At 58.2% G+C, this 53,982-nt stretch carries 45 protein-coding genes and 1 riboswitch; of the genes, 31 read left to right on the forward strand and 14 right to left on the reverse strand.

Annotated features, from left to right (window positions below; genetic code table 11):
• The 7 genes from Q1K07_RS19365 to Q1K07_RS19395 form a co-directional block, all read left to right on the forward strand.
• The coding region (locus tag Q1K07_RS19365) for an FAD-binding protein (protein ID WP_300314959.1) at positions 1-780 on the forward strand (780 nt) is incomplete at its 5' end.
• A 248-nt stretch (positions 781-1,028) separates the two neighbouring features.
• The gene (locus tag Q1K07_RS19370) at positions 1,029-1,865 is read left to right on the forward strand and encodes a DUF3450 domain-containing protein (RefSeq protein ID WP_300314962.1); all 837 of its coding nucleotides are present in this window, start codon (positions 1,029-1,031) and stop codon (positions 1,863-1,865) included.
• Positions 1,862-3,289 (forward strand): MotA/TolQ/ExbB proton channel family protein, encoded by a 1,428-nt coding sequence (locus tag Q1K07_RS19375; protein ID WP_300314964.1) that lies wholly within the window; start codon positions 1,862-1,864, stop codon positions 3,287-3,289. Before Q1K07_RS19370 ends, Q1K07_RS19375 begins: the two co-directional genes overlap by 4 nt.
• Positions 3,276-3,830, forward strand: a complete 555-nt coding sequence (locus tag Q1K07_RS19380; RefSeq protein WP_300314967.1) for a MotA/TolQ/ExbB proton channel family protein — start codon at positions 3,276-3,278, stop codon at positions 3,828-3,830. The genes Q1K07_RS19375 and Q1K07_RS19380 overlap by 14 nt, the downstream gene beginning before the upstream one ends.
• Complete coding sequence (locus Q1K07_RS19385) at positions 3,823-4,233, forward strand: biopolymer transporter ExbD (RefSeq protein WP_300314970.1); 411 nt, start codon at positions 3,823-3,825, stop codon at positions 4,231-4,233. The genes Q1K07_RS19380 and Q1K07_RS19385 overlap by 8 nt, the downstream gene beginning before the upstream one ends.
• Positions 4,230-5,006, forward strand: a complete 777-nt coding sequence (locus tag Q1K07_RS19390; protein ID WP_300314973.1) for an energy transducer TonB — start codon at positions 4,230-4,232, stop codon at positions 5,004-5,006. Before Q1K07_RS19385 ends, Q1K07_RS19390 begins: the two co-directional genes overlap by 4 nt.
• 10 nt (positions 5,007-5,016) lie before the next feature.
• Positions 5,017-6,162, forward strand: a complete 1,146-nt coding sequence (locus tag Q1K07_RS19395; protein WP_300314976.1) for a hypothetical protein — start codon at positions 5,017-5,019, stop codon at positions 6,160-6,162.
• A 97-nt stretch (positions 6,163-6,259) separates the two neighbouring features.
• Here Q1K07_RS19395 and xthA read toward each other — a convergent pair whose 3' ends face one another.
• Together xthA and Q1K07_RS19405 are read right to left on the reverse strand one after the other, a co-directional pair.
• Positions 6,260-7,075: an exodeoxyribonuclease III gene (gene xthA, locus Q1K07_RS19400; protein ID WP_300314979.1), complete on the reverse strand. Its 816-nt coding sequence runs from the start codon at positions 7,073-7,075 to the stop codon at positions 6,260-6,262.
• A gap of 2 nt (positions 7,076-7,077) precedes the next feature.
• On the reverse strand, positions 7,078-7,353 hold the full coding sequence (locus Q1K07_RS19405; RefSeq protein WP_300314982.1) for a hypothetical protein: 276 nt from the start codon (positions 7,351-7,353) through the stop codon (positions 7,078-7,080).
• Positions 7,354-7,521: 168 nt separating this feature from the next.
• Between Q1K07_RS19405 and rhlB the strand changes: the two genes are divergently transcribed.
• Positions 7,522-8,796, forward strand: coding sequence for an ATP-dependent RNA helicase RhlB (rhlB, locus tag Q1K07_RS19410; protein WP_300314985.1), 1,275 nt, complete (start codon positions 7,522-7,524; stop codon positions 8,794-8,796).
• A gap of 104 nt (positions 8,797-8,900) precedes the next feature.
• A complete protein-coding gene (dinG, locus tag Q1K07_RS19415; RefSeq protein WP_300314988.1) occupies positions 8,901-11,048 on the forward strand; it encodes an ATP-dependent DNA helicase DinG in 2,148 nt (715 codons plus the stop codon).
• 72 nt (positions 11,049-11,120) lie between these two features.
• Here dinG and Q1K07_RS19420 read toward each other — a convergent pair whose 3' ends face one another.
• On the reverse strand, positions 11,121-12,194 hold the full coding sequence (locus Q1K07_RS19420) for a 3-deoxy-7-phosphoheptulonate synthase (RefSeq protein WP_300314990.1): 1,074 nt from the start codon (positions 12,192-12,194) through the stop codon (positions 11,121-11,123).
• A gap of 308 nt (positions 12,195-12,502) precedes the next feature.
• On the opposite strand from Q1K07_RS19420, the gene rpoE reads away from it, so the two are divergent.
• The 11 genes from rpoE to acpS all read left to right on the forward strand — a co-directional run bounded on the left by rpoE (position 12,503) and on the right by acpS (position 23,917).
• Entirely contained in the window at positions 12,503-13,108 is a 606-nt protein-coding gene (gene rpoE / locus Q1K07_RS19425) for an RNA polymerase sigma factor RpoE (protein ID WP_300314991.1), read from the forward strand.
• Between the two features lie 340 nt (positions 13,109-13,448).
• Entirely contained in the window at positions 13,449-14,192 is a 744-nt protein-coding gene (locus Q1K07_RS19430; protein ID WP_300314995.1) for a sigma-E factor negative regulatory protein, read from the forward strand.
• Between the two features lie 132 nt (positions 14,193-14,324).
• Positions 14,325-15,428, forward strand: a complete 1,104-nt coding sequence (locus Q1K07_RS19435) for a MucB/RseB C-terminal domain-containing protein (RefSeq protein WP_300314998.1) — start codon at positions 14,325-14,327, stop codon at positions 15,426-15,428.
• Between the two features lie 178 nt (positions 15,429-15,606).
• The gene (locus Q1K07_RS19440) at positions 15,607-17,022 is read left to right on the forward strand and encodes a DegQ family serine endoprotease (RefSeq protein WP_300315001.1); all 1,416 of its coding nucleotides are present in this window, start codon (positions 15,607-15,609) and stop codon (positions 17,020-17,022) included.
• Between the two features lie 227 nt (positions 17,023-17,249).
• Positions 17,250-19,067: a translation elongation factor 4 gene (gene lepA, locus Q1K07_RS19445; protein ID WP_300315004.1), complete on the forward strand. Its 1,818-nt coding sequence runs from the start codon at positions 17,250-17,252 to the stop codon at positions 19,065-19,067.
• An 11-nt stretch (positions 19,068-19,078) separates the two neighbouring features.
• Positions 19,079-19,864: a signal peptidase I gene (gene lepB, locus Q1K07_RS19450; RefSeq protein WP_300315007.1), complete on the forward strand. Its 786-nt coding sequence runs from the start codon at positions 19,079-19,081 to the stop codon at positions 19,862-19,864.
• 70 nt (positions 19,865-19,934) lie between these two features.
• Positions 19,935-20,624 carry a ribonuclease III gene (gene rnc / locus Q1K07_RS19455; RefSeq protein ID WP_300315010.1) on the forward strand — a complete coding sequence of 230 codons (690 nt, stop codon included), beginning with the start codon at positions 19,935-19,937 and terminating at the stop codon, positions 20,622-20,624.
• Positions 20,621-21,520 carry a GTPase Era gene (gene era, locus Q1K07_RS19460; protein WP_300315014.1) on the forward strand — a complete coding sequence of 300 codons (900 nt, stop codon included), beginning with the start codon at positions 20,621-20,623 and terminating at the stop codon, positions 21,518-21,520. The genes rnc and era overlap by 4 nt, the downstream gene beginning before the upstream one ends.
• Positions 21,521-21,731: 211 nt before the next feature.
• The gene (gene recO / locus Q1K07_RS19465) at positions 21,732-22,427 is read left to right on the forward strand and encodes a DNA repair protein RecO (protein WP_300315017.1); all 696 of its coding nucleotides are present in this window, start codon (positions 21,732-21,734) and stop codon (positions 22,425-22,427) included.
• Positions 22,428-22,681: 254 nt separating this feature from the next.
• The gene (gene pdxJ / locus Q1K07_RS19470; RefSeq protein ID WP_300315019.1) at positions 22,682-23,479 is read left to right on the forward strand and encodes a pyridoxine 5'-phosphate synthase; all 798 of its coding nucleotides are present in this window, start codon (positions 22,682-22,684) and stop codon (positions 23,477-23,479) included.
• A 24-nt stretch (positions 23,480-23,503) separates the two neighbouring features.
• On the forward strand, positions 23,504-23,917 hold the full coding sequence (acpS, locus tag Q1K07_RS19475) for a holo-ACP synthase (protein ID WP_300315021.1): 414 nt from the start codon (positions 23,504-23,506) through the stop codon (positions 23,915-23,917).
• A gap of 51 nt (positions 23,918-23,968) precedes the next feature.
• On the opposite strand, the gene Q1K07_RS19480 is transcribed toward acpS, so the two are convergent.
• Positions 23,969-26,725, reverse strand: a complete 2,757-nt coding sequence (locus tag Q1K07_RS19480; RefSeq protein WP_300315024.1) for an ATP-binding protein — start codon at positions 26,723-26,725, stop codon at positions 23,969-23,971.
• Between the two features lie 214 nt (positions 26,726-26,939).
• Between Q1K07_RS19480 and cysM the strand changes: the two genes are divergently transcribed.
• From cysM to ppc, 5 genes are all read left to right on the forward strand, one after another.
• Positions 26,940-27,836, forward strand: coding sequence for a cysteine synthase CysM (gene cysM / locus Q1K07_RS19485; protein ID WP_300315027.1), 897 nt, complete (start codon positions 26,940-26,942; stop codon positions 27,834-27,836).
• A 1-nt stretch (position 27,837) separates the two neighbouring features.
• A complete protein-coding gene (locus tag Q1K07_RS19490; RefSeq protein WP_300315029.1) occupies positions 27,838-29,274 on the forward strand; it encodes a TRAM domain-containing protein in 1,437 nt (478 codons plus the stop codon).
• Positions 29,275-29,606: 332 nt separating this feature from the next.
• Positions 29,607-31,937: a GTP diphosphokinase gene (relA, locus tag Q1K07_RS19495; RefSeq protein ID WP_300315032.1), complete on the forward strand. Its 2,331-nt coding sequence runs from the start codon at positions 29,607-29,609 to the stop codon at positions 31,935-31,937.
• The gene (mazG, locus tag Q1K07_RS19500) at positions 31,937-32,827 is read left to right on the forward strand and encodes a nucleoside triphosphate pyrophosphohydrolase (protein WP_300315035.1); all 891 of its coding nucleotides are present in this window, start codon (positions 31,937-31,939) and stop codon (positions 32,825-32,827) included. The genes relA and mazG overlap by 1 nt, the downstream gene beginning before the upstream one ends.
• A 75-nt stretch (positions 32,828-32,902) precedes the next feature.
• Positions 32,903-35,551, forward strand: a complete 2,649-nt coding sequence (gene ppc, locus Q1K07_RS19505) for a phosphoenolpyruvate carboxylase (RefSeq protein ID WP_300315038.1) — start codon at positions 32,903-32,905, stop codon at positions 35,549-35,551.
• Positions 35,552-35,742: 191 nt separating this feature from the next.
• Here ppc and Q1K07_RS19510 read toward each other — a convergent pair whose 3' ends face one another.
• From Q1K07_RS19510 to Q1K07_RS19520, 3 genes are all read right to left on the reverse strand, one after another.
• Positions 35,743-36,498 carry a hypothetical protein gene (locus Q1K07_RS19510; protein WP_300315041.1) on the reverse strand — a complete coding sequence of 252 codons (756 nt, stop codon included), beginning with the start codon at positions 36,496-36,498 and terminating at the stop codon, positions 35,743-35,745.
• A gap of 198 nt (positions 36,499-36,696) precedes the next feature.
• Positions 36,697-37,647 (reverse strand): 2-dehydropantoate 2-reductase, encoded by a 951-nt coding sequence (locus Q1K07_RS19515; RefSeq protein WP_300315044.1) that lies wholly within the window; start codon positions 37,645-37,647, stop codon positions 36,697-36,699.
• Positions 37,644-39,620: a DNA topoisomerase III gene (locus tag Q1K07_RS19520; RefSeq protein ID WP_300315047.1), complete on the reverse strand. Its 1,977-nt coding sequence runs from the start codon at positions 39,618-39,620 to the stop codon at positions 37,644-37,646. The genes Q1K07_RS19515 and Q1K07_RS19520 overlap by 4 nt, the downstream gene beginning before the upstream one ends.
• A gap of 328 nt (positions 39,621-39,948) precedes the next feature.
• Between Q1K07_RS19520 and Q1K07_RS19525 the strand changes: the two genes are divergently transcribed.
• Positions 39,949-41,787 (forward strand): SEC-C metal-binding domain-containing protein, encoded by a 1,839-nt coding sequence (locus tag Q1K07_RS19525; protein ID WP_300315049.1) that lies wholly within the window; start codon positions 39,949-39,951, stop codon positions 41,785-41,787.
• 201 nt (positions 41,788-41,988) lie between these two features.
• On the opposite strand, the gene Q1K07_RS19530 is transcribed toward Q1K07_RS19525, so the two are convergent.
• A complete protein-coding gene (locus Q1K07_RS19530; RefSeq protein ID WP_300315052.1) occupies positions 41,989-43,353 on the reverse strand; it encodes an MFS transporter in 1,365 nt (454 codons plus the stop codon).
• A 172-nt stretch (positions 43,354-43,525) separates the two neighbouring features.
• On the opposite strand from Q1K07_RS19530, the gene rfaH reads away from it, so the two are divergent.
• Both rfaH and Q1K07_RS19540 read left to right on the forward strand, forming a co-directional pair.
• A complete protein-coding gene (rfaH, locus tag Q1K07_RS19535; protein ID WP_300315054.1) occupies positions 43,526-44,053 on the forward strand; it encodes a transcription/translation regulatory transformer protein RfaH in 528 nt (175 codons plus the stop codon).
• Between the two features lie 25 nt (positions 44,054-44,078).
• Positions 44,079-44,585, forward strand: coding sequence for a peptidylprolyl isomerase (locus tag Q1K07_RS19540; protein ID WP_300315057.1), 507 nt, complete (start codon positions 44,079-44,081; stop codon positions 44,583-44,585).
• Between the two features lie 396 nt (positions 44,586-44,981).
• Here the strand turns inward: Q1K07_RS19540 and Q1K07_RS19545 are convergent, their stop codons facing one another.
• From Q1K07_RS19545 to Q1K07_RS19565, 5 genes are all read right to left on the reverse strand, one after another.
• Positions 44,982-46,703, reverse strand: a complete 1,722-nt coding sequence (locus Q1K07_RS19545) for a proline--tRNA ligase (protein WP_300315059.1) — start codon at positions 46,701-46,703, stop codon at positions 44,982-44,984.
• A gap of 211 nt (positions 46,704-46,914) precedes the next feature.
• Positions 46,915-47,820, reverse strand: coding sequence for an N-acetylmuramoyl-L-alanine amidase (locus Q1K07_RS19550; RefSeq protein WP_300315062.1), 906 nt, complete (start codon positions 47,818-47,820; stop codon positions 46,915-46,917).
• Between the two features lie 83 nt (positions 47,821-47,903).
• Positions 47,904-48,653 (reverse strand): DUF3307 domain-containing protein, encoded by a 750-nt coding sequence (locus Q1K07_RS19555; protein ID WP_300315065.1) that lies wholly within the window; start codon positions 48,651-48,653, stop codon positions 47,904-47,906.
• Positions 48,650-49,330, reverse strand: a complete 681-nt coding sequence (locus Q1K07_RS19560; RefSeq protein WP_300315068.1) for a hypothetical protein — start codon at positions 49,328-49,330, stop codon at positions 48,650-48,652. Before Q1K07_RS19560 ends, Q1K07_RS19555 begins: the two co-directional genes overlap by 4 nt.
• A gap of 80 nt (positions 49,331-49,410) precedes the next feature.
• Positions 49,411-50,505 carry an NAD(P)-dependent oxidoreductase gene (locus tag Q1K07_RS19565; RefSeq protein WP_366945097.1) on the reverse strand — a complete coding sequence of 365 codons (1,095 nt, stop codon included), beginning with the start codon at positions 50,503-50,505 and terminating at the stop codon, positions 49,411-49,413.
• A 202-nt stretch (positions 50,506-50,707) separates the two neighbouring features.
• On the opposite strand from Q1K07_RS19565, the gene Q1K07_RS19570 reads away from it, so the two are divergent.
• Positions 50,708-52,267 (forward strand): amidase, encoded by a 1,560-nt coding sequence (locus Q1K07_RS19570; protein ID WP_300315071.1) that lies wholly within the window; start codon positions 50,708-50,710, stop codon positions 52,265-52,267.
• Here Q1K07_RS19570 and Q1K07_RS19575 read toward each other — a convergent pair.
• Entirely contained in the window at positions 52,191-53,126 is a 936-nt protein-coding gene (locus tag Q1K07_RS19575; RefSeq protein ID WP_300315074.1) for a helix-turn-helix domain-containing protein, read from the reverse strand. The two genes, Q1K07_RS19570 and Q1K07_RS19575, sit on opposite strands and share 77 nt — an antisense overlap.
• A 179-nt stretch (positions 53,127-53,305) precedes the next feature.
• Positions 53,306-53,529, forward strand: a riboswitch (cobalamin riboswitch).
• 87 nt (positions 53,530-53,616) lie between these two features.
• On the opposite strand from Q1K07_RS19575, the gene Q1K07_RS19580 reads away from it, so the two are divergent.
• Positions 53,617-53,754: a CbtB domain-containing protein gene (locus Q1K07_RS19580; RefSeq protein WP_300315083.1), complete on the forward strand. Its 138-nt coding sequence runs from the start codon at positions 53,617-53,619 to the stop codon at positions 53,752-53,754.
• Positions 53,755-53,775: 21 nt separating this feature from the next.
• On the forward strand, positions 53,776-53,982 hold a 207-nt coding region (locus Q1K07_RS19585; protein ID WP_300315077.1), incomplete at its 3' end, for a CbtA family protein.

Genomic DNA, 53,982 nt, shown 5'->3' on the forward strand with positions numbered 1-53,982 from the left:
AAGCTGGATGGCGTAAGCAAGGTGCGCGTGGCCGACAATGCCGTGTATGCGCATCAACTGGCCGAACCCCTGGCGGATCTGCTTACAGCGCTGGCCGATGACTACAGCCATGTACTGGCGGCGGCTTCCACCACCGGCAAGAACGTGCTGCCGCGCCTGGCCGCCTTGAAGGACGTGGCGCAGATTTCCGAGATCATTGCGGTCGTAGGCGCCGATACCTTCCAGCGTCCGATCTACGCCGGCAATGCCATTGCCACGGTGCAGAGCAGCGATGCGCTCAAGGTCATTACCGTGCGCCCCACGGCCTTCGATGCTGTGGGCCAGGGCGGTGGCGCGAACGTCGAAGCTGTAGACACCGTGGTCGACAACACCCAGTCCCGCTTCGTTGGTGAAGCACTGGCGCAGAGCGACCGTCCAGAGCTGGGCGCCGCCAAGGTGGTCATCTCTGGTGGCCGCGGCATGGGTAGCGGTGACAACTTCAAGCTGCTCGACGGGATTGCCGACAAGCTGGGTGCTGCCATCGGCGCCTCGCGTGCGGCGGTGGATGCCGGCTTCGTGCCCAACGATATGCAGGTCGGTCAGACCGGCAAGATCGTGGCACCAGAGCTGTACATTGCCGTGGGTATCAGCGGTGCCATCCAGCACCTGGCCGGGATGAAAGATTCCAAGGTCATCGTGGCGATCAACAAGGATGAAGAGGCACCGATCTTCTCGGTAGCGGACTACGGCCTGGTCGCGGATCTGTTCGAGGCACTGCCTGAGTTGGAAAGCAAGCTGTAATAGCTACGAGCTACGAGCTACGAGCTACGAGCGCGATCCACCCCCGTCGGGGTTACCTGGCGGGGGTGGTGTGTTTTTGAGAGGAGGCTTATTTCGCCTTTGATGGCAAGCCTCATAGGTTCGCTTGATGGCTCTCATTGATAATAATTCGTGTTTCAGGTAGTGTTCCGGGCATCTTCGCGCAGCCATGAGCCTGGATGCTGTCCGGGGGAGTGGGGCGCGTTCGAATGTATTGGAGGCGTAAGGTGATGTCGCGAATTCCAACGACGCGTCGCAATGGCGGCGTGCGTCGAGTGCTTCCGGGCGCTCTACCTGCTCTGGGGCTATTGCTAGCTTCCTTCAGTGTCGTGGGGCCAGTTTCAGCGCAATCCGAGCTGGAGCAGGAGGCGCTGCAGGCCCAGCAGACTCAGGCAGAGTTGCAGGCCAAGATCGATGCAGCTGACGAAAGTGTGCGTGAGCGTATTGCTGAGCTGCGCCAAGCCGAGGAAGAAGCTCGTCGCCTGGAAAGCTACAACCGCGCGCTGGCGCCGCAGGTCGAGAGTCTGGAGCAAAAGCTGGGCGAGCGAGAAAACGCGATCGCGACATTGGCCGAAACCGGTGAAGCGCTGCCTGGCCTGCTGAATGACATGACAGAACGCCTCTCCGCATGGGTCGAACAGGATATCCCTTTCCTGCGTGATGAGCGCCTTGCCCGTGTCGCCTCTCTTGAATCCGACTTGGTCAACCCGGCCTTGAGTGACTCGGCCAAGCTCGAGAAAGTACTGGGTGCCTGGAAGGCAGAGCTGAACTATGGCCGCGAACTGGATGCCTGGCGCAGTACTCTCGACGATGAGGGCGGTCGTCAGGTGGATTTTCTGCGCATGGGACGAGTGGGCTGGTATTACCTGACGCCAGATGGCCAGGAAGGTGGTGTCTGGGATGTCGCCAGTTCCGGCTGGAAGCCGCTTGATGCAAGTGACCGCAAGGAATTGGCCAAGGGGCTGCGCATTGTCCGCGACCAGCGGGCGCCGGAGCTCTTGAACCTGCCATTGTCCCAGCCGCTTTCCGCTGCTGCAGAGTCTCAAGCGCAGGAGGGGCGTTCATGAGTTTCACATTTCAGCCCTCGATAGTGATCAAGCCGCTGGGTGCCGCACTCCTTGCCACTGCTCTGGCCTGGAGCAGCAGCTCCGCATTAGCGCAGCAAGACGACTCGGCCCAGGCTCCCGAGACGAGCTCTGCGTTGACCACGCTACGTGCAGAAAGACAGGCAGCCGAAGCGCGTGACAATACCCGCTTGGCGAATCTGGTGGACGATAGCGAGGCCCTGAAGGTAGCGCTGGCTCAGGCTCAGGAAAAACTGGCGGCTGCTCGCGAGCGTCGTGAAACGCTTGAAGCGCGTCAGCAGGAACTCAATCAAGCGCTGGCGGAGATCGATGCTCAGCGGGAGTCCGCAGGTGGCGATCTCGATGCCGTCTTTGGCGTTGTGGCAGGCGCCAGTGGCGAGTTGCGTGATGAACTCAATGGTGAGTGGTTGACGCTGGGCGGAGCGGCCGAATTGCCTCCACGCCTGGAAGATGACGCCATTCTTACCTCCGGACAGATCGAGACTCTGGCTGACAGCCTAATGGGGCTGACCGCGGAAACGGCCAAGGTGCGTGCGCTGAATGTTCCGGTAGCCGCAGACAATGGTGATGTCAGCGATCAGCCAGTGGTCCGAGTGGGTAACTTGGTAGCCTTCAGCCAGGGTCAGTTATTGCAGCGTCAGGGGCGTGATGGTCTGTTGGCACCGACCGGGCATACTCCTGCCGCTGTGGTAGAGGAACTGAATGCCTTCGATGCCGGCAGTAGCAAGGTGGTTCCTATAGACCCTACAGGAGGACAGGTGCTGCAGGCGCTGGCCCAGCAGCCGACGCTATGGGAACGTTTCCAGCAGGGCGGCGCCGTGGGGTGGGTCGTGGTGGTACTGGGGGCTGTTGGTCTGGTCATTGCGCTGTTCCAGTACCTGTATCTGGCCAGACTCAGTGTGACGACGCGTCGTCAGATCGCTGACATGGATAACCTGCGTGAAGACAACCCGCTGGGCCGTGTGCTCAAGCGTTTCCATGCCTTTGGTGCCGATCATGCCCCCGAAGCGCTGGAAGCACGCCTGGATGAAGCCATGCTGGCGGAACAGCCCCGCATCGAAAGAGGGCAGTCTCTGGTCAAGATGCTCGCGGCAGTGGCGCCGTTACTGGGCCTGTTGGGCACTGTGACGGGCATGATCGTGACCTTCCAGTCGATCACGGTATTCGGTACCGGCGATCCGCAACTGATGGCTGGCGGCATCAGTCAGGCCCTGGTGACGACGGTGCTGGGGCTGGTCACGGCGGTGCCGCTGCTGTTTGCACATACTGCGCTCTCCAGCCGCTCCCGAGCGCTGATCGGCATCATGGAAGGTCGTGCCAGTGCGGTACTGGCGGACCGTCTTGAAAATGATCGCGCCGCCAGCGATGGCAAAGATGCCCAGGTGAAGCGCCATGCCCTGGTTTGAGCTGTTGCTCGGGGCCTGGCTCGATACGCTGACGCGCTTTGTCGATGCCGGCGGCCCGGTACTGGTGGTGATTGGAGTGGTCGCGATGCTGGTGTTTGCCGTGGGGGTGGAGCGCTGGTGGTTCTTCCATTTCCATTACCGCCCAGCCCGGCGTGACCTGGTCGAGCGCTGGGTGTCTCGTGCAGAGCATGCCAGCTGGAGTGCCCGGACGCTGCGGGAGGTGTGGGTCAGCGAACTGATCCGCCGCCTGCGTCGCCCTTTGCCCTGGCTCAAACTGCTTGTCGTCGTGTGCCCGCTGCTGGGCTTGCTGGGTACGGTGACGGGCATGATCACGGTATTCGACAGCCTGTCCCTGGCTTCCAGCAATCAGGCCAGGGCCATGGCGGATGGTGTCGCCAGGGCGACCTTGCCCACTTTGACCGGCATGGCCGTGTCGGTGGTAGGGCTCTTGCTGATCACCCGACTGGAACACATCATTCGGCGCGAGGACCAGAGGCTGCATGATCGCCTCGCTCGGGCCGCGGAGGACGCTCATGCGTAGGCGCAGGCTATTGGCCAATACGGACGACGCCAGTGAGATCAACCTGACTCCAATGCTCGACGTAGTCTTCATCATGTTGATTTTCTTCATTGTGACCACCAGCTTCATCAAGGAAAGCGGAGTGGAGATCGAGCGTCCTGAATCGAGTGCTGCCAGCGCCCGGCCCAATGTTCAGGTCCTGGTGGCGGTTACACCGGAAGGCGCAGTATGGGTGGATGGTACCCCGGTCGACATTCATCGTGCCGGGACCATGGTGGCGAGCATGCTCAGCGAAGACGGGAGCGTCGTGGTGCAGGCGGACAGCAATGCACCGACGGGGGCGCTACTGAAGGTCCTGGATAGCCTGCGCGATGCGGATGTCGAGAACGTGGCAGTGGCTGCTGACAGGAGCGCCGGCCAATGAGGCGTGTGGTTTCCCTGATATTGGGGGCGGGGATCGCGTTCGGGCTTTTCATCGGGCTGGCCCTGTTGGTGGTACCGCCCGAAGCCGAGCCTGAGCTGCGTGAAGAGATCACCATGGAGTTGACCGATGCACCGGCACCGCAAAGTGAGCAGCCGGCAGAAGCCGCAGCGGCCTCCATTCCGCCCCCGCCCCCGGTAGCGGCTACACCGCCGCCGCCAGCACCGGCCCCCAATGTGGATAGCAATGTGCAGCTTCCCGATCCGGAAGTGCCGACACTGGATACACCTGCACCGCAGCTGGACAGTGCCTTGCCCGAGCTGGTGGAAACACCACCGCCACCTAAGCCACAGCCCAAGCCACAACCGAAACCCGAGCCGACACCTCAGCCCGTGGCAACGCCTGCACCGAGCCCGGCACCTGCGCCTTCTTCCGTGCCATCGTCAGCTCCGGCAGCGGCTAGTGCATCGGCGCCTAGTGCGGCGGCGCCGGCATCCAATGAGCCGGTGACGATAGGGGAGTCGGCGGTAGTGAGCATGACCAAGCCGACCTATCCAACCCGTGCTCAGCGTCGCGGTATTGAAGGGGCTGTCACTGTCGAACTTATCGTGCTTCCGGATGGCTCAGTGGATACGGCGCGGAGTCGCATCATAAATGCAGAGCCAAGAGGCGTATTCGAGCGTGAGGTGGAAAAGGTGATACCGACGGGCCGCTTTGCTCCTGGCGAGGGGATACGTCGTTACACCAAGACATTCAAGTTTGAGCTGAATGGATAGGAAGCCTGTGATGAAAGTGCGATTCAGATATTCCTGTCTTGTTGCCTCAGCTGGCCTGGTACTGACTACTTGCTCTGCTGTTGCTGCCCCCACGCTGTCTGGTGAGTTGATTTCTGACCTCAAGGGCCTGGAAAGCCGCCTGTCATCAGATCCTTCTGGGGTCGAAAGCAAGGCGAGCCAGCAGGCTGAGCGTCTGAGGGGCGGGAATGAGTCCGACCGTTGGGCGGGCGCCTTGTATCTGCAGTTGGCTGCGGGTGCAGAGGCGGCTCAGGAAAAATATGCTGAAGCCGCAGATCATCTGGCTCAGGCCCGGAATGTGTCGGGCGTGGACGCTGCGCAGCGCGATCGCTGGCTGCGTGAAGAAGCCGAATTGCGTCTGCAGGCCGGCCAGAAGGACCTGGCTGGTGAGTTGCTGGCAGATTGGCTGCAGCGCCATGAAGATGGCGATAGCCTGTGGCTGATGGCGAAACTGGCTGCCGATGTTGAAGACTGGGAACGAGCAGCAGATTGGGTGGAGCGTGCCCAGCAGGCAGGTGGTGACATGAGTGCCAAACGTCTGGCCTTTGCATCGGCAGTGATGCAGCGCAGTGGTCGCCTCGATCAGGCACTGGCTGTGCTCCAGACCCAGCTTGATCAGGTGGGAGATGACCCGGAAACCTGGCGCCGGGCGGCTGCGCTGGCCCAGAAGGCTGGGAATCCGGTGCGTGCTGCCGCACTATGGGAAGCGGCCTGGCGCAGGGGGCTGCTCAGCGGTGATGATGACCTGGAGCGGCGTATCAATCTGCATCTGGCTGCCGGTACTCCCGCGCGGGCAGCGGAAATCCTCGAACAGGCACTGGCAGAAGGCACATTGCCGGATGATGATGCCCATCAGCGCCAGTTGGCTGAGGCCTGGCATCAGGCCAGGGACCGTGACAAGGCGCTGGCTGCCTGGCAGAAGCTCGCCACATCCAGTGATAAGGCGGATGACTGGCTGCACCTTGGCCAGTTGGCTTTGGCCTGGGGCAGGGAGTCACTGGCGGAGGAAGCCCTGACCAAGGCTGAGCAGGGCGGCGCAGCTGAGGCAGAGAAGTGGCTGGCCGTGCTGGGCAAGGCTCCGGATATGAAGGAAGCCCAGTCGCCATCCTCGTCTCAATCCTCATCTCAACCCCAATAACGCACCATCCCGGGTCCAGGCCCGGGATTGTTGTATTACGTGTGCTACTCAGGCGTCTCTTCTGTTCTATCGGGCCTGTTCTATCAGGACATTCAGCCTAGACGTCGAATTCCGTCCATACCGGTGCATGATCGGAAGGCCTCTCCATACCGCGCAGATCGTAATCGATACCGGCTGCACTGACTTTCTCGGTTAGCGGTGCGGTCGTCAGAATATAGTCGATGCGCAGGCCTCGCTTGGGTTCGCGGTCGAATCCCTTGGAGCGATAATCGAACCAGCTGAAGCGGTCATTCACTTCGGGATGGCAAGCGCGGAAACTGTCGTAGAGCCCCCAACCCTTGATGCCTTCCAGCCACTCGCGTTCCACCGGTTGAAAACTTGTCTTGCCTTCACGCAGCCAGCGCTTGCGGTTGTCCTCGCCGATGCCGATGTCGATATCCTGCGGGGAGATGTTGAAATCGCCCATCACGGCCAGGCGTTCCTCGGGAGAGTGGCGTTCGCTGAGCAACCGTTGCAGTTGCGCATAGAAGGCGCGCTTGTGGGGAAACTTGGTGGGGTGGCTGATGTTCTCGCCCTGAGGGAAATACCCGTTGTAGACCCACACGGGTTGTCCGTCTTCCCCTTTGATTCGGGCGCCGATCCAGCGGCGCTGTGCATCCACCCCGTCATCGGGAAAGCCGTGGACGACTTCGTCCGGCGCCTGGCGAGTTAGAATGGCAACGCCGTAATGGCCCTTCTGCCCATGGAAGTACACGTGGTAACCCATGGCTTCGACGGCTTCCCTGGGGAATTCATCATCATGCACCTTGGTTTCCTGCAGGCCGATCAGGTCCGGTTGGTGAATGGCAATCAACGCCTCAAGCTGATGCAGGCGGGCACGCAGTCCGTTGATGTTGAAGGATACCAGACGCATGATTATTCTCCGTCCTTGGGGGCGTTGGGTTGATCCGTCGTGGGCGCTGTCGTGTCATCTTGTCGTTGCGGATGAATGTCGATACCAGGAGCGGATTGCTGACGCTCCAGGCGTCGCATGGCCTGAATCTTGCGTTGCTGGCGCTTCTTCTGGGTGAAACGACGCGACGAAGTGACCTGGTCGGGATTTTCTTGGCGCCACTGCTTGTAATCCTTGCGACGGCCAGTACGGATTGTCACCTTATCGGCCAGCGAGCGGGTTTTCTTACGGCGTGTCATGACGCAACTCCTCTTTCGTTGCGCGCATTCTAGCAGCCTGCAGGCATGATTCGACAGGGAATGGAATGTAAAGGGATGCAGTTAAATGGGCTGAAACGCTCAGAGACTGGTACAATGCCCGCTTCGTTTCTTTTACCTTTTCTCCGCAACGGATACACAGCACAGCCTATGAGCGAGTCGGAACAGACCTCCACACCGGCCGAGAGCCATAAGCCCAAGCGCCGTCGTCGCAAGCCGCGTCGTCGTCAATCGAATTGGGATCTGCGCCAGTTCAAGGTACCTGCTGTCGCGGGTAAGTGGCGGTTCCATGACTTCGACCTGCCGCTGCCGCTGATGCGTGCCATTCACACGCTGGGCTTTGAATACTGCACACCGATCCAGGCCGAAGCCTTGACCCAGACTCTGCTGGGAGGCGATGTCGTCGGCAAGGCACAGACAGGTACCGGCAAGACAGCTGCTTTCCTGATTTCCATGCTGGCCTACTTCCTGGAAGAGGAAGCGCCGGATGGACAGAAGTCGGGGGCGCCCCGTGCGTTGATCCTGGCGCCAACCCGGGAGCTGGCCCTGCAGATCGAGAAGGATGCCAAGGCACTGGCGCGCTACACCTCGCTGAAGGTGACCAGTGTCGTGGGTGGCATGGACTACCAGAAGCAACGTGATGGGTTAAATGGCCCGGTTGATATTCTGGTGGCCACACCTGGCCGTCTGCTTGATTTCCACCAGAAGCGTGACATCGATCTCAGCCAGGTCGAAGTATTGGTTCTGGATGAGGCCGACCGCATGCTGTCGATGGGCTTCATCCCAGACGTCAAGCGCATCATTCGTTATACGCCCAAGCCTCAGGAACGACAGACCTTCCTGTTCTCCGCAACGTTTACCGAAGATATCCTCAACCTGGCCAGCCAGTGGACCCATGAACCGGCTCATGTGGAAATCGCCGTGTCTGTCGAAAACGCTGCCGATATCGATCAGCGTGTCTATATGGTCGGTGATGCTGACAAGCAGCGCTTGCTGGTCAAGTTGCTGCAGCAGGAAGACTTCGAGCGTGTGATGGTGTTCGGCAATCGTCGGGACCTGGTGCGCAATCTGCTTGATCTGCTCAAGAAGGCCGATATCAACGTTGCCATGTTGTCTGGCGATGTTGCCCAGAATCAGCGTATTCGCACACTGGAGCAGTTCCGTGAGGGCGAAGTGCAGGTCCTGGTCGCGACAGATGTAGCGGGTCGTGGCATTCATATCGATGATGTCAGCCATGTGATCAACTACACCTTGCCGGAAGACCCTGAAGACTACGTGCATCGTATTGGACGCACCGGTCGCGCAGGCGCCAAGGGTGTCTCCATCAGTTTTGTCGGCGAGGAGGATGCGTTCTCCCTGCCGGAGATCGAGCGCTTCATCGGTGACAAGTTGCCGTGTGAGCATCCGCCTGAAGGTCTACTGTAAGTTTACTTGCCGTTAGCAAGATGTGGAGGTGTCACCCCGTGGCACCTCCCTGTTCTCTCCTGTGACGCGTCGCCCTGAGACCGGGATGCCCATGCTGGACGAAAATGCTTGACGAAACCCTCAAGAGCGATATCCAGGGCGCCTACCGGCGCATGCTGGACGGCCTCGAGCTGACGCCGCGCTACGGCCAGCGGCTGATGATTGCAGAAATCTCACGCACCCTGGCCAACATCGAGAGCGATGATGCTGGAAAGCGCGTCAGTGATGAACATGTCTGCGTACTGGAAGCGGGTACCGGGACAGGCAAGACGCTGGCCTATCTGCTTTCGGCGTTGCCTGTGGCTCAGGCGCGGGGCAAGCGCTTGGTACTGGCCACGGCCACTGTTGCCCTTCAGGAGCAGGTACTGCACAAGGATCTTCCCTCCTTGCAGGCCCATAGCGGGCTGTCTTTCCATTTTGCCTTGGCCAAGGGGCGTGGGCGCTATATCTGTGTGGCCAAGCTTGATCAGGCCATGGACGGGGGAGAGGAGAATCCAACGCTGTCCCTGTTCGAGCAAAGCCTCGATGCGGTTCATGGGGACGACTTCAAGGCCTTGGTCAAGGCCATGGGCGAAGCCTATGGCAATGGGCGTTGGGAGGGGGATCGCGACAGCTGGGATGCCTCCATCGACGATGCCCACTGGCGGCGCCTGACGGTCGATCATCGCCAGTGCACCAATCGGCGCTGCGGGCATTTCGGTGCCTGTGCTTTCTTTCGGGCCCGGCGCGGACTCGATGAGGCCGATGTGATCGTTGCCAACCACGACCTGGTGCTGGCTGATCTGGCGCTTGGCGGTGGCCGGGTCTTACCGGATCCCGCTGAATGCATCTATGTGTTCGATGAAGGCCACCACCTTGCCGACAAGGCGATCCAGCACTTTACTCATCGTTTCAGTGTCGGCGGGACCTTGCGCTGGCTGCGCAATCTCAAGGGGTCTCTGACGGAGCTCAATACGGCGCTTGGTGTGCAGCCGACTCTGGGGCGGTTGCTGGCGACGCTGCCAGGCATGATTGAGGCGCTGGAGCCGCGCCTGGGTGAGGCGTTTGCGCTTGGGCATCAGTTGGCCGAACGACCGCATGGTCTGGTGGATGATGAAGAGCATGCTGTGCACCGTTTTGAGATGGGGCAGGTAGCGGAAGGGCTTCGACAGCATGCTGATGGCCTGGTGACGATGTTTGCCGAGCTGTGCCGCAGTCTGGAAACCATGACGGATATCCTGCGCGAGAGCCTGGATCCGGAAAAGGGGACCGGTCTGGCCAAGGAGCAGGCCGAGGCCTGGTTACCCTTGTTGGCATTGTTGCATGGCCGTGCTCTGGAAGCCCATGCGTTGTGGGAGGCCTATGCCAGGCAGGATCCGGCCAATGAACCGCCGTGGGCGCGCTGGCTCAGCCTGGAGCGTTTTCAAGGTGAGCCAGAACTGGCGTTTTCAGCCAGCCCGGTCTCGGCGGCCCATACGCTTGCCAGCTCACTGTGGGGGCGCTGCTATGGCGCAGTGGTCACTTCGGCCACTCTGACCGCCCTGGGGCGCTTCGAGCGGCTGCAGGAACGCGCAGGATTGGCCAATCGTTATCGCTACCAGCGCTTGCCCAGTCCGTTCGATTATTCACGGGCAGTCCTGAGTGTTCCCAAGGAGGCGCGGGATCCTGCTGACCGAGAAGGGCACGAACAGGCCATCGTCGATTTTGTCGAGGCCATCGGGACGGATGAGGCCGCATTGGTGCTGTTCTCCTCTCGTGCGCAGTTGAGGGCGGTGGAGAAAGCATTGTCTCGTGAACGGCGTGATCAAGTGCTGGCACAGGACCGGCTGCCCAAGCGCGAGCTGGTGGAGCGGCATCGGGCCCGAATAGATGCTGGTGAAGGCAGTATTCTATTTGGTCTGGCCAGCTTTGCTGAAGGTATCGATCTGCCAGGCAAGTACTTGACGCATGTAGTGATCACCCGTTTGCCGTTTGCTGTACCTGACGATCCGGTAGGTGCGACTCTTGCTGAGTGGATCGAGAGCCAGGGAGGCAATCCTTTCATGCGCATCAGTGTTCCGGATGCCTCGGTGAAGCTGGTGCAAGCCTGCGGCCGCCTGATTCGCAAGGAAGCCGATGAAGGTCGCATCACCTTGCTTGACCGGCGCGTGCTGACACGCCGCTACGGGGGAGCTTTGCTGGATGCCTTGCCGCCTTTTGTGCGGGAAATCGACGGGGTCAGGCAGGACATGTAAAGCGCCTGCCTTGGGGAGTAGGCAGGCGCAGGATGTCATGCCGCTGCGTGCCGCCCAGGGCGGCGATGCAGATCAGGCAATCCGTTTGGAGAGGACCGGCAGCAGTCGTTCGTGCATGCTGCGCAGGGCATCGACCGTGGTGTCCCAGTCGATGCAGGCATCCGTGACAGAAACGCCGTAGGCCATCTTGGAATGGTCTTCGAGAATCTTCTGATTTCCCCAGCCGATATTGGATTCGACCATCAGACCAATGATGGAACGATTGCCATCGAGAATCTGGTGTGTGGCGTTTTCCAGCACCAGGGGTTGTAGCGCAGCATCCTTGTTGGAGTTGGCGTGGGAGCAGTCGATCATCAGGTTGGGCTTGATGCCAGCTTTCTTCAGCTCCTGCTCGGCCAGCGCCACACTGACACTGTCATAATTGGGCTTGCCATTGCCTCCACGCAACACCACGTGTGCATAGGCATTGCCACGTGTACGGATGATCGCGACCTGGCCTTTGTGGTCGATACCAAGGAAATTGTGTGGATGTGCTACGGACTGCAGTGCATTGACCGCCACATCCAGGCTACCGTCGGTACCGTTCTTGAAACCGACCGGGCAGGAGAGGCCAGAGGACATCTCTCGGTGTGTCTGGGATTCCGTGGTACGGGCGCCGATGGCCGACCAACTGATACAATCCTGCAGATACTGCGGAGAGATGGGATCCAGGGCCTCGGTAGCCAACGGCAGACCAAGCTCGGAAAGCTCGACCAGCAGGCGGCGGGCAATATGCAGGCCTTCTTCGATCTCGAACGAGCCGTTGAGATGGGGGTCGTTGATCAGCCCCTTCCAGCCCACCGTGGTGCGCGGCTTTTCAAAGTAGACGCGCATGACGATGTATAGCGTATCCTTGACCTCGTCGGCCAGGCGACGCAGGCGGCGAGCATAGTCAAGGGCGGCGTCTACATCGTGGATGGAGCAAGGGCCCACGACCATCAACAATCGCGGATCCTTGCCATCGAGAATATTCTGGATGGTCTCGCGGCCCTTGAGTACTGTGGCCTCGGCTTCTGCCGAGAGAGGAACTTCCTTCTTGAGCTGGTCGGGCGTGATGAGAACGTCCTGGGACAGGACATTGAGGTTATTCACCTGCTGGTCGGACATTGAGGTTACCTTGTGTGTATCGTGTCAGCGCTGATGCGCTATTGTATTCCGCTTACTATCCCTTTGGGAAAGGCCAAATTCAAATGTCATTCTGTCCCATGGAGGAACTATCGTAATGAAAACATGTCCCATCGCGGCAATGAGCGGGCTGGTACAGGGCTCTTGATGCGAACGCAGGAAACAGCAACACTTGGGCCTTTTGCCATGACGAGCTCCATGATTCGAATGCAGACAATGGTTGGCAGACGCAATATCGCCTCGGCCCGTGGTCCGGCGTTTCCATCCCGGCTCACACGGGGAGGAGTTGCATGACGACCAAGGAAACTGATCAGCAACTGGTGGAGCGCGCCCAGAAAGGGGACACCCGTGCTTTCGACCTGTTGGTGAAGAAATATCAGCACAAGATTCTCGGTCTGATCGGCCGTTATATCAGCGATCATGCTGAAGTACAGGATGTCGCTCAGGAAGCGTTCATCAAGGCATATCGTGCCTTGGGCAAGTTTCGTGCCGAAAGCGCCTTCTACACCTGGATGTATCGTATTGCCATCAATACGGCCAAGAACCACCTGGTATCCAAGGGGCGGCGTCCGCCGGGCAGCGATCTGGACATCAATGACGCTGAGATCATTGACATGAGTGGCCGGTTGTCCGATATCGAAACGCCGGAAGCCGCCATTGCCAGGGACCAGCTGGAAGAGGCCGTGTTCGAGGCGATCGAGAACCTTCCCGATGATCTGCGTACGGCCATCACCCTGCGCGAGCTGGACGGCCTCTCCTATGAAGATATTGCCCAGATCATGGACTGCCCTGTAGGGACCGTGCGCTCGCGTATTTTCCGGGCTCGGGAGGCTGTGGATCAGCACATCCAGCCGCTGGTCACCACGTCACGCAATGCGGAATCGGTGCCGGAATGAAGGTGGTGGATTCGCTGAATTTCACAGGTTGTGACAGGGTGAGGGATGAAAGTCCCCATTTTTTTCAAATTGGGATGAACTGTTTCGATGATCGAGCGTCTTATTCAGTGACCGATCCTCACGGGCCAAGGCGGGATCTACCGTTCCCCGGTCTATGACAGGTGAACTTGTGGCCGTTGGATTTGCAGGTGGTATGTCTTCAATGGTTGATGGATCTTCAATGGTTGATAGATCAGTTGGCAGTGATGGGTCTGTGGCTGATGGTCTTGTAACTGACGGTCTTGTAGGTAGACAGGTTAACGGATCAAGCGCAGCATTTCGTCGATATGAGGTGTGAAGAATGAGTCTGAACGCACGGGAATCGCTTTCAGCCCTGATGGATAATGAGGGTGACGAGCTCGAGTTGCGCCGAGTTCTCAAGTCTCTGGAAAGTGACAGTGACGCCGCTCAGCGCTGGCGACGCTATCACCTGATGCGCTCCGCCCTGCGTCGCGAGACTGAAGGCCACCCCGGAATTGATATCTCTGCCGGTGTCATGGCGCGTCTTGAGCAGGAGCCAGCCCCCTTTGATGAATCAGGACTTGCCGGTGACCAGCTTCATGCGGCTTCCCGAGCGAGGGGAGGTATGAGCTTCGCGCGTGGTGCAGGCATTGCCGCTGCTGTGTCGTTGATGGTCATCAGTGGCGTGCAGTTCTACAACGGCTCCCTGAATGATCCTGGGGCGGGGATGGAAGGCGTTGCATCCTCGGGGACATCCGGCAGTGATGGCCTTGATATGGCCAGCACTTCGGCAGCCAATGATGCCGCGACACCCGTTGCAGCTTCAAACGGTTCTACCGCCATGCCGTCATTGGCAGAGCTGCCACTGTTCAACAATGGAACGGCGGGTCAGGCTTCCAGTGGGCTGATGACAGTAGGTGCATCGCCGATGTTCCTGGCGCCGTCCGCGCAACAGTCAATGCGTGGAGAGCAGGCGCAAGCACAGTTGCTGCAGTCGTATCTTGAGCGTCATGCTCAGGGAGCGGCTTTCAGCGGTGCCGACAACTGGATGCCAATGTTGCGCGAAGTGCATGAGGCGCGCTGAGTTGGTCTGAGCAAGGGCGCACCCATGTGCGCCCGCTGCTTGTGTGCTGAATGGTATGGCTCTGCGGAGGGCTCTCGCTGAGAGCAGCAATGCTTTAGCCTGTTGACATACCGAGGGTTCTGAGGAGGCTCCATGCCTTTCTTCGGGTCTGGTCGTGCACTATTGGCAGTGTCGGCCGTCTCTCTATTTGGCCTATGCTATGCCGCAGCTCCTGCTCTGGGGGCTGATGTTGAAAATCCCGCGAATGCTTCTTCCAGTGCCCGCTCAGGGGCAACTCCGCCCGGAGTGCAGAGTGTCTTCGATTGTCGTGCGTTGAAGGATGCTCCTTCAGCCCATACACCTGTGCAATGGTTCGAGCGTAGCATCTGGGCGGCTCACTGCTATGTGTATGAGGCGCGGGCCGTGCGTATCAGTGGCCCGAATGTGGTCAGTCTTTCTCTTTCAAGAGATATCCGCGACGGTGTCGAGCGTGACCGTCTGCACATCCTCGATGGCCCGAACCGTTCATTGGTGCGCGAAGGCGGCACTGCACGTTTTCAGTTGAGCGAGTCGGGTGACGCAGCGGCTCCGGCATCGCCGGAAGCCTTGGCTGCCCATCTTGGGAAGTTGTACCGTTTTCAGTTCGATGGTCAGGAGCGCATTGCCAATCGAACAGCACTCAGGTTGCTGATGCGACCTGCTGACGATATGCGCTATGGCTATCATTTATGGCTTGATCAGGCCACTGGCCTGGTGCTCAAGAGAGTATTGCTGGACGAGCAGGGTAGGCCGCTGGAAACCTACCAACTGGTGGAGCTGACGCCGCCAGAACTGTATGACGGAGAGGTGCGCTTGCGACAGCCTGACTCCAGTGCAGAACCGGACTGGAAGCCAAGCTGGCTGCCTCCGGGGTTTATTGCCCAGCCCCTGATATCCATGGCTGGAGCGGAGGGGGTGTCGCGACAGCATCGTTTCTATAGTGATGGCCTGGTGACGATCAGCCTATTTGTCGAACCAGTGCCTGAGAATGGCGGCTTGCGGCCTGGAGTGCATCAGCTAGGAGCCAGCTATGCGGCGGTGAAGCGCCTAGAAGAAGGTGATTCTGAGATGCAGGTGGTCGTGGTGGGGGAGTTGCCTCCTGATATTCTGGTGCGAGTGGCCGATAGCCTTGAGTATTCTCGTACGGCTTCCCGTAATGGTCTCAGTAAGGATTCCTCGAGCCGTCAGGATGCACTCGAAAGGGGCTCGTCATCATGAGGTTGTTGATTGTCGTCATGAAGCCGGCGACGAGTACCTAACATTGAAAATTTATTCCCGGATCAATGAACCTTTTCAGGCTTGGGTGGTAATTGATAATGCAACCCTTGTGTTGTAGTTATCTTGTTTTAGTCAGTTTATCGTATTCATCGCATGTAGTGCTAAGCAGGAGCCCTGAATGAAGCCTCTGACTCGCAGTCTTTCCATGTGGACGGCACTTGCTGTCGGGCTGGTTTTTGCCCAGAACAGCATGGCTAGGGAACTTCCGGATTTTACTCAATTAGTGGAAGATGCAGCCCCTGGAGTAGTCAATATTTCAACAACACGAACAGCAGAGAGTTACCGCACACCTTTTGGTAATTTTGGCGGCCAGGACATGCCTGAAATTTTCCGCCATTTCTTTGGCGACCGTTTTCCTGTTCCCCCGGGAGGAGGGCATACCGAAGAGCTCCAGTCTCTGGGGTCGGGCTTCGTCATTGACGAGGATGGCTACATCATGACCAATGCCCATGTGGTTGATGGAGCTGACGAGATCACCGTGCGCTTGAATGATCGCCGTGACCTGAAGGCTGAGCTGGTCGGAGAAGACAAGAAGACGGATGTGGCCGTGCTCAAGGTCAATGCTCACGATCTTCCCACGTTGAAACTGGGGGATTCCGAAGATCTCAAGGTGGGGGAGTGGGTGGCAGCCATTGGTTCTCCATTTGGCTTTGACCACTCGGTGACGGCAGGGATTATTTCTGCCATCAATCGGACGCTGCCTCGTGATGCTTATGTGCCTTTCATTCAGACTGATGTGGCTATCAACCCAGGCAACTCGGGTGGCCCATTGTTCAATCTCGATGGCGAAGTCGTCGGTATCAACTCCCAGATCTTTACCCGTAGCGGTGGCTTCATGGGGCTATCCTTTGCTATCCCTATCAACGTAGCAATGGACGTGGCCAATCAACTGCGTACCGAGGGGCATGTAACGCGTGGTTGGCTGGGTGTCATGATTCAGCCGGTGTCTCGTGATCTGGCTGAATCCTTTGGCATGGACAAGCCTGAAGGTGCATTGATTGCTGATCTGGATCCAGAAGGTCCGGCAGCCAAGGACGGACTGAAGGCAGGCGATATCGTGCTGTCAGTGAATGGTGAAGCTGTTGATCGTTCCAGTTCGTTGCCGCGCCTGATTGGTCAGGTCAAGCCGGACCAGGACGTCGAGCTCAAGGTGATGCGTGATGGCAAGACACTGACCCAGACGGTCACTGTGGGTGATTGGCCCGATGAGCTGAGCGGTAACAGCAGTGGGCATGGTGGCCAGACCTCTCCTGCTCGCCTGGGGGTGGCGGTGCAATCCCTGAGCGATGACGAGCTGGAGCGTTATGGCGTAGATGCTGGTGTTCTGGTTGCTGATGTGGATCCTCGCGGTGTTGCCGCCGAGTCCGGTATTCGTCCGGGGGACATCATTGTCAGCGTTGATCAGCAGGCCGTCGAAAGTGGCCGCCAGTTGAGCGACATCGTATCCAAGCTGCCCAGCGACCGTGCTGTGCCAGTACGCATCTATCGCGATGGCAGTTCCTTGTTCGTTGCCTTGAGGTTAGGCGACGAATAAGTCTTTCCGCCATTTATCCTCAGTGCTCTGCAGCGCCCGAGACCATCTCTCTGTGGTTCGGGCGCTGTTGTTTGTAGTGGTTCAGTGCTCTCATGTCGCCCGGGGTGCGTTGACAAGGGGATGCCGGTACAATATGGCCAACTTTCTCTGCGCGTCGCCGAAATCTCGCTTTCTCAATCCGCGAACCCTTCGCCGTCCGGCGCGTTCATATGACGGAAACATAGTGCATGTCACAAGCTGATAACCGCAAGGTAATCAACAATATACGCAACTTCTCCATTATCGCGCATATCGATCATGGCAAGTCGACGCTATCTGACCGATTGATTCAGAACTGTGGTGGCCTGAGCGAGCGTGAACTCAAGGAGCAGGTCCTGGACTCCATGGATCTTGAGCGCGAACGTGGCATTACCATCAAGGCGCAGTCGGTGACGCTGGATTACCAGGCTGCTGATGGTGAAACCTACCAGTTGAATTTCATTGATACCCCCGGGCATGTGGACTTTTCCTACGAAGTCTCGCGTTCCTTGTATGCCTGTGAGGGGGCGTTGCTGGTGGTGGATGCCGCTCAAGGTGTCGAGGCGCAGTCCGTGGCCAACTGCTATACCGCCATTGAGCAGGGCCTTGAAGTGTTGCCGGTGCTCAACAAGATGGACCTGCCGCAGGCGGATCCGGAAAAGGTCAGCCACGAGATCGAGGAAATCATCGGTCTCGATGCCACTGATGCCTGCCAGGTTTCGGCCAAGAGTGGTTTGGGTATCAATGAGCTACTTGAGCGCCTGGTGCGTGACATTCCACCTCCCAGAGGAGACAAGGAAGCACCGTTGCAGGCACTGATCATCGACTCATGGTTTGATAATTACCTGGGTGTGGTATCTCTGGTGCGGGTGTTCGATGGCACACTGAAAAAAGGCGACAAGATTCGCATTCTGTCCACCGGGCGTGACTGGCAGGCCAATGAAATTGGCATCTTCACCCCTCTGCGCAAGGAAACCAATATCCTGCGTGCTGGTGAGGTTGGCTTTGTGGTCGCGGGTATCAAGGATATCCATGGTGCGCCAGTGGGCGATACGATCACGCATGCCAAGACGCCGGAAGTGAAGCGCCTGCCGGGTTTCCAGAAGGTCAAACCGCAGGTCTATGCAGGCATGTTCCCGGTCAGTGCCGATGATTACGAAGACTTTCGTGATGCACTGGCCAAGCTGGCGCTCAATGATGCCTCTCTGGATTATGAGCCGGAAAACTCCGATGCCCTTGGCTTTGGTTTCCGTGTCGGCTTCCTCGGAACCTTGCACATGGAAATCGTGCAGGAGCGTCTGGAGCGCGAGTACGATCTCGACCTGCTGACCACTGCACCCACGGTGGTCTACGAGCTGGCCATGAAGAATGGTGAAGTGCGCTATGTTTCCAACCCATCCAAACTGCCAGACATGGCTGATGTGGAGGAAATGCGTGAACCCATCGTTCGTGCCAGCATTCTGGTACCTCAGGAATTCGTCGGCAATGTGATTGCCGAATGCGAAAACCGCCGCGGAACGCAGAAGGACATGCAGTTCCTCGGGAGTCAGATCCAGCTGACTTATGAACTGCCGATGAGTGAAGTGGTGATGGACTTCTTTGATCGTCTCAAGTCCATCTCCAAGGGGTATGCTTCCCTGGATTACAACTTCGAGCGCTTCGAGGCCGCCAAGCTCGTGCGTCTTGATGTGCTCATCAATGGCGATCGGGTCGATGCTCTGGCTGTCATCATTCATCGCGACCATGCTCACTCCCGTGGCCGGGTGCTGGTGGAGAAGATGAAGGAGTTGATTCCACGCCAGATGTTCGACGTGGCAATTCAAGCCGCTATCGGTGGGCAAGTCGTGGCCCGCTCCACCGTCAAAGCGCTGCGCAAGAACGTGACTGCCAAGTGTTACGGTGGTGACGTGACCCGCAAGAAAAAACTGCTGGAGAAGCAGAAGGCGGGTAAGAAACGTATGAAGCAGGTCGGCCGGGTGGAAATCCCCCAGGATGCCTTCCTTGCTGTGCTCAAGGTGAATGACTAGGAAGGACGTATATGGATTTTTCCCTGATGTTGGTGATCGCGGTGGCGGTCACGGGCCTGGTCTGGCTGGTGGGTGTTGTATGGTGGCGGCCACGTAATGCCGCGGTGACAGCCGCTGCTGATGGCGATGGTGTTTCTGCTGCGAGGCCGCGTAAGGACCCCTGGCCGATCGACTATGCGCGTTCCTTCTTTCCGGTGTTGCTGGTGGTACTGGTGGTGCGTAGCTTCATTGTCGAGCCGTTTCAGATTCCTTCTGAGTCAATGCGCCCAACCCTGGAAGTAGGGGACTTCATCCTGGTCAACAAGTTTTCTTACGGTCTGCGCTTGCCGGTAGTCAACACCAAGATACTCGACCTTGGGGAACCTGAACGTGGTGATGTCGTGGTGTTCCGTTATCCGCAGGATCCATCCGTCGACTACATCAAGCGTATCGTGGCGGTTCCTGGTGATCATGTCAGTTATCTCGGCAAACAGCTCTACGTCAATGGCGAGCCGGTGCACAAGACTCAGGTAGATGCCTCTCCTGAGGCTGCGCCTGGAAATGTCCTGTTGCGCGAGCAACTGGGAGAACACGATCATCAGATCTACAATACTCGTGGAGCCTTCAGTCCACAGGTGCGTGATGTTGTCGTGCCCGAAGGCAGCTATTTTGCCATGGGGGATAACCGAGACAACTCCAAGGACAGTCGCTATTGGGGCTTCGTTCCGGAGGAAAATGTCGTGGGCAAGGCCTTCGCTGTATGGATGCATTGGGAAGGCTTTATTCCGAGTTTCTCCAGCGTGCGCCTGATTCGTTGAGGTGCATCGCGATGAAGCCGGGCCTAAAGGCCGCTGGCCTCAATTTCAACAATGAATTAGCAGGAGCGTCGTGAGCAATCCCCTGACCGCTTTTAGCCACCGTATCGGCCATGAGTTCAAGGATTCTGGACTCCTGGAGTTGGCAATGACCCATCGTAGCTACGGTGGCCGTAACAATGAACGTCTGGAGTTTCTCGGTGACTCGATTGTGAACTTTGTCATCGCAGAGGCTCTGTTCCAACGTTTTCCCGAAGCGCGTGAAGGCCAGCTTTCCCGCTTGCGTGCTCGCTTGGTCAAAGGGCAGACCCTGGCCGAGCTGGCGCGAGAGATGAGAGTCGGTGAATGCCTGCGGCTTGGCTCTGGTGAAATGAAGAGCGGGGGCCATCGCCGTGAGTCCATCCTGGCGGATGCTGTTGAAGCGGTGATCGGGGCCATTTATCTCGATGCCGGTATGGATGTGGCTCGGACCCGTGTACTGGCGTGGTTTGCCGAGCGCCTCGCCAACATCAATCTCAAGGAATCCCAGAAGGACCCCAAGACACGCCTTCAGGAATTCCTGCAATCGCGTCAAGCGCCTCTCCCGCGTTATGAAGTTACCTCGGTGGAGGGAGAGGCACATGCCCAGACCTTCACTGTGGAATGTCACGTAGAGGTGCTCGACAAGCATACTGTTGGTAGCGGCTCCAGCCGCCGCCATGCAGAACAGCAGGCAGCCGAGCGTGCCCTGGCCCTGCTCGACCCCAAGGGAGTCAGTGCATGACCCAGACCTGTGGCTTCGTTGCCATCGTTGGTCGCCCCAATGTCGGCAAGTCAACGCTGATGAACCGTATTCTGGGGCAGAAAATTTCAATTACTTCACGTCGGCCCCAAACGACACGACATCAGGTCATGGGGATCAAGACGGAAGATGATGCCCAGTTTGTCTACGTGGACACTCCGGGTATCCATATTCTGGCCAAGGACCGCAACAAGGCGATCAACCGCTTCATGAATCAGGCGGCCGTACAGGCCTTGCGTGATGTGGACTGCGTGGTGTTCATCATCGACCGTACCCGTTGGTCAGATGAAGACCAAGTGGTTCTGCAGCGTCTTGAGCATGTGGAAGCCCCCGTGATCCTGGCGGTGAACAAGGTGGATCGCCTGCAGGACAAGGCCAGCTTGCTGCCCTGGTTGCAAGAGGTCGGGGCGCGTCGTGAATTTGCTGCCGTGGTGCCGATTTCCGCCAAGCACGGCACCAATGTCCCCGAGCTGGAAGCTGAAATCGCCAAATACCTTCCGGAAAGTATTCATTACTTCCCCGAGGACCAGATCACCGACAAGAGTCAGCGCTTTCTTGCCGCTGAGATGGTGCGCGAGAAAGTCATGCGTCAGCTTGGCGATGAGCTGCCGTACCAGATGACCGTGGAAGTTGAGGAGTTCCGTGATACGCCCAAGGTCGTGCATATCAGTGCTCTGATTCTGGTCGAGCGTCAGGGGCAGAAGAAGATCCTCATCGGTGAGAATGGCGAGCGCATCAAGAGTATCGGTCGAGAGGCGCGCATCGATATGGAGCGTTCTCTGGACAAGAAGGTCATGCTCAATCTGTGGGTCAAGGTCAAGCGTGGCTGGTCCGACGACGAGCGGGCGCTGAAGAGCCTGGGTTACGATCTTGATTAAGCCGTTAAGGAAACACTGATCTCATCAGTGCGAGGCTGCTGACAAAGGTCACGAGCGATGGTCAGGCAAGACAAAATCCGCCGAGAAAGCGCAGTTTACAAGGTGTAAATGAGCATTTTGAGGTGGATGTTAACGCCGCATGGCCGAGCACATTAGTTTGTCAGCAGTCTCTGTTTTTTTCTCCTCCCGCCAACTGACAGCGCCACCTCTCATGCAGCCACAGCCGGCCTATCTGCTGCACAAGCGACCCTATCGGGAAACCAGTGCCCTGGTGGACATCCTGACCTTGAACCATGGGCGTATACGGGCCGTGGCTCGAGGTATTCAGCGTCCAGGCAGCCGTTCACGCAGCCAGATGCAACCATTTGCTCCCTTGCATGTGACATGGCAAGGGGAACGTGAACTGAAGCGCTTGCGCCTGATCGAGTCCCGAGGCGCTGCGGCCATGCTGGTCGGAGAAGGGCTGCTGTGTGGCTTGTATGCCAACGAACTGTTGACTCGCCTGCTGCCCACGGAGCTGCCGGTGGCCGATGTGTTTGCTTTTTATACGGCTGCGCTGGCCGAGCTTACGGTGCCGGCTTCTCGGGCTTCGGCCCTGCGTCGTCTGGAAGTAGCGTTACTGGATGCACTGGATGCTGCCCCGCGCTTTACGACCATGACAGGAGCCACGCTGGATCCTCAGGCACGTTACCGCTATGACCCTCATAGCCGCGCCTTCACGCCTGCGGCAGATGGCGTGGACGGGCGAACCCTACGCTTGCTGGCCCATTGTGACTGGGGGGAGCCTGGCCTGGCGCGAGCCGCCAAGATCATCACCCGTGCAGCACTCGCACCATTGCTGGGCGATCGGCCATTGCGCTCCAGGGCCTTGATGCAGAGCCTGGTTGAGCGTCGACGACAGCCTTGAGCGGTTTTTTGGAAACAGCCTTGAGCGGGTATTGGAAGCAGCCCTGAGCGGTTTTTTGGAAACAGCCTTGAGCGGGTATTGGAAGCAACCCTGAGCGGTTTTTGGGAACAGCCCTGAGCGGTTTGAGAACAGCCTGGGTCGAGGTTAAGCACGGCCCAGACCAGTGTTATGATAAACCTCTTTTCTTCAGGCATCTGTGCCCAATGGCAATATGCTTGGCATGAGTGCTCATTATCCCCAGATGGAGATTGACGATGCATCCTCCTCGAATGCTGCTTGGCGTTAATATCGACCATATCGCCACCTTGCGTCAGGCCCGTGGTACCCGCTATCCGGATCCCGTTCAGGCAGCATTGCTGGCCGAGGAAGCTGGCGCTGATGGCATTACCGTGCACCTGCGTGAAGATCGCCGGCATATTCAAGAACGTGATGTGCGTATTCTGGCCGAGGTCTTGAATACACGCATGAATCTGGAAATGGCCGTCACGGAGGAAATGCTCCGCCTTGCTGAGGAAGTGCGCCCGGCACATGTGTGCCTGGTACCAGAGAAGCGAGAGGAACTGACCACCGAGGGCGGTCTCGATGTGGCGGGGAATTTCGACGCGGTGAGTGCAGCATGCAAGCGTCTGGCTGAGGCGGGGAGTGAGGTTTCCCTGTTTATCGATCCTGATCCGGAACAGATCGAGGCTGCGCTGCGTGCCGGGGCTCCTGCCATCGAACTGCACACGGGTGCCTTTGCCGATGCTGAATCAAAGGAACTGGCAGCCAAAGAGTACCAACGCCTGATCGCTGCTGCGGAAATGGCAGTGGAGCTGGGAATCATTGTCAATGCTGGGCATGGTCTGCACTATCACAATGTGGAAGCCATTGCGGCCATTCCTGGGTTGAATGAGTTGAATATCGGCCATGCCATCATCGCTCGTGCCTTGTTTGTTGGCCTCAAGGAAGCCGTGTCCGAGATGAAGCGACTGATGATCGCGGGTTACGAGGCTGGCTTAGTCGCTGCCATCGACGAGTTCGAGCACGCCCATGATCATGATCACCATGACTGAGTGTCTACCAAGGGGAGTTGGCGCGTGATTCTGGGCATTGGAACCGATATCGCCCGGGTCGAGCGTTTTGAAGCGGCAATGCGTCGCCATGGCGATCGTTTTGCCGCTCGAGTGCTGGGTCCGCGTGAAGCGCAGCGCTTTGCTCAGCATGTGACTCCGGCAGCGTTTCTGGCCAAGCGGTTTGCGGCCAAGGAGGCATTCGTCAAGGCGCTAGGTACTGGCCTGCGTGAAGGAATGCGCTGGACTGACATCCAGGTCGTCAATGATGCCCTGGGGCGACCTTCCCTGACGCTGAATGGCGAAGCCGCGCGTTTGGCGGAAAGCCTTGGAGTGACGCGGATGCACTTGAGCCTCAGCGATGAGCATGATGTGGCCGTGGCATTTGTGGTTCTGGAAGGTGACTTTTATCGTGAGCATTCCGCAGGAAATGCCGTCTAGGTAAATGCTGCCAGACCCGCTGGATGGATATTCCAGCGGCGAACATGGCCTTCATCTACTGGGCTCTCTCGCTGAGGCCTCGATGCCTCCTTCCCCGTGTTCTGCCTGCCATTGGCGCAGATCGTTCATGGCTTCGGCCAGATTCCCCAGCATGGGGCGAATACCCTCGATACCGCGGGAACGCAAGCGTGTCTCCAGCGTTTCCACCAGAAGCCCCAGGCGTGGTACTCCGCAATAGCGACAAGCTCCGTTCAATGCATGAACGGCATCGAGAAGCGCCTCCTCATCTCCACGAGACATGGCATCATCGACCGCTGTCTGCGTGTCTTTCAGCGAAGCGGTCAACTGTTCTATCAACTGGCGGGCCAGACCTTCGCGTCCACCTGCGAGTCGAATGCCCAGGGTCAGGTCGACTGTCGCCAGTTCGTCTTCGGCAGACATGGAGGACGCCGGTGCATGAGGGGGCTTGTCAGAGAGCCGTATGCCCAGCCATTTTTGCAACAGTTGATCGAGCATGGTGGTATCCAGCGGTTTTATCAGAACTTCATCCATGCCATTGGTCAGGAGTTCTCGGTGCTCGTCTTCCAGTACATGGGCGGTCACTGCAATGATGGGGCACTGGCGCCATCGAGCGTTGATGCGGCGTAGTGCCTGGGTGGTCTCCAGGCCATCCATGCCTTCCATGCGAATGTCCATCAGCACCAGGTCGAAGTCTTGCGCTTGTGCCAGGGCGAGGGCGGCCTCGCCACTGTGCGCCATGGTGATCTCGCGCCCAGGTCCTTCAAGCAATTCCTTGAGTAGCAGGCGGTTGGTCTCACTGTCATCGACCACCAGCAGACGAGTCGTTGCATGAGGAAGCGGTGTTGTCGGGACGGCCTGAGGAAGAAGCGTTTCAGCAGCCGGTCCGTAGAGCAGAGTTTCGTTGATCATTCCCCTCGCTGGGCTCTCAGCTGAATCCGGCGACGGGGCTGGCGATGTAATTTCTGCCCTGACTCCCAGGCTCTGCTGCACGACCTGAGCCAGAAACTGTCGTGAGATAGGTTTCGAGATGATCGTGACATCAGTCGGCAGTGCAAGGCTGGCCATGTCTGGCAAGCCTCCATTCAACAGCAGGATGGTCGGAAAGCTGCGCAATGTAAGCTTTTCTCTCAGGTGCTGTAGGCGCTCATCCTCGATATCGGCCTGATCAATGGCCTCCAGGGCAAGGAGTGCATGCTGTGGCGTCTTCACCGTATGAACTTGCCAACGTTCAAGCAGATGCAGTAGAGAACGGCGCGTCGGTCCGTGGGGCTCCTCGACATAGATGGCTATTCCCTGGAGATCGAGTTCTGCTGGCCGCTCCCGGTTGGGGTTGCCGTGCAGGGACAGCGTGAAATAGAAGGTAGAGCCATGCTCTGGTGTACTGTCGACGCCAATGGTGCCCCCCATTTGCTCGACCAGTTGGCGCGAGATGGTCAGTCCCAGGCCGGTCCCTCCAAAGCGTCGAGGATGGCTGGCGGAGGCTTGATGAAAGGCCTGGAACAGTATGCGTTGCTGGTGTTCCGTCAAACCGATGCCGGTGTCACTGACACTCAGGCGCAAGGTGACCTGGTTGTCATGGAACTCCTCCACCATAACTCGGACAATGACTTCACCATGTTCGGTGAACTTGATGGCATTGTTGACCAGATTGGTCAGGACCTGGCGAATGCGTAGGGGATCACCATTGAGTTCGGGCGGAACATCGTCGTATACCAGGCCAAGCAGCTGCAGGCCTTTTTGCTGGGCAAGAGGAGCTTGCAACCCGAGCACTTCATCGACCAACAGTTGAATGTCGAGAGGAACGCGTTCCAGCACCAGTCGACCCGCTTCCAGCTTGGAAAAGTCGAGCACATCATTGACCAGTGACAGCAAGTTGTCGCAGGCCCGGTGTACCTGGTCGAGCCATTCGCGCTGGCGTGGGTCCAGCGGAGAGCGTCCGAGCAGGCGGCAGAAGCCGATGATGCCATTGAGAGGCGTTCGAATCTCGTGGCTCATGTTGGCCAGGAATTCGGACTTTACCTGATTGGCCTCGACAGCTTGGCGACGAGCGATGTCCAGTTCGATATTCTGGACTTCTATGGTCTCCATGGATTCCTGCAGTTCTTGTGTTGCGTGCTCGATCTGACTCTGCAGATCCTCCTGAGCGGCAGCCATATGATCGATCAAGGCGTTGACGCGCTCAGCCAGTTCGGCCAGCTCAGGAGGTTGATCCAAGGGCAGATGAGATGGCGTGCGACCCGCACTGAGCTGATCAAGCAAGCGTCGTATGTCATCGACTGGCTGCAGGATGCGTCGTCCCAGAGAATAGGCAACGAGGAAAAGCAGTAGCCCGGAAACCAGCAGAATGAGGCCGCTGCGCGCCAGATCACTATACGCTGCGAGAGGGAGCAGGGAGGCGTCCACGTCAAGTGTCAGCCATGCATCATCCGTCCGGGAAATGGGAGCCGTGACTACCCATTGGCGATAATGGCGCTCGATGCGCGGCGCGTCAGGGCGACGAGTCGATAATGCTTCGCCTCTCAGGCGACCCAGTTCCAGTAGCGATCCCTGCGAGTTCTGGATGCGTAATGCACGCACCGATTGAACATCCATCAGGCTATTGGCCACGGCCTGCAATGCGGCACTGTCGTTGATACTCAGTGCATTGCCGAGCTGCGGTGTGATCAGGCTTATGGCAGTGGTCAGTTGATCCTGCAAGGCCTTGTGACGCAACTCGCTGCCCTGGTGCAGGGTCAACCCGACAAGCACTGCCAGTAGCAACAGAGGCAAGCCGAGCAATGCCAGCATCAGGCGGGTTCTCAAGGTAGATCTGAAAAATGATCTGAAAAGCATCTGGGAGCCGGAATTCCTGCATGGATAAAGGCGCAATGACGTGTCAGGACGGTGCTCAGGGCATGCTGCCCTGAGGCCCTCTCTTCATGTCAGCGCATGAGCCGATGCCTGTCCAGTATGGATGGGCGCCGATATAATGACCAAAAGATACCTCCACAAGGAAGCATTCATGCAATTCCCGACCCTCGATCAGGTGGTGGGCCACACGCCTCTGGTTCGCCTCAAGCGTATTACTGCGGGCCGCAACAATGTCCTGCTGGCCAAGCTGGAGGGCAATAATCCTGCCGGTTCCGTGAAGGATCGGCCCGCTCTGTCCATGTTTGCAGAAGCGGAAGCCCGTGGCGAGCTTGCCCCCGGCGATACATTGATCGAGGCAACGTCAGGCAATACCGGAATTGCTCTTGCTATGGTAGCGGCTATGAAAGGGTACCGCATGATATTGATTATGCCGGAGAATGCCTCTGAAGAACGTAAACAGGCCATGGCCGCATACGGTGCGGAGCTCATAGAGGTGAGCAAGGAGGGAGGCATGGAAGAGGCCCGGGACCTGGCCGACACCATGATTGCCCGTGGCGAGGGCAAGGCGTTGGATCAGTTCTCCAATCCGGACAATCCATTGGGGCATTATCGCACCACTGGGCCTGAGTTGTGGCAGCAGACCCATGGCACGATTACTCACTTCGTCAGTTCCATGGGCACAACCGGTACGATCATGGGTGTGTCTCGTTATCTCAAGGAACAGAATGCCGACATCCAGATTGTTGGATTGCAGCCTGAGGATGGCGCAAGTATTGCAGGTATTCGGCGCTGGCCCGAAGCCTACCTGCCGAAAATCTTCGATCCGGCCCGCGTCGATCAGGTGATCGATATTGGTCAGCAGGAAGCAGAAGAGCATATGCGTCGTCTGGCACGAGAGGAGGGTATCCTGGCGGGTGTTTCTTCTGGAGGTGCTTTGGCCGGCGCCCTGCGAGTGGCGGAAACAGTGGAGAATGCCGTGATAGCGTTCATTGTCTGTGACCGAGGCGATCGCTATTTGTCCACTGGTCTGTTTGCCCCGGAGCAGTAAAGTGTCAGGACTTGGAAAGCGGCGCCCGGCAAGAGCCCGGTCAGGTACTTCCGGCCTGACTCAGAAGCGTTCAAACGCCGAGCCTGGCGCTAAACGCCAGGCATACGATACAAGCACACATGCTTCTGTCTCCTCTGCGGAGGTACTGGAAGTCACTGCGCTGGCGCATGATGGACGTGGAATTGCACGTACTTCACAGGGCAAGACAGTGTTCATTGAAGGTGCATTGCCGGGAGAGCACGTTACGGTGGCGGTGCATCGTACGCGGAAGCGTTTCGATGAGGCTCATGTGCGGGAGGTGCGGATTTCTGCGGCAGAGCGGGTGACGCCACCATGCCCATATGTGGATCGCTGTGGAGGTTGCGACCTTCAGCATCTGGCCTTGGATGCCCAGCGTCGTCACAAGGTGGCGGTACTGGCCAATCTTCTGTCCCGCCAAGGGATCGAGCTACCTGGCGAGGTACAGGTGCTGTCGACAGCAACAGTGGGGTACCGTCGTCGTGCCCGGCTGAGTGTACGCGTGGGTGCGGATGGAGAAGTGCAATTGGGGTTTCGAGCCCGTCGTAGCCGTCGCCTGGTAGAGGTGGATGCATGCACCACTCTGGTGCCGGAACTGTCGGCGATGCTTCCTGCTCTATATGCACAACTGGTTGCTCTGGAAGCTCCGCGCCACGTAGGACATATAGAGCTTCTCCACACCGAAGAGGGGGTCACGCTGGTATTGCGGCAGTTGCGCCACCATGTGCAGGACCTGGCCAGTTGGCAGCAATGGGCAAGGGAGCAGGGCGTTCGCTTGGCCATGCGGGTAGGCCGTGATACGCCAGAGTTCAAGTGGCTGGAGCCTGAAGACGAGGATCCTTCACTGACTCTCAAGGTGCCGTCAATGACACAGGATCTGACGCTGGGGATCGCTCCTGGTGATTTCTTCCAGGCGAATGATGGCGTCAATCGATGCTTGGTCGAGACAGCACTAGCGTGGCTAGGAAAGCCGAATGGAGGGCAGTCTCTGCTTGACCTGTTTGCTGGTGTCGGTAATTTCAGCCTGCCGCTGGCTGCGGCGGGTTATACCGTGGCTGCCGTGGAAGGACAGCAGGAAATGGTGGCACGCCTGAACGACAACGCGTGTCGGCTCGAGCTCGAGGTACATGCACGACAGGCCAACCTGCATGATCCGGTGAGTGTGAAACAGTTGCTGGATGACATGCCGGCAAATGTCGTGGTGCTGGATCCTCCTCGGGAGGGCGCGGAAGCCTTGTGCCAGGCACTTGCTGAGCGCCCGGTTTCCAGGGTGTTGTATATCGCCTGTGATCCGGCGACGATGGTACGCGATTCGGCATATTTGTTGCGGGGAGGCTATCGCTTGGAGCGGGCCGCCATGGCTGACATGTTCGTCCACACCTCTCATCTGGAGTCGATGTTGCTGTTTGTTCGTGATTGAGTCGGCGGTGATTGAAACGTTCGTGACTGAGCCATCGACGTGGTTACGTTATTGAAGTGAAACATGAGATGGCGTTTGGCGATCAAGCACGCTGCCATAGCACCGATAAATGAGAAGCGCCGATAAATGAGATTCCTGTCACTTTGCCATATGTGCAAGTCATCGCTGGGCAAGCAATGAGCTGTGCGAGCAATGGGCTGGAAAATGATGGATTGTGCGGGTGCTGAACAGCAAGCAGGGAAACAGGCAGAAAGGAAAAGAGGTCACCAGGGACGGTGTCCTGAACGTTCAATAACAGTGACAACATAGAATCTCGCAAGGAGTTGCACGCAATGGTTAAAGTACGCGAGGACCAGCCGCTTACGACGGAGGGCCTGGTCGACATCGATCAGTGGGTCGCGCGTTTGCAGGAAGACGTCAAGGTCCCAAGTCCGCAAGAGCTGATCGAGGCCTGCCGCCTGGCCCAGGCACTGGAACTGGAATCGCCGCATCCGCACAAATCCTGGCTCAAGGATGGTTCGAGTTTCCGCATGGGGCTGGAAATGGCGGATATTCTCGGCGAGCTGCGCCTGGATCAGACGGCTATCGAAGCTGCAGTGCTGTACCGTGCTGTGCGTGAAGAACTCATTCCTCTCGAGCAGGTTGCCAAGCGCTTTGGCGAGGAAGTGGCATCGCTGATCCAGGGTGTGTTGCAGATGGCTGCCATCAGCAATCTTCATCCCAATACCCCCGGATTGCAGCAGCAGGACCAGGAAGACAATCTGCGCAAGATGCTGGTCAACATGATCGATGATGTGCGTGTTGCATTGATCAAGATTGCCGAGCGCACTTGTGCCCTGCGCCAGGTACGTGATGCTCCTCGTGAAAAGCGCCTGCGCGTGGCGCAGGAAGTCTTCGATATCTACGCGCCTCTGGCCCACCGCCTTGGTATTGGCCAGCTCAAGTGGGAGCTGGAGGATCTGTCGTTCCGCTATCTGCACGAGGACGATTACAAGACCATTGCCAAGCAATTGGCCGAAAAGCGTCTTGATCGTGATCGTTATATCAATGATGTGGTGGAGACGCTCAAGTCGTTGATGGTGGAGCAGGGCATCGAGAGCTATCAGGTCGATGGCCGGGCAAAGCATATCTATTCGATCTGGCGGAAGATGAAGCGCAAGCGAATTGCCTTTTCCCAGGTCCACGATATTCGGGCCGTTCGCATCCTCGTGCCCACTGTGCGTGATTGCTACACCATGCTTGGCATTGTGCATTCGCGGTGGCATCACGTTCCTGACGAGTTTGACGACTACATCGCCAATCCAAAGAAGAACGGTTATCAGTCGTTGCATACCGCGGTCTTCGGGCCGGAGAACAAGGTGCTGGAAATTCAGATACGCACCTTCGAGATGCACGAGGAGGCCGAGCTGGGGGTATGTGCTCACTGGCGCTACAAGGGGCATGATACCAGCGCCAAGAGTGCCAGCTACGAAGAAAAGATTGCTTGGTTGCGCCAGGTGCTCGAGTGGCATGAAGAAGTGGGTGAGCTGGGCGATCTGCGTGAAGGTCTGAACACCGATGTGGCGCCGGATCGTATCTATGTCTTCACTCCCGATGGCCACGTGGTCGACCTGCCACGCATGGCAACCCCGATCGACTTCGCCTATCGGGTACATACCGAAGTGGGGCATCGCTGCCGTGGGGCCAAGGTCAATGGTCGTATCGTGCCCCTGACCTATCGTCTCAAGACAGGACAACAGGTAGAAATCCTCACTGGTAACCAGAGCGCTCCGAGCCGTGACTGGCTCAACCCGACGCTGGGGTTCGTGCGCACTTCCCGAGCTCGGGCCAAGATCCAGTCCTGGTTCAAGCATCAGGCCCGAGATCGTAATCTCGAGGAAGGCCGAGCCCTGTTCGAGCGTGAGATGAAGCGTCTCGATGTGGAAGACATGGATCTCGACCAGTTGGCCAAGAAGGTCAACTACACCGGTGCCGAAGATATGTATGCCGCACTGGGGGCCGGTGATCTGCGTATTGGTCAGGTCCTGCACCAGGCTCAGCAGTTGTTCGGGGAAAACGATGACCAGGAACGCCTGGAGCGCTTGCTGGCCAAGCCTCGCAAGCCCAGCAAAGGCGCCGAGAGCGATATCACCGTATTAGGCGTAGGCAATCTCAAGACCAGCATGGCCAATTGTTGTCACCCTGTGCCTGGAGAGCCCATTGTCGGCTTCATCACCCAGGGGCGCGGGGTCACGGTACATCGTCAGGATTGTCCGAACATCCTCCAACTGCGCCTTGATGAACCGCAGCGGGTGATTGAAGTGGAATGGGGCGAGCGGGCCAGGACCCAGTACCCGGTTGACGTCGAGGTGCTGGCGTGGGATCGATCCGGGTTGCTGCGCGATGTCACTGCAGTCCTGGGGCATGACAAGGTCAATGTACTGGCCATCAACACTCGTACCAATACCGATGATGGTATCGCGCGCATGTCGATCACCGTGGAAGTGGACGGTCTGGAAACCTTGGGACGACTGTTTGCGCGTATTCAGCAGTTGTCCAACATCATCGAGGTCAAGCGTCTTCGTGGTGCTGGCGGAGGGGCTCCTGCCTCATCCCAGCGACATTCACAGCATAACCCTTCGCACCAAGGGGCTGCACATCATCGAAAGGGAGGGCGTTCTTGATGAGCGATGAGACTCGTTACACTCTTGATGATCTCCTGACATTGATGGCCGTGCTGCGTGACCCTGACCAAGGGTGCCCTTGGGACGTCAAGCAGAATTGGGATAGCATAGTTCCGCATACCATCGAAGAAGCCTATGAAGTGGCTGATGCCATTGAACGTCGCGCATTCGATGAGTTGCCAGGAGAGCTTGGGGACCTGCTGTTTCAGGTTGTCTATTATGCGCAGTTCGGTAGTGAGGAAGGGCGTTTCGACTTCGATGATATCGTACATGTGCTTACCGCCAAGATGGTGAATCGGCATCCTCATGTCTTCCCGGATGGCAGCATGGCATCGCGGCGTTCAGGGATCAGTGCTGCAGAGCTGGAAACCCAGCAGGTGCACTCACGCTGGGAGGCGCTCAAGGCGCAGGAGCGTGCGGCGCGTGCCGGGGACAATAGCCTGGTTCAGGGTGATGATGATGTGGCAGGTGATACTGCCAACCTGGCGTCGGCATTGGATGACGTTCCGCGTACATTGCCCGCGTTGAGCCGTGCGGCCAAGCTTTCCAAGCGTGCTGCACGGGTCGGTTTCGACTGGCCGGATACTCAGGGGGTGATGGCCAAGCTTGCCGAGGAACTGGGCGAGATCCAGCAGGCGCTGGATGCAGGTGATCGTGAGCATGCCGCAGAGGAAGTTGGAGACCTGCTGTTTGCTGCGGTCAACCTGGCGCGTCAGCTCGGCGCGGATCCAGAGCGTTGCCTGCGTGGGACCAACGAGCGTTTCGAGCGCCGTTTTCGTTATTTGGAAAAGGCCCTGGCAGCGGAAGGGGTTGCTGTCCAGGAGGCCGACCTGGAGCGCATGGAGAGGCATTGGCAAGCCGCCAAGCGTACAGAGAGCGTGGCGTCATAACACCGGGGAAAAATAGCTACCATAACCAACCTCGGCGACATCTTTTGCGTTTGCTCATGACAAGGAGTTTCCCGAATGAGCCACGACCTACACGAATCATTGCGTGACAACGTGCGTGTTCTTGGCGATAGCCTTGGACGCACCATCGCGGATGATCTGGGACCTGCCTTCGTTGCTCGCATCGAGACGATTCGTAGTCTGGCCAAGCGCGGCCGGTCCGGAGAAGAGGACGGCCAGCGCGAGCTGATCGACTACCTGCGTCGTCTGCCCGAGAAAGACCTGCTGCCTGTCACGAGAGCTTTCAACCAGTTTCTGAACCTGGCCAATATCGCTGAACAGCACTATCGCGCCCGTTTTCGTCGGGTCGAAGATTACAAGCCCGGTACCCAACCGGTGTTGGGTGAACTGCTGCAACGTGCACAGAACGAAGGACATTCTCCGCGCAAGCTGGTGGAGACACTGGCCAACATGCGTGTAGAACTGGTGCTGACGGCTCATCCTACTGAAGTCATTCGGCGTACCTTGATTCGCAAGTACGATGCCATCGATGAGTGTCTTACCACCATTGAGTCATCCAGCGAATATCCCGAGCGTGCCGTTCGTGCAAAAGGGCGTCTGGAAGAGTTGATCAGTCAGGCCTGGCATACCGATGAAATTCGCCACGACAGGCCGACTCCCGTGGACGAAGCCAAGTGGGGCTTCGCTGTGATCGAGAATTCCCTGTGGCAGGCCGTTCCAGACTTCCATCGTGATCTGGATAACCTGCTGCTGGAAGCCGCCGGTGAACGCCTGCCGCTGGATGCTGCCCCGATCCGATTTGCCTCCTGGATGGGGGGGGATCGCGATGGCAACCCCAATGTGACAGCGCGGGTCACGCGAGAAGTTCTGCTGCTTGGTCGCTGGATGGCGGCGGACCTGTATCTGCGTGATCTGGAACAGCTCAAGAGCGAGCTATCGATGTGGAACACCAACAGTGCATTGCGTGCTGAGGTAGGCAATGTTGCTGAACCCTATCGAGAGCTGCTCAAGCGTCTGATTGTGAGAGTCGAAGCAACGCGCGACTGGGCCAAGTGTGAGCTCGATGGACGCAGTTTCGAAGGTGGCCCGATCATCGAGACCCGTGACCAGCTCTATGCGCCGTTGCTGGCCTGTTATCGTTCGCTGTGCGATGTCGGGCTGGACACGATTGCCAATGGGGTGCTGCTCGATACGCTGCGGCGCATTGCCGTGTTTGGCGTTACCCTGACCAAGCTGGATCTGCGCCAGGAATCGGGACGTCATTCGCAGGTCATGGAAGAACTGACGCACGACCTTGGCCTTGGTAACTATCGCGAATGGAGCGAGGAACAACGCCAGGCCTTCCTGCTTGATGAACTCAATTCTGCTCGTCCATTGATTCCTCGACGCTGGGAATGTTCAGCCGAGACTCGCGAGACGCTGGATACCTTCAGTGTGGCGGCCTCCGAGTATGGCGAAGCTCTGGGTACCTACATCATCTCCATGGCGGGCCAGCCTTCTGATGTGCTGACTGTGGCACTGTTGATGAAGGAAGTGGGTGGCAGTGTGGAAATGCCCATTGCCCCGCTGTTCGAGACATTGGACGATCTCAACCGGGCCGGCGATGTCATCGATCGCTTGCTGGCACTGCCGGGCTACCGCCAGCTTGTCGGTGATCGCCAGGAGGTCATGATCGGCTATTCGGACTCGGCCAAGGACGCGGGACAACTGGCGGCGGCATGGGCTCAGTATCGTGCCCAGGAAGCCTTGGTGGATGTCTGCAAGCGTCATGGTGTCGACCTGACACTGTTCCATGGTCGAGGAGGCACTGTAGGTCGCGGAGGCGGTCCCTCTCATGCGGCCATCCTGTCGCAGCCGCCCGGATCGGTAAACGGTAGCCTGCGGGTAACGGAGCAGGGCGAGATGATTCGCTTCAAGTTCGGTCAGCCGGATATTGCCCTGCGCTCCATGGAAATCTACACCTGTGCAGTGCTCGAAGCGTCGCTGTTGCCTCCGCCCAAGCCCAAGCCGGAATGGCGTGAGGAATTGGACCGCCTGGCCGAAATCGCCCATGAAGCCTATGTAGGACTGGTGCGCAAGGATCCCGAGTTCGTGCCGTATTTCCGCGCAGTGACACCGGAAACGGCTTTGGCACGCCTGCCGCTAGGTTCGCGTCCGGCCAAGCGACGCCAGGATGGAGGCGTGGAAACCCTGCGCGCCATTCCCTGGATCTTCGCCTGGACACAGATTCGACTGATGCTGCCCGCCTGGCTGGGGACTGGCCAGGCTTTTGCTACTCGACTGGAGGAACCCGGTGGGCTCGAGGTGCTTCAGGAGATGCGTGCCGAATGGCCATTCTTTGGCACCTATCTGGACATGCTGGAGATGCTGCTGGCCAAGGCTGATGTGGATATTGCTGCATATTACGAGCATCGTCTGGTTGATGAGCCCGCGCTCGAAGCACTGGGTGGGCGTCTACGCCAACGTTTCCACCATTTGCAGGAAGCACTGCTCAAGGTCCTGGATCAGGATGAACTGCTGGAGAAGACTCCGCTGATTCGCCAGGCCATTGATGTACGCAACCCGTACATCGATCCGTTGCATGGCCTTCAGGCGGAACTTCTGCAGCGTAACCGGGATGCCGATGGTGCGATCAGCGCGGACCTCTCCCGTGCCTTGATGGTCACCATGGCGGGGATTGCTGCAGGTTTGCGCAACACGGGTTGATTCCCCCATCAACCTAGACGACATGACATCGCCCGGCTCATGAGCCGGGCGATGTCATTTGGCGATATCTGTCGGGGATGGTATAAGCCAAACCACCTGTGCCAGTGAATCTCCAATAGGCGAGGGAGGGAAGCCGAAAGCCCTGGGAGACGAGTGCAAGGTGGTCGGTTCAGGGGCCAGAACGGTCAGAGCTAGAAAGGCACATGGATCGAGGCAGAGACCATGTTGAGATGCTCCAGTTCAGGCGCATCGGATTCCTCAAACTCAAGCTGGCCGATCCAGTCTTCATTCAGCCAGCGAGCACCGATTCCCTTGGTGCGGGCCATGCCGCTGGATGAGGCGATGCTGTTGGCTCCTGTTACTGGATCGGTTGCCCATTGGGAGACGCCTGTCTTGCCATACAGGCCGAAGCTGCCAAAGCGCAGGCCTGCGATCAGGCTGCCGCCGAGGCTGGTGACATCCTCCACATGACGGTTGCCACCATGGCTGGAAGCAACGTCCTCACTTTCTCGGTAGCGCAATTCTGCTCCCAGGTCGAAAACCTCGTTCCAGTCGGGGGAGAAGCCTGCGGACAAGCGGAATCCAGATGTCTGCCCATCCTGCGAGTTGACTTCATCACCCTGGATCAGGACTCGCTCTCCCAACTGGCCCAAGCGCTGATCCATGGTGACGAAGGCGAGTACCGGAGGCTCCAGCAGCTCCTCGTTCAGTATCCTCTCGGATGTTGCCGGGGAATTCTTGTCCGATGACTTGGCTGAGAAATGGCTTTGGGAACGGGCCGCTTCTTCGGAGTGCTCTGTCGTGGCTGTCGCCATGGCACTGGCTATCGCGGTGGAGCCGACCTGTATCGCTGTCGAGTCATGCGCTGCGTTTACTTCATGCTCCCCTTCGGTAGCCGCCATGATCTCCTGGAGAGGAATCTCATTGGCTTGGACGCTTGAAGACATGGTCAGTACACAGCCAAATAACGCTGTTGCCAACACAAAGCATCCTGATCGTCGTAGGGGACGAGGGGGAATGTAGCGGAAATGATGGTGCATGGGTTGTCCCGAAGCGAATGAGCCCCAGCGCATGAATGATATCTGTGACCTTTAGATCATCATATTAGCGTTTTCGAGGCAGAGCACAACTTCTGACTGGAACGTCTACGAAAAGTGCCATTGTTGCCATAGTTGGTTCAGCCAAGGTGTTGCGATGCCTTGCTCGATGGCGGCTTCACGCAATGGGCCAAGAATGGCGTCATATTCGGTGGGCCGGCCTGCCAGCACATCCTGCAGCATTGAAGCACGATTATTGGCCGTATTGCTGATGACCTGCCAGACGAGCCGTCTCCAACTTTCGGGATCATCTGGTTGTGGGGCGGGAATGTCGAGGGCAACCATGAGCTGGATCAACTCGTTCAGGGTTGCCTCTACCATGGTGCTGAATGGGCGGTCGCGCAACTGGCCGTTGCGGATGCGGTATTGGGCCACCAGTGGATTGATAGCGGCATTGACGATCAGCTTATGCCATAGCCGGACTTCCATGTCCTCGACGGCGGTGGCCGGTAATCCGGCATGGGTCAATGTCGTGGCTATCTGCTCGGCAAGTGCCTGGTGCTGACCATCCAGGTGGCCAATCACCGTGTTCCCCCGTCCTGCATGGATGACCTGATGATCATCGTGAATATAGGCACCTTCGGTGGTCGACGCGCACAGGACAGGGCCGCCCCAGGAGCGGGTCAAGGGGCGCTGTACCCGCATCCCGTTCTGCCATAGGACAACGGGGGTGTCAGCAGGCAGAAAAGGGGCGATGGCAGAGAACGCGGCATCAGTGGCATACGCCTTGGTGGTGACATGGACCAGAGTAACATCCCGGGCGGCCGTGTTCGGATCACTCAGGGTGGTGATGCCGATGGACCGACGCTTGCCTTCGGGATCAATGAGGTGCTGATGTGAGGGCAGTGTACGCCGTCCGAGCAGGCGCACTTCCGCCTGAGTATTGCCAGGTGGTGTACTGACATGGTGATACTGCAGGTGGAAAGCGACCAGGCGGCCAATCGAGCCGGGGCCAATCACCAGAATGACAGGGGCTTGTCTGGTATCGTGCGAACTCATTGGGATCCTTCTCCTGAAGTCTGTCTGCTGGTCCTGCGCGTTTTGCTGGAGCGGCTGCCCCGGGTGCCTTTTGTACGTTTGCTACCCTTGCCGCTATTGCTGGTGCCTGCCTTGCGACGACGACCCTTGTCGGCGGGTGCCATGCTTTCCCCTTGTGCCGTCGCCATGGCTTGGCTCAGGGCCGCTGCATCCGCTGAGCCAACCAGGCCATGCAGGTCCTGTACCAGGCCGTCTATGAAGGAAGTCGGGTCAGCCTGGTTGGCAATTGCCTCCAGGCGTTGCTCCCAGAGTGCGGTGCGTTCGGGGCGGCTGACAGCCTCTGGGAGGGAGTGAATCAGCGCCACTCCCAATCGGGTGGCACGCAGCGCCTTGCCTTGACGAATCAGATATCTGCGATCCAGCAGGGTTTCAATGATACTGGCCCGTGTTGCTTCGGTTCCTAGACCGTCTGTATCACGCAGTGTCTTGCGCACGTCGGGGTCGTCGACATATCGGGCAATGTTCATCATCGCCTTGATGAGGCTGGCATCGGTAAAAGGCTCGGGAGGCTTGGTCTCCCTGTCCTCCACCTCAGCGCCATTGACGTGGCAGGCTTCTCCTTGCTTCAGGGTGGGGAGAGGCGGTGCTTCCTCACGGGTGGTAAACAGAGGCTTCCAGCCTGGTACCAGAACCTGCTGCCCAGAGGCTCGGAAACGCTCTTCGAGGATCAGGAACTCAGCCTTGACCTCACTGGTTTCCAAGGATGGGTAGAATTGAGCGATCACATTGCGTGCGATCAGACGGTAGACGTCGGCTTCCTGGGATGACAAGCGCGATGGTTCGAAGGGCCTGCCGGTGGGAGCCAGAGCATGGTGGGCGCCTACCTTCTTGTCGTTCCATGCCTTGGAGCGTCGTGACAGGTCAGCCCCCCGTAGCCAGCCTGCAAGGGTTGTGTCGTTGGCGCAGGCCGTCTCCAGCTGGCGGGGCAGGGTCGTCAGGTGTTCTTCCGGCAGGTAGCGACAGTCCGAACGAGGGTAGGTGATCAACTGGTGGCGCTCGTACAGCCGTTGGCAGATATCCAGCACGGCCTTGGCTGAAAGTCCATGGCGGCGAGCCGCATCGACCTGCAATGCCGACAATGAATAAGGCAGGGGCGGAGCCTGCCGACGTTGGCGGGTCTCCACGCTTGATACCAGCCCTTGGGCGCCGACGAGACGCTGGGCCAAAGCTTCCGCCGGGGCTCGGTCCAGCAGTCGGCCGCGCTCATCGAGACGATGTTGTTCGCCAGGTACCCACCAGGCCCGAAGCGTACCTGCTGCAACGGAAAGATCAGCCCAGAGGACATGAAACGGGTAGGGAACGAAGCGACGTATCTCTTCATCGCGGCGCACCACCAGACCTAACACGGGGGTTTGTACCCGCCCCACCGACAGGACGCCGTCGATTCCTGCCTGGCGACCAATCAACGTCCATGCTCGTGTCAGGTTGATGCCGTATAGCCAATCAGCCCGAGCACGGCTCTCGGCAGCTTGATACAGCGGCTGGAAGTGAGCATTGTCTTCCAGGCGCGCCAAGGCCCTGGCCACGGCAGGTCGGTTGAGATCATTCACCAGCAGGCGAGCGACAGCACCCTTCCAGCCGAGGTATTCGATCACCTCCTGTACCAGCAATTGTCCTTCACGGTCCGGGTCACCGGCATGGACCACCACGCTGGCCTGCTTGAGCAACGAACGAATGACGGATAGCTGACCTCTTGCCCTGGGGCGGGGAGTGAGCTTCCAGCGACTTGGCACAATCGGCAAATGATCGCGCCGCCATGGCTTGTAGGCAGGGTCATAGGCATCGGGAGGTGCCTGTTCGAGCAAGTGACCGAGACACCAGGTGACAGTGGTATCTCCAGCAACCAGGTAACCCTCCTGTCGCTTTGCTGTTGTCGGCAGTGCGGCCGCAATGGCACGTGCCAGACTAGGCTTTTCTGCAATGATGAGGCGCATGGCATCCGGCTTGGTTGGGTAGTGAGTAGAATCTATGGGTATTTTTACAGTATGTTGCGGCAAAATGTCAGGTTTACCATGGAAGGTAGAGTGTATAACTCTGATATCAGTAACCGGTATCAGTAGCTGATCCCAGAAAACTCATGGTTCGTGAGTGGCGCTTGGAGAAGTGGCGAGGCGAGGTGATAAGGTGTAGTTGCAAAGAGAAGATGCAAAGTGAAGTTGCAAAGCGAAGATGCAGCAGGAGTTGATCTTTCGGCCATGCCCCCCTGCCCAGGCGTATGGACCACTGGTAGACTGTGCTGCTTTTGAATTTTGGGAGATGGCGATGCTGGCAGTATGGGTGGATCAACTGCTGGGCTTTGCCTCCGGCGCCCTGGCAGCCATTCGAAGAGATGAGCATTATCCCTACTTGGTGAGTTGGGCAAGAGAAGCAGGCCCGGACCGAGTGGGAGATAATGCCGCGTTGGCCCAGGCTCTCGCTCCAGAGCTGTGGTCACAGACGCCTCTGGAGCGGCTGGATTTTGCCTGCGAGTCCTTGGCTCGCCCGGGGCGAAACGAGCTTTGCTGGTGCGATTCAGGACGCAAGATGAAGCGCTGCTGCGGCGCAGTGGAGTTTCCCGGTCCAGTGCCTCCGCACTTGATGTGGATGCTCTCTCTGCGCGAGTGGAAAGGCGCAACGCTGAAGGCCGCCTTGGCAAGTGGACAGGCGCCAGCGCAAGCCTTGCTGGAAGCCGGACTGATTGCTGCCGAGTCGGGACAGCGTGGGCGTGCCCAGCAGATTCTTGAGTCGTTGTTCGAAAATGCCGACTGGGAACGTCTGCCCGAGCAGGCAGAACCTGCTTTCGAGATACTGCTCGACTTGTTTCAAGAGCGTGGCTTCTACCGCAAGCGTGAGGCACTCCTTGACGAAGTCATGGAGCGTGGCCCGTTATTCCTGCGGGGAGCGGCGCTTGAACAGTTGTGCCTGACCCATCTGGACAACGATGATCTGGATAGTGCTCGCTCGGCCTTCGTCCGAGCCCAGCAGGCGTTGCCAGACTCCCCGACCCTGGCCTATATCGAAGCTATGCTGCTGTTGCATGAAGGCAATGAAGAGGAAGCCATCGAGCGTTCCCGCTTCTGGTTGCGGCGCCTGACACGGCAGGGTGATCTGGATTCGGAACAGTTGGAGTTTTTGGCCGACCTGGCCGACGACCCTGGCGCAACTCTGGCCGAGCAGTTGCTCTCTGCCGAAGAGGACCTGGGCGACTCACTGGTCGGATTGCAGACGCTGTTGGCCGAGTTGCCACCCCCACCGCCACTGCATGCCGAATGGCAGGATGGGCAACTGGTCTATCGCAGCTCGGAACGTGAAGACTCTCTGTATGAGGCTTTCATGGAAGGCTTTCAGGTAGAAATAGATCCTGATTCCCCCATGGGCTTCCTGGGTGACCCGTGGGCCAATGCAGCCCAGTGGTTGCCCAGTCTATGCGCCAATCCTGAGCAGCTTGATTCTCCTGCGGTCCTGCAATGTGTGTCATTGGCGCTTACCGGCCGCTTCGGGCGCCTACCGTGGATGGCACCTAGTCTGTTTGAGCCTCTGGCCGAGCGACTGGAGCGTTGGTTGTTGCAGGTACGTCAGTCGGGAGATGGCAATTTCGCCTGGGACGAGGGTAACAATGCCCAGTTGTTGCGGGCGGGGCTGTCGCTGGTGTTGGGCATGGAACGTGGTGCGCGTCAGCAGTCGCGGGAACTGGCCGAACTGTTGCTGAGCCTGGATGAGAATGACAGCCTGGGACTGCGTGAACTGGTACTTGATCAGCTGTTGAGGGAAGGGCGCGACGATGAGGCCCTGGAAATCAGCTGCAAGGCCTTGGATGCTGAGGACAATGACAAGGAAGAGGATGAACCTCTTCTGGGAATGTACATGGGGCAAGTGCTGGCACTGTATCGCCTTGGCAAGCTCGAAGAAGCAGCCCAGGCTCTTGAGCGTGCCCAGCGCCATAATGGTCATGCTGCAACCTTGCTGCTCAGCGAGAACCCTCGGCCAAGTCCTGGCATGACCCGCCCAACGGCCAATCCCGGCAGCATTGCTGAGGCCTGGCAATACCGCACCATGATGCGTGATCAGTGGCGCAGTACCCCAGGGGCGCTACAGTGGCTGGACCAACAGGCCAAGGCCTGAATCTCGATGTCGCGTCGCAGGTCCATCAACAAACAGGCCCGCCGCCAATCGGTGGGCCTGTTTGTTGGCTCGAGCTTTATTCCCGCCAACATTCTTGCCTGCTCTCTTACCTTACCCGCTTTCTTACCAACTCTCTTACCAGCTCTCTTACCAGCTCTGCTGATGCCTGATGCTTCCTGTTGCCGCTTTGGTCTTGCTGTATCAGGCGGTTGGGCGTGGTTCGCTGATGGTTGCGTGATGACGCCAGATCCACACTGCCATCAATAGTGCGGGGATGCCCAATGCCGAAGCAAGGATGAAGAAGCTGGAATAGCCCTGGGCTGCGACCACCAGGCCGCCGAAGCCGGACAGGAATTTGCCTGGCAAGGTCATCAAGGATGAGAACAGAGCATATTGGGTCGCGGTGTATGCCCTGGACGTCAGGCTGGACAGGAAGGCAATGAAGACGGCACTGGCCAGGCCATTGCTCAGGTTGTCGCCAGCGATGGTCAGTATCAGCAGGTGTATCTGGGCACCGCTGACCGCAAGAAAGGCAAACATCAGATTGGTCAGTACGGTTGCTGCAGCACCTGCTATCAGAATGGGGCCAACGCCATAGCGAGCGACCAGCACACCGCCAACCAAACCACCCAGCAGGCTCATGATGACCCCGAATACCTTGGTGACCGTGGCAATGGTTTCCAGTGAGAACCCCAGGTCCACATACAGTGGATAGGCCATGGAAGCCATGGCCAGATCACTGATGCGGTAAATGGCAATGAAGATCAGCAGCACAAGGGCCTTGGTACCATAACGGCTGAAAAAGTCGATGAAAGGGCATACCACAGAGCCGATGAGCCAAGCACCTAGGCGCCGTAGCCAGGTGGGCTGATGACGGCTGGCACGCAGGAAGGCGCGCACCCGGGGTTCTTTGATGAGTCGGCTGGCCAGGGTCTGACGCTTGGGTTCCGGGCGCAGCAATATGGTGATCATGCCGATGGCCATCAAGGCTGCCATGGTCAGGTAGGCCAGATGCCAGGATTGTTCGGCGGCAATATAGAGTGCACCGGCACCTGCCATGATCAGGCCGCCGCGATAGCCGATGATGTACATGGAGGCCATGGCGGCCTGGGCCTTCTCCTCCGCGGATTCGATTCGAAAGGCGTCCAGGGTGATGTCCTGGGTGGCTGAACCGAAAGCTACCAACAGAGCAAAGGCTGCGACCAAGGGCAATTGTCCTGCTGGGTTCAAGGTCGACAACCCTGCAAGTCCTGCCATGATCATGGCCTGGCCTGTCAGCATCCAGCTTCGTCGTTGGCCGAGCCAACGAGTCAGCAGGGGCAGAGGAAGAGCGTCGACAACAGGAGCCCAGAAGAACTTGATCGAGTACAGCAATCCAATCCAGGAAAAGAAGCCGATTGCTGCCACTTCCACACCACTTGAACGTAGCCAGGTCGTGAGTGTCGAAAACACCAGAAGGAAGGGCAGGCCTGCAGAGAAACCCAGAAACAGCATGGCCAGCACTGGAGCACGAAGGTAGATGGTTAAAGCCTCGAGCCAGCTTTGCTGTGAAGAAGATCCGGGCATGTATTGGCCTCCTGCCAGGTCATGCGGAGGAAAGCCCTCCGGACGGATGGTAAAATAGGTGCTTTGCGCAAGCTGTTGAATTGTTACAGAGCCGCGTTGGTGATACCAGCCGTTCCATCGATGCAGTCGAGGAATGCTGGAAGTATGCCCACGGGCCGTTATCAGGAATGCTATGAGCCTCACCGATAAAGTGGCTGCCGAACCGCGCTGGTATGTGATTCAGTGCAAGGGTGGAGAATCCTTTCGTGCCGTGGAGCATCTTGCCAATCAGGGCTATGAGCTGTTCCATCCGGTGCTGGAGGTGCAGAAGAAGCGTCGTGGGCATCTGGAATGGGTGCAAGAGCCGCTGTTTCCTTATTATCTGTTTCTGCGACTTGACCAGGTGGAAAGCAACTGGCGCCCGATCCGCTCTACTCGAGGCGTCCTCAAGATCGTGACCTTTGGCAAGTCGATGCCGGTACCGGTCGGTGACGACTTCATTGCCTTGCTGCGAGAACATGGCTCGACACGTCCTGAAGATGATCGCCAGCTGTATTTTCGTGCTGGAGAAACGGTGGAGATCAGCGAAGGCCCCTTCAAGGATCTTCAGGCCGTTTTCGAGAGCCATAAAGGGGAAGAACGGGCCATCGTGCTGCTCAATATGCTCCATCGCCAGCAACGCCTTGAAATGCCCGTGACTGCGCTCAAGCGCCGTGACTGAGGCCGAATATATGACAGGAGGGCCAATGAAGATTTCCCCCCAGCGAGTCGTGACCTTGCACTATGTACTGACCAATGCACAGGGTGAAGTGCTGGATGACTCACGCAAGCGTCAAGAACCGATGGAATACCTGCATGGTCATGACAACCTGATGGCCGCCCTGGAGCAGGAACTGGAAGGAAAAGAGGCTGGCGCGATATTGAGCGCTACGTTGTCGGCTGAGGATGCCTATGGTGTGCGCGACGATGCGCTGGTACGCAAGGTCAGCCGCAGTGCCTTCCCCGTCTCCGAACTCAAGCCTGGCATGTCATTCCAGACCCGTGGTGAGGCTGGCCCACAGATTGTGACGGTGCTTGAGGTGGATGATAGCAGTGTGCTGATTGACACCAACCACCCATTGGCCGGGCAGACGTTGTCTTATGACCTGGAAGTGCTGGATGTACGTGAGGCAACGCGAGCAGAGTTGGCGAAGGGCCATCCTCTGCCTCCAGGTACGGAATATTCACAGGTCGAGGACAAGAAAGTCTTGTGATGAGAAAAAATCCTGTGATGAGAGCGCTCTATGAGATCAATTGAGGCTCAGGAGCTTTCCTTCTCTTGACCTGGGTCAGCATGTGAAACCGGAGCTGGCGTTAACATGTGCTCTATCGAAACGCGGCAATGCATTCCCCTCCGCCGCGTGGCCCACAAGGCCGTTCGACCCTCGTCAGGGGAGGGGGAATACCCCCTTTTTTCAGCCGATCCTTGGATCGGCTTTTTTTGTGCTCAAAATGTGGGAAAGCCCAAAGCGCTGGCAAAGAAAGGAAGAAAGATAGGAGAGCACAAATAGACGGGCACAAAAAAGCCTGCAGGATCAAGCCCCGCAGGCTGTACTCAGGCATCCATCAAGAGCCAGATATCAAAGAGCGGATATCAAAAAAAACGGGCATCAACGTTTGATGGCATTCCCCAGGAAATCGAGAATGCTGTCCAGGGGGACCATGGTGGCATCAGTGTCACGGCGTCCCTTGTATTCCAGCTCACCGTTATCGAGGCTACGGTCTCCCACTACCACACGGTGAGGTATCCCCATCAGTTCCTGATCGGCAAAGCGTGCGCCAGGGCGCAGGTCGCGATCATCCAGCAGCACATCGTAGCCAGCTTCAGTCAGGGCGTCGTGGAGACGCTCTGACTCTTCACGCACACGCTGGGACTTGTGGGCGTTCATCGGCACGATAGCGATCTGGAACGGTGCCAGGGCATCCGGCCAGATGATGCCGTTGGCATCGTGATTCTGTTCGATGGCAGCCGCCACGACACGGGTCACACCGATGCCGTAGCAACCCATCCAGGGATGGATGGCGCGACCTGCATCATTGAGCACCGTGGCGTTCATGGCTTCACTGTACTTGCGGCCCAGCTGGAAGACATGGCCCACCTCGATACCGCGCTTGATCGCCAGTACACCTTGACCATCGGGAGAGGGATCACCCTCAACCACGTTACGGATATCGGCAACTCGGGGCAGTGCAGCATCGCGTTCCCAGTTGATGCCGAAATAATGCTTGCCATCGATATTGGCGCCAGCGCCGAAATCACTCATCAGAGCCACGCTGCGGTCGATGACGATCGGCATGTCGAGGCCGACAGGTCCCAGGGAACCGGGGCCAGCACCCACGATGGCACGAATCTCTTCCTCGTTGGCCATGGTCAGGGGAGCTGCCACCTCGGGTTGCTGCTCGGCCTTGATTTCGTTGAGTTCATGATCGCCGCGCACCAGCAGTGCGACCAGGCCGCCTTCGGCGCCATGCACCATCAAGGTCTTGATGGTCTTTTCGATGGGCAGGCCATGCTGCTCGACCAAGGTGGCGATGGTCTTGGCATTGGGGGTGTCGACCAGGCGAAGCTCCTCGCTTGGTGCCGGACGCTCAGTGTTGCTGCCCACTGGTGCGGGCAAGGCCTCGGCCTTCTCCATGTTGGCGGCGTAGTCAGACTCGGTGGAGAAGACGATGTCATCCTCGCCGGATTGCGCCAGCACGTGGAACTCATGGGAGCCCGTACCGCCGATGGAGCCGTTGTCCGCGATGACCGGGCGGAAATCCAACCCAAGGCGAGTGAAGATGCGTGTATAGGCATCGTACATCTTCTGATAGGTGTCCTTGAGTGACTCCTCATCGACATGGAAGGAGTAGGCGTCTTTCATGATGAACTCACGGGAGCGCATGACACCGAAGCGCGGACGGATCTCGTCACGGAACTTGGTCTGGATCTGATAGAAGTTGACCGGTAACTGCTTGTAGCTGGAGATTTCCTTGCGCACCAGATCGGTGATCACTTCTTCATGCGTAGGGCCCACACAATAATCGCGCTGGTGGCGGTCAATCAGGCGCAGCAGTTCCGGGCCATACTGCTCCCAGCGGCCGGATTCCTGCCACAGTTCCGCAGGCTGTACGGAAGGCATCAGCACTTCCTGGGCTCCGGCCCGGTCCATCTCTTCGCGAATGATGCGCTCGACTTTGCGCAGGGTCTTGAGGCCCAGCGGCAGCCAGGTATAGAGCCCGGATGTGAGGCGGCGAATCATGCCTGCGCGCAGCATCAGCTGATGGCTGATGACTTCAGCGTCGGCAGGGGTTTCCTTCATGGTGGCGATGAGTAGCTCGGTGGCGCGCATGGGTCCGCGGATTCCTTCAAAGCGAGATAACTGGGTTGCCGCTTGATCCCCGGGGAGGCGTATGTCCGGAGACTTTCGGCAAAGTGACAAGCATTGTACGGCTAACCCGGGATCGCAGCAAAAGGGAAGCGTTCATACGGGCTGTGCATGGCACGGCAGGGAGAGCCAGGAGATTGACGGCAGGGAGAAGAGATCTACAGGCGACTTGGCATCAGCTATCGAGTTTCTGCCAGGCGTCATTCTGGTAGCGCTCCAGCAGGGCCCAGAGAATGGCGCTGGTTTCGGTATCGGGCAGTCCGCGGTAGTCCGTGGGGCGAAAGTGCATCTGGAAAGCTCGTAGCGTGGCGCGGGTGGCGTCGTCCAGTTCGCCGCTGATGTCGAGCCTATAGCCCCAGGCAACCAGTGCCTGTTGCAGCGTGGCGAGGTCAACCGGTGCCGCTGCAAAGCGAGCACGGTAGTGATCTACCCGTTCCTGCTCGGGCCAGGCGCCGACGCCGGCGTCGTGAAGGCGCTTCCAAGGAAAGGCGGGACCTGGATCGAGCTTGCGCTCAGGAGCGATATCCGAATGGGCCAGAACGTGTTGTGGAGGGATATGGTGGCGTTTGATGATATCCCGAGCCAGCGCGATCAGGGCATCGATCTGTTGATCGGGATAGGGCATCCATTCAAGCCCTGGTGGTGTGATGTCCGGAGCGTCGCTACCGACCCAGGAGCGGTTTGGGCCAGCGTTGACGATCTCGATGCCGATGGAAGTGTCGTTGAGCCTGTTGCGTTGGCCCCACCGGCTGTCGCCGGCATGCCAGGCGCGGCGAGATTCATCGACCAGTTGCAGGATGACGGGCTGGTTCTGCAGGCGTCGCGTCGGCAATGCCACGAGATAGTGACTGCTGACATGAGGGCCGGTGAGAATGCGCAGGGAGTCGGCCTGGTTCTCATCGGTGTAATGCAGCACCAGAAAATGGACCCTGCTGCTGTGTCCCTGGGCAGGATGACGATGATCCACGACATAGCCATCCCGTTGTTCTACTGCAGGTCTCGCCTTGCTGTGAAACTCATGCGGTACATTGCCCTGGGTGCAGCCAGCAAGCAACAGGACAAGCGGTAGTACGGCAAGCAATAGTACGGCGCCATGTACAAGCGTTTTATGGAGTACAAGCGTTTTTTTGGGCACAAGTGCTTTATGGGCTGGCGCTCCTGCTGTCATAGCAAGGTCCTGACCAATAACCCTAATATCAGCGTACTGGAAACGCTGATAAGGGTGCCGAGAAGGACATATTCGGTCAGCTTGCGATCCCGCTGCTCCTTGAGGTCGCCATAGCGCAGAACGGATTTTGCCGCGATAACGATGCTGGCGGCCATCAACTGGTCGAACAAGGTCAGCGTCAGCAGCAATAGACGTTCGAAAATGCCGATGCGGGCACCGGCTCGGCTCAAGGTGCCAGGGGCATCCAACTGGTCAGCCAGTGGTTTCATGATCATCGCGATAACCAGCGACATCGGACGAGTCACGATCAAATAAGCTGCGATCAGGCCCAGCGCCTTGGGTGATGTCAGCTGGGTGAAGGCGGATTCGAGAGGAGCAAGGCTGCCGCTGGCCATCAGCCAGAGCACTAGAATGACACTCAGGTGCAAGGCCTGATCGAGCAGGAACAGTGCCAGAGGATGTCGTGGGTAGCGTTGCTCCAGGCTTACCTTGCCGAGGTCGATCAACCAATGGCTGGTACCCAGCGCCAGTGCCATGAGCAGTAGCCAGCCACCCAGCGAGGCGGTCGTGATCGACATGGCCAGCAAGGCCAGAAGTGTATGCAGCAGCGCATGTTGCACCAGGCGCCAGGAACGCATGCCGTGTTCGCGACGATCACGGACCCAGTCAGTCGGCTGGAGGATAAAGTCACCGACCAGGTGCGCGACCAGCAGGGCAAGCGGCAGGCTGGCATCCAGATCTGTCATGCGTTCGACTCCGAACCGGTGAAAGGCAGGTGGCGGAAGTGATTCAGCGTAGCATCAAGCAGTTCCCAGCGGGCAACCTGCAGGCGTTTGTGTACGCTAGGTTGGCGGATGCCCAAGGCTTCGGCAAGCTGTCGTTGAGTGATGTTCTCTATCGCGAGTTTCATGGCCACGACTTCGGCCGATGCAGGTGACCACCCACCGATCATCTCATCCACATAGAGGATCAGAAGTGCATCGGCGGCCTGTAGTCGGGCACTGTTGTCAAAACAGTTTGGCGACATTTCGCTGAACGCATGGACGAGATGTCGCTGATCCTGGGACAGCATATCCAGAGCCCGGCCGGAGGTGACAAAAGGAGCATCGTCGGCATCGGTCAAGGAACTCGAAGGTGTCCAGCTCGAGGGGCCCACAGCGATGCTGAGACGAGCATCCCAGCGCTGGCCCTTGGGGCTGGCAGCAATCAGTTCGGCGCGCAGCATCACGGCAGCGTCGAGAGCGGCGCTGGCCATGCGCATGGCGAGTTGAAAGCCATCTCCGCGAAAGCGTGCGTGAGCACCCTCGAAACGGCTTGCCAGTCCATCGAGGGTATTGTCCAAGTGTCGATAGATTGCCTCGCGATCAGCTCGGCGCGAGGCAATCAGGTCACCCGTGATGACAGCAACGGCAGATGTTGCCATGAGCAAGCAACTCCTGAACCTGTGGATGACATCAACTATAGCCTTTTTGGGCTATATTTCAAATTTATAGCCTTTATGGGCTATTTTCTTCCTTGGTTGACAGAAAGGGTGCCCGGCACGGAATCTTCTCGATAGGCACTGATCAGCGTGGAGGGGTCATGCTCACCATGGCCCTTGGCGACATGGTTGCGCATGATTTGAGCGGCCAGGCTGGTCATGGGGGTGGCCGAGACCTCGCGATGGCTTTGAGCAACTGCCATGTCGAGGTCCTTGAGCAAGGTACGCAGATGCCACTTGGGGTCTGCGAAGTCCCGGGCAGCCATGCGTGGGGCCAGCATCCTGAAGGGGGTGGAGTCGGCAAACCCTCCTGCCAGGGCTTCGCTCAGTCGGGTAGCGTCTACACCGCTGGCCTCGGCCAGGGCAACCACCTCAGCGATGGCGGCGGCAGCGCAACCGACAATCATCTGGTTGCACACTTTGGTGGCCTGTCCAGCACCGACATCCCCCATGTGCGTGATGCGTGCTGCGAGTGGCGAGAGGATGGAGCGAGCGACTTCCACGTCTGCTGATTCGCCTCCACACATGATGGCCAGGGTACCGGCTTCGGCACCCGCAACACCACCGGATACCGGTGAATCGACCCAGGATACGCCAGCACGGGCTTTCAACTCGGCCGCCATATCTCGAGTAGCGGCTGGGTCGGAGCTCGACAGGTCGATCACAAGCTGGCCTGCTCGGGCACTTTCCATGATGCCACCAGGCCCCAGCACCACCTCACGCACCACATCCGTGTTGGCCAGGCACAGCAATATCACATCGACGTTCTCGACCAGTTCCGCAATGCTGCCGGCAACACTGACATGGGGCTCTCTCGCCACCTGTTCGGCCTTGTCGCGCGAGCGATTCCATACCACCAGCTCGAAGCCGGCCTGTGCCAGGCGCCGGGTCATGGGGTCGCCCATCAGACCGATGCCGAGAAAACCGAGACGGGGTTGAGGCATGGGAAGTGTCCTCCTGTTGTTATGTGATCTGCTGTGTGAATTGTCGTGTGATGCGTGATCTGTCAGGTGCGATAGATTGTGCATCATGGTGATGCTATGGAAATGTTTTCCGTTGTTTCTACCACAATGTGGCAGCGCTTGTCGTAGCGTCCCTGTTCCGAGGAAACCATCCATTTACCTGTGTTTCTCCCGGTGATTGGTTCCAGGATGTGGAACCAATCTGGCTTAACGCTCCATTGCCGTCTCGCTAAGGTCATTTACTGGTGGTAGTTGGACGCCGCCAATGACCAATAACAAGGAACCCTGAAAAGGAAATTCTGCATAAAGGCCGCTTTGGCCGATTTATCCAGTGTTTCCTCGTTGCGAGGCCATCATCATGACAACACCGTATTCGCTGGATCGACGTGATTTTCTCAAGCTGTCTGCAGGTGCCGGTATGCTTGCTGCATCTGGACTGGGAGTGAGCGCCAGTGCTCACGGAGCTACACCACAGCCAGGCATCCCCTCGGAAATCGTGGCGTTGTCGGCCACTGAACTTTCTTCCGCCATTCGTCAGGGCAGTGTCAGTTGCCGTGACGTCATGACGGCCTACCTGGACCATATCGAGCGCTACAACCCGACCTATAACGCTATCGTTGCACTGCGTTCACGCGATGTGCTGATGGATGAAGCCGAGCAGGCCGATAACGATCTGGCGAGAGGAAACTATCGTGGCTGGATGCATGGCTTTCCCCATGCCGTAAAAGACCTGGCGGCAACGAAAGGCATCACGACGACGCTTGGCTCGCCACTGTTCAAGGATTCGGTACCGGAGCAGGATGCCATCTTCGTCGAGCGGCTGCGTCATGCCGGGGCGATTCTGATTGGCAAGACCAATACGCCGGAGTTCGGCCTTGGTTCACAGACCTACAATACCGTCTATGGCATCACCCGTAATGCCTATGATCCGGCGCTATGTGCAGGTGGCAGTAGCGGTGGTGCAGCGGTTGGCCTGGCGACGCACATGCTGCCGGTGGCGGATGGCAGTGACATGATGGGATCGCTGCGCAACCCTGCGGCCTACAACAATGTCTTCGGCTTTCGCCCGAGCCAGGGACGGGTTCCCGGAGGGCCATCGGGAGAGAAGTTCTATCAGCAGCTAGGCTATGAAGGTCCCATGGGCCGTACGGTAGCCGATGCAGCCCGCCTGCTGTCGACCATGGCCGGTTTTGATTCTCGCTCACCGCTATCCCTGGAAAGCGATACGCGCCCATATGCAGGAACATTGGATATGGACACCACCGGCCTCAAGGTTGCCTGGCTTGGGGATTTCGATGGCAGCTTGCCTACCGAACCCGGCGTGCTGGATGTCTGCCGCCAGGCCTTCGCCTATTTCGAGGACGTGGGGGCACAGATCGAAGAGGCAAGGCCGGACTTTTCCATGGATGAGCTGTGGGACACCTGGCTGACATTGCGTCATTTTCTGGTCAGCGGAGGACTTCATGACCTCTACGTGGATGAGGCAAAGCGTGCCCAGATGAAACCCGAGGCCGTGTGGGAAGTGGAAGGGGGATTGCGCTTGACCGGTCTGGAAATCTTCCAGGCGTCGGCTGCCCGTAGCCGTTGGTATGCGGCGATGGATGCGCTGTTCGAGCGCTACGATGTCGTCGCACTACCGACCGCGCAGGTCTTTCCTTTCGATGCAGAAACGCATTGGCCGCAGGAAATCGATGGTCGGCGCATGGACACCTACCACCGCTGGATGCAGATAGTGACGCCGGGCACGCTCAGCGGGTGTCCCGTGGTCAATGTTCCAGCCGGTTTCGACTCCCGAGGACGACCGATGGGGATCCAACTGATCGGTCCCATGCATCAGGATCTCAAGGTTCTGAAGATTGCGCATGCCTATGAACAGGCTTCGCGGTTGACGCAGCAACGCCCCCAGTTGGTTGGCTGAACGCAGGTTGAAAGGTGGTGGAAGCAGGCATGCCAGGCCCTGAAACCAAATCGTGTTGCGACAAGGTTTCCAGGGTCGCGGCATGTCTTTCCAGCACAGGCATCAATTGTTGCCCGATAGCCTCCAGGCGTGACAGGTAGCGCTTCTCAACCGTTTTGTAGGTAAGGCGCCGATTGTCCCAATACAGATTGAGGGAGGCCATGGTGCGCTGCTTGATGGATAACGCAATGGCGATGGCATCAATCTTGAAGGGGAAACGAAAGCCATATTCCCAGTTTCCGGATAGGCGACGGAAATAACCGACCCGGTACTCATCCGCAAGCCGGCGAAGCTGGTCGCCTTGAAGCTGCTTGTCTTGAAGCTGCTTGTCTTGAAACTGATTGTCCCGAAGCCCAGGAGCCAGCCATGAACTGGTGCCATTCAATAACTGGTGAGCACACAAGGCGCGCCCCGAAGCGGCATGCAAGGGGCAGGGGCGGGCGCCGATCAGTCGGTCGCGGCCAGTGCGGATGCCCAGCCGTGAAAAGTTGCTTTCGAGAATACTTGGACCACTGGCGGTCGCAATCACCAGATCGGATGCCAACCCCGTTGATTCAAATAGTTGATCGAGAAAGGGATGGGCTTCCTTGGCCAGGTGGTGGTGGGAGTCGCCTGGGCCATGGATATTCGTCAGTGACACATAGCGTTTGTCGCCCAGGCGGCGATAGAGCCAGCCCATTTCCTCCAGGTCATCCAGAAGGCGCTTGAGGGTCGGCTTTGGCAGGCCGAGCAGCAAATACAATTCTTCGAGTCCAAGCGCCTGGTGTTCGTCAATGGCTTTCAGTACCCGTGTTGTCTTGTGGAGAAGTTTGTTGTGCATTCATGAGGCTCCGCTCAGGCTCCCTCGAAGGGAAAGTGCCGCCAAAGAAACTTGCTCGAAGGGTCGAGCTAATCCTCTGAAAATCTAGCTGTCATTCCTAAAGGGCGCCTGGATATCTTGGCCAGGTGTTGGGGAGCGCCTGCCTTTTGCTGTTCCAGACAAGCAGCAATTGCTTTAGGATGACCGGCTGAAGGATAGGTGCCCCTGTATTCTGGGGATAATCGGGAAGTATGGTGCGGCTGTGTCATTGGCCAATCCCATCGCTGCCCCCGCAACGGTAATAAGAGCGGCCTGCGAAGACCACTGGCATATGTCGGGAAGGTGCAGGCGCTGATGCATGGCAACGAATACGCATGTGCATCCTCTTTGAGCCCGGAGACCGGCCTGTCATTTCCTTTCATCCATTCAAGGTGCGGCGGGCACCAAGGATAATGTCATGTCTGCTATTCCTGTTTCTCCCCCCTCCCGGGCTTCTCGTTCCGCTTCCAGAATGGCGTCATTGTGCCAGCAGGGGGCTGTTGTGCTCTTCGGAGCGCTCATCCTCTATGCCGTCGGTTTCCTGCCGATGAGTGTGGCGCACAATGCGGCGCACGATACCCGGCATTCCTTCGTGTTTCCGTGTCACTGAAACACTTCCGGAGGAAAGCCAATGTTGCGTTCACTGGTATTGAGTGCCTGCCTGATCGGCATGGTGCTTGGATTGATCATGACGGCCATGCAGGTGGTGGGCGTCACTCCGATCCTGCTGGCTGCCGAGCAGTATGAAATCGGCAGTGACCATCACGCTGAGGTAGATCTAGACCATTCGCATGAAGTGACCGGCATGGCCGAGCACCATCATGATGAAGAGGCCTGG

This window comes from Halomonas sp., assembly GCF_029263665.1.
Classification (GTDB): Bacteria; Pseudomonadota; Gammaproteobacteria; order Pseudomonadales; family Halomonadaceae; genus Halomonas.

Excerpts from the sequence above, each read along its gene's own strand:
- recO (WP_300315017.1), top strand. The coding sequence starts at position 21,732 with ATGCAGCCACAGCCGGCCTATCTGCTGCACAAGCGACCCTATCGGGAA.
- Q1K07_RS19480 (WP_300315024.1), bottom strand. The coding sequence starts at position 26,725 with ATGCTGGCATTGCTCGGCTTGCCTCTGTTGCTACTGGCAGTGCTTGTC.
- Q1K07_RS19385 (WP_300314970.1), top strand. The coding sequence starts at position 3,823 with ATGCGTAGGCGCAGGCTATTGGCCAATACGGACGACGCCAGTGAGATC.
- Q1K07_RS19510 (WP_300315041.1), bottom strand. The coding sequence starts at position 36,498 with ATGTCTTCAAGCGTCCAAGCCAATGAGATTCCTCTCCAGGAGATCATG.
- Q1K07_RS19555 (WP_300315065.1), bottom strand. The coding sequence starts at position 48,653 with ATGACAGATCTGGATGCCAGCCTGCCGCTTGCCCTGCTGGTCGCGCAC.
- Q1K07_RS19440 (WP_300315001.1), top strand. The coding sequence starts at position 15,607 with ATGAAGCCTCTGACTCGCAGTCTTTCCATGTGGACGGCACTTGCTGTC.
- Q1K07_RS19370 (WP_300314962.1), top strand. The coding sequence starts at position 1,029 with ATGTCGCGAATTCCAACGACGCGTCGCAATGGCGGCGTGCGTCGAGTG.
- rfaH (WP_300315054.1), top strand. The coding sequence starts at position 43,526 with ATGAGCCTCACCGATAAAGTGGCTGCCGAACCGCGCTGGTATGTGATT.
- Q1K07_RS19520 (WP_300315047.1), bottom strand. The coding sequence starts at position 39,620 with ATGCGCCTCATCATTGCAGAAAAGCCTAGTCTGGCACGTGCCATTGCG.
- Q1K07_RS19375 (WP_300314964.1), top strand. The coding sequence starts at position 1,862 with ATGAGTTTCACATTTCAGCCCTCGATAGTGATCAAGCCGCTGGGTGCC.
- Q1K07_RS19405 (WP_300314982.1), bottom strand. The coding sequence starts at position 7,353 with ATGACACGCCGTAAGAAAACCCGCTCGCTGGCCGATAAGGTGACAATC.
- dinG (WP_300314988.1), top strand. The coding sequence starts at position 8,901 with ATGCTTGACGAAACCCTCAAGAGCGATATCCAGGGCGCCTACCGGCGC.
- Q1K07_RS19515 (WP_300315044.1), bottom strand. The coding sequence starts at position 37,647 with ATGAGTTCGCACGATACCAGACAAGCCCCTGTCATTCTGGTGATTGGC.
- mazG (WP_300315035.1), top strand. The coding sequence starts at position 31,937 with ATGAGCGATGAGACTCGTTACACTCTTGATGATCTCCTGACATTGATG.
- Q1K07_RS19530 (WP_300315052.1), bottom strand. The coding sequence starts at position 43,353 with ATGCCCGGATCTTCTTCACAGCAAAGCTGGCTCGAGGCTTTAACCATC.
- Q1K07_RS19575 (WP_300315074.1), bottom strand. The coding sequence starts at position 53,126 with ATGCACAACAAACTTCTCCACAAGACAACACGGGTACTGAAAGCCATT.
- Q1K07_RS19395 (WP_300314976.1), top strand. The coding sequence starts at position 5,017 with ATGAAAGTGCGATTCAGATATTCCTGTCTTGTTGCCTCAGCTGGCCTG.
- Q1K07_RS19570 (WP_300315071.1), top strand. The coding sequence starts at position 50,708 with ATGACAACACCGTATTCGCTGGATCGACGTGATTTTCTCAAGCTGTCT.
- Q1K07_RS19545 (WP_300315059.1), bottom strand. The coding sequence starts at position 46,703 with ATGCGCGCCACCGAGCTACTCATCGCCACCATGAAGGAAACCCCTGCC.
- Q1K07_RS19560 (WP_300315068.1), bottom strand. The coding sequence starts at position 49,330 with ATGGCAACATCTGCCGTTGCTGTCATCACGGGTGACCTGATTGCCTCG.
- era (WP_300315014.1), top strand. The coding sequence starts at position 20,621 with ATGACCCAGACCTGTGGCTTCGTTGCCATCGTTGGTCGCCCCAATGTC.
- Q1K07_RS19390 (WP_300314973.1), top strand. The coding sequence starts at position 4,230 with ATGAGGCGTGTGGTTTCCCTGATATTGGGGGCGGGGATCGCGTTCGGG.
- Q1K07_RS19565 (WP_366945097.1), bottom strand. The coding sequence starts at position 50,505 with ATGGATGGTTTCCTCGGAACAGGGACGCTACGACAAGCGCTGCCACAT.
- lepB (WP_300315007.1), top strand. The coding sequence starts at position 19,079 with ATGGATTTTTCCCTGATGTTGGTGATCGCGGTGGCGGTCACGGGCCTG.
- pdxJ (WP_300315019.1), top strand. The coding sequence starts at position 22,682 with ATGCATCCTCCTCGAATGCTGCTTGGCGTTAATATCGACCATATCGCC.
- xthA (WP_300314979.1), bottom strand. The coding sequence starts at position 7,075 with ATGCGTCTGGTATCCTTCAACATCAACGGACTGCGTGCCCGCCTGCAT.
- Q1K07_RS19540 (WP_300315057.1), top strand. The coding sequence starts at position 44,079 with ATGAAGATTTCCCCCCAGCGAGTCGTGACCTTGCACTATGTACTGACC.
- relA (WP_300315032.1), top strand. The coding sequence starts at position 29,607 with ATGGTTAAAGTACGCGAGGACCAGCCGCTTACGACGGAGGGCCTGGTC.
- Q1K07_RS19430 (WP_300314995.1), top strand. The coding sequence starts at position 13,449 with ATGAGTCTGAACGCACGGGAATCGCTTTCAGCCCTGATGGATAATGAG.
- rhlB (WP_300314985.1), top strand. The coding sequence starts at position 7,522 with ATGAGCGAGTCGGAACAGACCTCCACACCGGCCGAGAGCCATAAGCCC.
- Q1K07_RS19525 (WP_300315049.1), top strand. The coding sequence starts at position 39,949 with ATGCTGGCAGTATGGGTGGATCAACTGCTGGGCTTTGCCTCCGGCGCC.
- Q1K07_RS19435 (WP_300314998.1), top strand. The coding sequence starts at position 14,325 with ATGCCTTTCTTCGGGTCTGGTCGTGCACTATTGGCAGTGTCGGCCGTC.
- Q1K07_RS19380 (WP_300314967.1), top strand. The coding sequence starts at position 3,276 with ATGCCCTGGTTTGAGCTGTTGCTCGGGGCCTGGCTCGATACGCTGACG.
- ppc (WP_300315038.1), top strand. The coding sequence starts at position 32,903 with ATGAGCCACGACCTACACGAATCATTGCGTGACAACGTGCGTGTTCTT.
- rpoE (WP_300314991.1), top strand. The coding sequence starts at position 12,503 with ATGACGACCAAGGAAACTGATCAGCAACTGGTGGAGCGCGCCCAGAAA.
- lepA (WP_300315004.1), top strand. The coding sequence starts at position 17,250 with ATGTCACAAGCTGATAACCGCAAGGTAATCAACAATATACGCAACTTC.
- Q1K07_RS19580 (WP_300315083.1), top strand. The coding sequence starts at position 53,617 with ATGGCGTCATTGTGCCAGCAGGGGGCTGTTGTGCTCTTCGGAGCGCTC.
- Q1K07_RS19420 (WP_300314990.1), bottom strand. The coding sequence starts at position 12,194 with ATGTCCGACCAGCAGGTGAATAACCTCAATGTCCTGTCCCAGGACGTT.
- cysM (WP_300315027.1), top strand. The coding sequence starts at position 26,940 with ATGCAATTCCCGACCCTCGATCAGGTGGTGGGCCACACGCCTCTGGTT.